Genomic DNA, 51,544 nt, shown 5'->3' with positions numbered 1-51,544 from the left:
ACCAGGAGGTTCTTGGTCTGCTGGTAGTGGTCCAGCATCATCGAGTGGTTCTCGCGGCCGATGCCGGAGGACTTGTACCCGCCGAACGCGGCACCGGCCGGGTAGGCGTGGTAGTTGTTGACCCACACACGGCCGGCCTGGATCTCACGGCCGGCGCGGTAGGCGACGTTGCCGTTGCGGGACCAGACGCCGGCGCCGAGGCCGTAGAGGGTGTCGTTGGCGATGCCCATGGCATCGTTGTAGTCGCTGAAGCGGGTTACGGACACCACCGGGCCGAAGATTTCCTCCTGGAAGATCCGCATCTTGTTGTGGCCTTCGAAGATGGTCGGCTGGACGTAGTAGCCGCCGGCCAGATCTCCGGGCATTTCGGCCCGGCCGCCGCCTGTGAGCACCTTGGCGCCCTCCTGCTTTCCGATGTCGATGTAGGACAGGATCTTTTCCAGCTGGTCGTTGGAGGCCTGGGCGCCGAGCTGGGTTTCGGTGTCCAGCGGGTTGCCCTGGATGATTTTCTCCACCCGGGCCACGGCGTCGGCCATGAAGGAATCGTAGATGTCTTCCTGGACCAGGGCGCGGGACGGGCAGGTGCAGACTTCACCCTGGTTGAAGGCAAAGAGCGTGAAGCCCTCCTGGGCTTTGTCGTAGAACGCGTCATTGGTGTCCGCGACGTCGTTGAAGAAGATGTTCGGGCTCTTGCCGCCGAGCTCCAGCGTGACCGGGATCAGGTTCTGGCTGGCGTACTGGCTGATCAGCCGTCCGGTGGAGGTTTCCCCGGTGAAGGCGATCTTGCGGATACGGGGGCTGGAGGCCAGCGGCTTGCCGGCCTCGACGCCGAAGCCGTTGACCACATTGAGGACACCGGCCGGCAGCAGGTCGCCGATCAGTTCCATCAGCACCAGGATCGAGGACGGCGTCTGCTCGGCCGGCTTCAGGACGACGGCGTTGCCGGCTGCGAGGGCCGGGGCGAGCTTCCAGACGGCCATCAGGATCGGGAAGTTCCACGGGATGATCTGGCCGACGACGCCGAGCGGCTCATGGTAGTGGTAGGCCGTGGTGTCGTCGTCGAGCTGGGACAGTCGTCCCTCCTGCGCGCGCACGGCGGAGGCGAAGTAGCGGAAGTGGTCCGCAGCGAGCGGAATGTCGGCGTTGAGGGTTTCGCGGATCGGCTTGCCGTTGTCCCAGGATTCGGCGACGGCGAGCATCTCGGTGTTCTCATCGATCCGGTCGGCGATCTTGTTCAGGATCGCGGCACGCTCGGCCACGGAGGTCTTGCCCCAGGACGGTGCGATCTTGTGGGCCGCGTCCAGCGCCAGCTCGATGTCCTCGGCGGTGCCGCGGGCCACCTCGCAGAAGACCTTGCCGGTGACGGGGGTGATGTTCTCGAAGTACTGGCCCTTGACCGGGGCAACCCATTCGCCGCCGATCCAGTTCTCGTAGCGGTCCTTGAAGGTGACCTTCGAGCCCTCGGTACCGGGCTGGGCGTAGACAGTCATTGCTAGCTCCTTTGCTGTGCAAAATTTGTGGCGGCCAGTTTCTGGCGCTCACCGTTGCCTACAGCGTAGAAGCCGGAAGGTTGCAGTCAGGTTGCAAGCAAGTGATCCGGGTCACTTTCCCGGGAAAGGCCGGTCAGGCGCTCAGTTCCCGGTCCAGCCGTTCGAGATCTGCGACGACGGCGGCGCGCTTGGGCGAGCGGGGCGGCAGCAGCTTCAGTGCGGCGGACCGGACCTCGACGTCGTCCCTTGCCTCGGGCAGCTCGGCGTACTTCAGGAGCGATTCCGCGCTGCCGTCCGTCAGCACGGCCTCGCGCAGCAGGGAAGAGACCCGGCTCCGCAGCTCGGCGATGCCGGGCGCCTCGGAGCGGGGCAGCACGGCGCCGCGGTAAATTTCCAGCGCTATCCGGTGGGCACCGCGCTGCAGGCAGTTGAGGACCTGGGCGGAGTCCGGCAACAGGTCCATTGGTAGCCGGTAGGGCCGAGATTCCGGGACCGCGTCCGGGTTGAGCTGATGCAGGACCTTGCGCAGGCGCACCATCTCGGCCCGCAGCGTCATGGTGGAGGCATCCCCGGGGTAGAGCAGGGTGCAGAGCTCCTCCGCGTTCAGCCCTTCAGGGTGGGTGCTGAGCAGGGCCAGGATTTCGCTGTGCCGGGCGGACAGGGCCACGGTGCGGCCGTCGATGCTGAGCAGCGCCTGGTCCCGGCCGAGCAGCTGGAGGCTGTTGCGGTAGAGGCTGTTGGCGCCCGGGTCCCCGGACGTTTTCGGCGCCGGGCTCCGCCGCCGGGACGCCGGGGACTGCCCGGCTGCGGCCAGCTGCAGCCGTTCCACCCGCAGATGCGCCTGGGCGGCGGCCACTGTCGCTTCGACGAGGGACAACGTATGCGCGGCGACGGCCGATTCCGTGCCGGTGATGTCCACGACTCCCAGCAGGGCGCCGGAATCAGGATCGTGGAACGGCACGGCCGTGCAGCTCCACGGGTGGACGGAGCGCTTGTAGTGTTCGGCGCCGGAGATCTGGATGCCGCGGCCGAGGGCCAGCGCCGTACCCGGGGCGCTCGTGCCAACGGTTGCCTCGGACCAGTCGGCTCCCGGGACGAACATCATCCCTTCGGCCCGGCGCCGCATGGCGGCGTCGCCTTCGACCCAGAGCAGCCGGCCCACCTCGTCCCCCACGGCCACCAGCATGCCGCTGTCGTGGCTGGGCAGGACCAGCAGCTTGTGGATCACGGGCATGATGGCGGCCAGGGGGTGCTGCCGCCGGTATGCTTCGAGTTCTTCGCGGTCCATGGCGAGCGGGGCTTCGGGGTTGTCCGGGTTGGCGTGCAGCTGGACGGAACGCTGCCACGATTCCTGAATCAGGGTGCTGATACCGGGCAACTGTAGGCCCTCGGAGAACGCCAGTCCACGGGAGTCCAGCTGCTCGTGGCCCGCACTGGCATATTGCTGGCGCAGCTGTGCGGTGACCCCGCCTGTTGGCGGTAACAGTGCTGCCGGATGGACCAGGTTCTTCATTGAACTCCCACTGGACGGGCTCGATGGCGTGCCGGAGGCAGCCACGTCCGGCCCAGTCTAATGGGCCTGCAGGCCACCCGCCAGAGACGCCGGGAACCGCCCCTGCTACCCGCGGGAAATCTCGATCATGTCCTCGCGCGGCACCACCTTGATGCGCTCCCGTTCGATGCCGTTGGCGGACTCCGCCGCGGACCACTCAGCGCCGAGGGCGAGCTCGTGGGCATCGAGCTTGATCCACCCTTCCCACGTGGTGTACTCGATGCCGCGCTCCTTGAGCAGGTCGATGATGGCCTGCGGGTCCGGGTTCTTCGCCGGCGGCAGCGTCAGCCGGTCCTCCAGCAGGAAGCCGATGGTCTCCAGTGCGTCGCCCTTGGTGTGGCCGATCAGCCCGACGGGGCCGCGCTTGATCCAGCCCGTGGCGTAGATTCCGGGCACGGGGTTGCCCTCGGCGTCGAGCACGCGGCCGCCTTCGTTCGGGACGACGCCGCGGCGGGCATCGTATTCCAGCTCATCCAGCGGCGAACCATGGTAGCCGATCGCGCGGTAGACGGCCTGGACCGGGTAGTCGAGGAACTCACCGGTGCCCTTGACGTTCCCGGTGCCGTCCAGCTGCATGCGTTCGAACTTGATGCCGGCAACGTTGCCGGGGTTCGCGGCGTCGTCTGTTGTTCCATAGATTTCGACGGGGCTGTGCAGGAAGTGCAGGTGCAGCCGGCGCGAGGACGGTTCCTCGGCCTCGGCGTGCTCCTCGACGAGCCAGTTCGTGAGGGTGTTGACCATGGTCCGGATCTGGTTGTTGCTGCGAATGGCTTCGTCCGAGGCCTCGTCGAATTCGAAGTCCTCGGGATACAGGACGATGTCCACGTCCTTGGCGTGGCTGAGTTCGCGCAGCTCCAGCGGCGTGAACTTCACCTGGGCCGGGCCGCGGCGGCCAAACACGTGGACGTCGGTGACCGGCGAATCCTTGAGCGCCCGGTAGACGTTGTCCGGGATTTCGGTGACCAGGAGTTCATCGGCGTGCTTGACCAGCATGCGGGCCACGTCGAGGGCCACGTTGCCGTTGCCGATCACCGCAATCTCTTTGGCCTCCAGCGGCCAGTCCCGCGGCACGTCCGGGTGGCCGTCGTACCAGGAGACGAAGTCGGCCCCGCCGAAGGATCCCTCCAGGCCGATCCCGGGAATATCCAGGTCTGCGTCCTTGATGGCGCCGGTGGAGAAGATGACGGCGTCGTAGAACGCGCGGAAGTCATGCAGCGTCAGGTCCCGGCCATAGGTGACGTTGCCGAGGAACCGGATGTCGCCGCGGTCCAGGACCTTGTGGAGCGCGTTGACAATGCCCTTGATCCGCGGATGGTCGGGAGCCACCCCGTAGCGGATGAGGCCGTAGGGCGCCGGATAGGCCTCGAAGAGGTCGATGCTGACCTGGAAGTCGCCGTCCTTGACCTCATTGGATTTCGTCAGGATGTCCGCGGCGTAGACACCGGCCGGGCCCGCGCCAACAATCGCGACACGGAGGGGACGAGAGGATGTGGATTCGGCCGAGTTGGACACCGGGAGCCCTTCTGAGTCTTAGGGACAGCGCCAGTAGATACAGCGCACAGGCCCCTATTCTAAATGTGACCGGCCCGCTCGCGCTCCGATTGGCAGGAATAGGCGCCGCGCAGGTGGTGTTATTGGTTTTGTGCCTAAGCCCGAAGGATCTTTGTCCCCCGCCCCATTGACAGCGCCGGCCAGCCCGGCCGCTGGAGCAGGGCCGGTGCCGGCCCGGCCGGGCGGACCGGCACCGGTGGACAAGGACACGACGGCGGGAATCCTGTTCGGCATCGGCGCCTACGGGCTCTGGGGGCTGCTGCCCTTGTACTTCTACGTCCTGCATCCGGCCGGCGCGGTTGAAATCGTCGCCAACCGGGTGGTCTGGTCCCTCCTGTTCTGCGTCCTGCTCATCACCGTCACACGGTCCTGGCGGGTGCTGGCTGCTGCTTTCCGGGACCGCACTGTGGTTGGGCCGCTGTCCATCGCCGCTGCCCTGATCGCGGTGAACTGGTTGACGTACACCTACGGCGTGACCACCGGCCAGGCCGTCGAGGCCTCCCTGGGCTACTTCATCAACCCGCTGGTCTCCGTATTGCTGGGGGTCTTCGTCCTGAAGGAGAAGCTGCGGCCGCTGCAGTGGGCCGCGGTCGGCATCGGCTTCGTGGCCGTCGGCGTGCTGACGGTCTCCTACGGCAAGCTCCCCTGGATAGCACTGACACTCGCGCTGAGCTTTGGCCTGTACGGATTCGTCAAGAAGCGCGTGGGCCCGCGGGCGGAGGCGATCACAAGCCTCACCGTGGAGACGATCGTCCTGGCGCCCGTAGCTGCGGCCACCATGATCTTCCTCGCGGTCAGCGGGTCGGCAACTCTGGCCGCAAACGGTGCGGGACATTTCTGGCTGCTGGTGGCGTCAGGCGTCATCACCGCGGTGCCCCTGCTGTTCTTCGGCGCGTCCGCCCGCCGCTTGCCGATGACCACGATCGGCCTGCTGCAGTACTTCGCGCCCGTCCTGCAGTTCATCGTGGCGCTCGTCGTGTTCAAGGAAACCATGACACCGGACCGGTGGGCCGGCTTCGGCGTCGTCTGGCTGGCGCTGCTGGTACTGACCGTGGACATGCTGCACACGGCCCGGAAGAACTCCGTGACCCGGAAACGGGCCCGCGCCGCCACCTAGCTCTACCGCCCCGGCGGGTTGGCGGCCTGCGCACCCCTGCCACTGTGCGTTAGTGTCATCATGAAGGGGACATGTCGGGGCGAAATTGAGGACTGCTGGTGCCACACGAGGATCGTGAAACTCAGGGCGGGCGCGACATCTCGTCCCTGGACTTCGACAGCAACGGCATCTTGCGCCTTCAGTGGGCCCGCGGTGTGGTGATTGATGCCCCCAACGCCCAGCTGGCCATGGATCGTGTCAATGAGTTGTGCGGCGGCCGGCCCACGCCGCTGCTGATCGACATGGCCACCACGGACTCCGTCAGCCGGGCCGCCCGGGCCGTGTTCGCCAAGCACTGCGACGCCTCGGCAATCGCACTCCTCGGCTCCTCCGCCGTGGACCGGGTCCTCGCCAACTTCTTCCTCGGCGTCAATTCCGCGCCGGTTCCGACACGCTTTTTCACCAACGGTGAAGAGGCGGTCCGCTGGCTGACCTCGCAGGGCCATGACGGGGCGTGATGATGACCGCCGCCTCGAGGAACTCGTGGACGGCATCGTGGTTCTGTCCTCGGGCGATCTGTCGAACCGGCTGCCGGTCTCACCGGCCCGGGACGGGATAGACGCAGTCACCACCGGCATCAACCTGCTGGCCGAAGAGCTCCAGAGCATGTACGAGGACCTGGAAGTCCGGGTCGCCGAGCGGACCGCGCTCCTGGAGGCGGCCAAAGCCGAACTCCGGCGCGTCATCAACACCGATGAGCTGACCGGCCTGGCCAGCCGCTCGCTGCTGCAGGAAAAAGTGGCCGAAGCCGTTGCCGGGGCCGGCACGGGACGCCAGCCGGCCCTGATCCTGATGGACCTTGATTCCTTCCGGCTCATCAACGACAGCCTCGGCCACGCCGCCGGGGACGCCGTGCTGCGCGAGACGGCCCTGCGGCTTAGCGCCGCGGCCGGACCGGGCCACTTGATCGCACGCCTCAGCGGGGATGAATTCGCGGTGCTCGTCGCGGACCAGGACACGGAGTCCGTGCTGCGGACCGCGGCCCGGCTCGGCGAATCACTGAAGGACAGAATCGTTGCCGGCGGTGTGGCGGTCGCCCTCACGGCCGGCACCGGTGTCCGGCTCGGCGAACCGGGCCTGCGAAGCGAGGAACTCATCCGCGATGCCGACATCGCCATGCACGAGGCCAAGAAACGCGGCAGGGACACCCTCCTGGTGTTTTCCGCGGCCATGCACGAGGCCGCCAAGCAGCGGGTCCACCAGGTGGCGGAGCTGCGGACGGCACTGGCGACGGACCAGCTCGAGCTGGAGTACCAGCCCATCATGGACCTGCGCACCGGAGCGATCGCCGGCACCGAGGCCCTGATCCGCTGGCGCCATCCCGCCTTGGGCCTGCTGGGGCCGGATACCTTCCTCGACGCCGCCGACGAGGCCGGGCTCACCGTGGAAATCGGCCACTGGGTGCTCCGGAACGCCATCGCACAAACCGGCCGCTGGAAGTCCGATCCGGGGCTTCCCGCGGACTTCAGCACGCACATCAACCTCTCCCCCGCGGACCTGCACCACGTCGATCTGGCACCCTACGTCGAAGGTCTGCTGACCCAGAACGGCGTCGAGCCCCGCCATATCTCGATCGAAATCACCGAAACCGCGATCATGCGCGGCGGCCCCGAGGTGGCCGCCACCATGCAGTCGCTCAATGACCTCGGCGTCCGGATCGAGATCGACGACTTCGGCACCGGCTATTCCTCCATCAGCTACCTGCGCACGCTCCCCGCCGCGCAGGCGAAGATCGATAAGTCCCTGCTCGACGGGCTGACCACGGACCGGCAGCAGGAAGCCTTCGTCGCGGCCATCCTGCAGCTCATCCATTCGGCCGGGCTGGGCGCCGTCGCCGAAGGCATCGAGGACAGGGAGCAAGCCAACAGGCTGCGGCAGCTGAACTGCGAGTTCGGCCAGGGGTATTTCTTCAGCCGCCCGCTCCCGGTGGCGGACATGACGGACCTGCTCGCGCACAGAGACGGCGCGGTCGCGTGAGCGGAACCGTGCCGGCGGGCAGACGCAAAACAGGAAAACGCAAACCAGGAAAACGCGTGCACTGGGTGGCAGATAGTATCCGGCTCGCGGCCAGGGTTGCCGTGCTCTCCCTGCACCGTCCCAGCCGCCCGGACCGGCGCTGGGATGCCTTCTGGCGCGGCGTGTCCCAGGGATCGCTCCGGGAACCGATCATCTGGGACGCCGCCCCGGGCGCCGGGAACGAAGAGATCCGGCACCACCTGCAGGTGATGGCCGGCGCGATGGACACCAGCCTTCCGGTGATCGATCTCGGCTGCGGGAACGGCACCATCACACGGCGGCTCGCCGACATCTTCGCCTCGGTCCTCGGCGTCGACGTCTCACCCCAGGCCGTGGCAGCCGCGCATTCCGCACAGCCGCAGGTCGCGGGCCTCAGTTTCCGGAGCCTGGATGCCACGCAGCCGGCCGCGGCGGCTGCGCTGGCGGGCGAACTCGGCGACGCCAACGTCTTTGTCCGCGGAGTGCTCCATGTCCTCAGCCGGCGGCGGCAGGCACACCTCGCAGGCTCCATCGAAGCGCTCCTGGGCACCCGGGGCAGGATCTACCTCGTCGAAACGAACGTGCCGGGCGGCGCCCTGAGCTACCTGCGGGAACTCGGCGCCACCGGCAAGCGGATCCCGGGACCGCTCCGCCAGGCCATTGCCTCGTTGCCGAAACCGGGCCACTTCGGTGCCGGGCAGCGCTCGCGCGTGTTTCCCCCGGACCGCTGGACCCTCATCGCGGAGGGTCCCACCGTCCTGAAGACGGTGCCGATGGAGGCCGGTGGACCGCCCGGCAGCATTCCCGCGTACTGGGCGGTCCTGGCCCCGGGGACTCAGACCTCCGGGAAGGCATCCACCCGCTGGTAGTCGCGCGGGACCACCACCATCGGAACCGGAAGCGCCCGCAGCACCTTGAAAGCCGTGCTGCCAATGAACAGTTTGTGCTTCTCCGCCAGGCGGGAGGACCCGACGATCATGACCTCGCCGTCGTCCCATTCCAGGTCATCGATCGCTTCCTCGATCGTGCGGCCGTGGGCGACCTCCACGCTGACGTGGTGGCCCTCCGGCAGACGGTGCGCGGCGGCAGCGAGGACGGTGTTGGCGTGGATGTGGGCGGCGTTGACGTTCTCCCCGCCGTCCCCCTCGATGTCCAGTTCCACGAGGGAAACCAGCCGAAGCGGCACGCCACGGCGCTCGGCGGATTCGATCGCGACGTCGATCGCCGCCTCCGCTCCGACGCGCTGGCCCACCGCGAGGGTCAGACGCGTGATGGCTTCGGTCTGGCGGTAGCCGCGCGGCGCCAGTGCCACCGGAACCGGGGCAGCGTGCAGCAGGGCGTTGGCCACGTTGCCCACGGTATGGCGCTTGAACAGGCCGCTGCTGGCGGCACCCACCACGATCAAGCCGGCCCTGAACTCGAGTGCGGCCTCGATGAGGCCGGCCGCGAACGATTCTGCCTGGCGGACATGGAAGTGCGCCTCCAGCCCCTCGGGGACCAGTTCCATTCCCTGGCGTTCCGCTGAGCGGATCTGCTGCTCCGCGGCGCTGACCTGGTTTCCTTCCGGATTCATCGCCACATAGGGCGTGTGCCGATCCACCACATAGACCAGGTCGAGATGCGCTCCCTGCGCGCGGGCCATGGCTGAGGCCAAGGCAACGGCGTCCGCACCACGTTCGGTGGGTGTATAGCCGACTACGTATCGCATGTATGAACCCCTTTGGGTCTGGGGCAGATGCCAGCTGCGCCCCGGGGGTTCCGGGCGACGTCGGCCGGTCTGCGTTCCTGCAGTGGATAGGAACGACTCTAGTCCAGCGGAACCTCAAAAAGGTGGTGACTTATTACCCTGACCAGCACAATCTTCCGGACCTACGCTGGAATGGTCGAGGGGAGCGCACCATGGACGCCATTCGCAACGGACGGACCCCGACGCGGACCGCAGGACTGGGAACCCTGACGCTCCTGCTGGTCCTGACAGCCTGCACGCCGCCGGCCCCGCAGCCCTCCGCCGGCAGCCAGCCGCCGTCGCAGTCCCCGACCGCCCCCGCCGGCCCGACCGCCAGCCCGTCGCCGTCGGCAACCGGGGATGCCGACGAAACGGCGCCGCCGCAACCAGGCGACAAGGTGATCTCCTCCACGGTCACCCATGACTGGTCCGTGCCGGGGCCGACCACCCCGTTCCACACGGACCACAAGAACCCTGTGCCGATCGCGCCCCCGCCGGCGGCACCGCTGCCGACGCTGTCCGCCATCGGCGCCGGCCAGCACCCCTCCGACGCGCCGCCGTACGACCAGTTGAGCTTCCGCTTCACCGGTGGCTTCCCCAGCTACGACGTCGAAACGGTCCCCGAACTCGTCGACGACGGCAGCGGCCTGCCCATCCCGATGCCCGGCACGGGAACCCTCCTCGAGGTGACCTTCCGCGGGGCCCAGTCGCACACCGCGGACGGCACGGCCAGCACCGTGACCAGTGCGCCGCCGCCGGCAATCGGATACCAGGCGCTCACCAGCTACGCGCCGGCCGGGGACTTCGAGGGCGTGCTGAGCTACGGGATCGGCGTCGGCCGTCCGATGGGCACGATTCCGGAGACGAAGGTGCGGGTCACTGAGGTGGAGAAGATCGAGCAGGGCCAGCACCTGTACGTGGTGGCGATCCAGCTGGACGCGACGGCCTGGAAGTAGGACCGGACGCAGGGCCGGATGCAGGGCCGGAAAAACCAGGCCGGAAACAGCGGAGGAGCCACGGACAAGGTGTCCGCGGCTCCTCCGCTGTGTCGCCAGTTTTCGGGTAGCGCCGGCTCGCCGGGAAAGGATCGCCTTCCCGGCAGCTCATTGGGCCTTGGGCTAGGCGTTGGCCTTAATGGCCGCGGCCAGGACTCCGAGGCCGTCCAGCAGCAGCTCGTCGCTGATGACCAGCGGCGGCAGCAGCCGGATGACGTTGCCGTAGGTGCCGCAGGTGAGGATGATGACACCCTCCTTGAGGCAGGCTGCGGCGACGGCCTTGGTCAGCTCCGGGTTCGGCTCCTTGGAACCGGCCTGGACGAGTTCAATGGCCAGCATGGCGCCGCGCCCGCGGACGTCACCGATCACTGAACTGTCAGCAAGCTCGGCGGCGAGTTCGCGCAGCTTGCCGAGGGCGATCTCCTCGATGTGCTTGGCACGGCCGTTGAGGTCGTACTGCTCCATCGAGCCGATCGAGGCCAGCGCTGCTGCGCACGCCACCGGGTTGCCGCCGTAGGTGCCGCCGAGGCCGCCCGGGTGGACGGCGTCGAGGAGATCGGCGCGGCCCGTGATGGCGGAGAGCGGCATGCCGCCGGCGATGCCCTTGGCCATGGTGATGATGTCCGGGACAACACCTTCGTGGTTCACGGCGAACCATTCACCGGTGCGGCAGAAGCCGGACTGGACCTCATCGGCGATGAACACGATGCCCTTGGCCTTGGCCCAGTCCGCCAGCGCGGGCAGGAACCCGTCGGCGGGGACAATGAAGCCGCCTTCGCCCTGGATGGGTTCGATGATGATCGCGGCAACCTGCTCGCCGCCGATCTGCTTCTCGATCATGGTGATGGCGCGCTTGGCGGCCTCGGCACCGGTGATCTCCGGGTTTTCCTCGCGGAACGGGTAGCTCATCGGCATGCGGTAGACCTCGGGCGCGAACGGGCCGAAGTTGGTCTTGTACGGCATGGCCTTGGCGGTCAGCGCCATGGTCAGGTTGGTGCGGCCGTGGTAGGCGTGGTCGAATGCGACGACGGCGTCCCGGCCGGTGGCCAGGCGGGCCACCTTGACAGCGTTTTCGACCGCCTCGGCGCCGGAGTTGAACAGCACCGTGCGCTTTTCGTGGTCGCCCGGGGTGAGGCGGTTCAGCTGCTCGGCAACGGCGACATAGCCCTCGTACGGCGTGACCATGAAGCAGGTGTGGGTGAAGTGCTCCACGGCTTCCTTCACGGCGCCGACGACGGCGGGGTCCGAGGCGCCGACGCTCGTCACGGCGATGCCGGAGCCGAGGTCAATGAAGGAGTTGCCGTCGACGTCGTGGATGATGCCGCCGTCGGCGTCGGCCACGAAGACCGGGACGCTGGACGCGACGCCGGCCGCGACGACCGCCTTGCGGCGTTCGGTCAAGGCAACGGACTTGGGGCCCGGGAAGTCGGCCTGGACGCGGCGCTTCTGCTCGAGCCGGTAGGTGATGTCATGTGCGGTGGTGGTCATGGGAAGGCCTTCCTAAGCGTGCGGTTGAGGCGCGCGAGTTATGCGTCAGGTTGAGTTATGCGGATCCGCGTTTATGCGCCGGCGTTATGCGCCTGCGTTATGCGTCTGCGTTATGCGCCTGCGTTATGCGTCCAACGCAGACATGACGTGCTTGATGCGGGTGTAGTCCTCCACGCCGTACATGGACAGGTCCTTGCCGTAGCCGGACTGCTTGAAGCCACCGTGCGGCATTTCGGCGGTGAGGAGAATGTGGGTGTTGATCCAGACGGCGCCGAAGTCGAGGTCGCGGCTCAGGCGCATGGCGGTTCCGTGGTTCGTCGTCCAGACGCTCGAGGCCAGGGCGTACTCCACGTCGTTGGCCAGTTCCACGGCCTCGTCCTCGGTGCTGAACTTCTGCACCGTGATGACCGGGCCGAACGTTTCCTTCTGGACGATGTCATCGGTCTGCTTGGCGCCGGTGACGATGGTGGGCTCGAAGAAGAAGCCCTTCTCGCCCGCACGGTGGCCGCCGGTCTCGATCTTGCAGTTCGCCGGCAGGTGCTCGACGACGGAGGTGACCGCATTGAAGTGGTTGACGTTGTTCAGCGGGCCGAAGTAGTTGTCTTCGTCGTTCTGCGAGCCGGTGTGCAGGGTCTTGGTGTGCTCCACCATGGCGGCAACGACGTCGTCGTGCACCGAATCCTGGACGAGGACGCGCGTAATGGCCGTGCAGTCCTGGCCGGCGTTGAAGAAGGCGAACTCGGCGATCGCCGCGGCGCTCTTCTTGATGTCGGCGTCGGCGAACACAATGGCCGGGGCCTTCCCGCCGAGTTCCAGGTGTGCGCGCTTGAGTCCCTTGGCGGCACCCGAGGCGACAGCGATGCCGGCGCGGACGGACCCGGTGATGGAGACCAGGCCGGGGACCTTGTGCTCGACCATCATGGCGCCGGTTTCGCCGGTGCCCAGGACAACGTTCAGGACGCCGGCCGGGAAGATCTCACCGGCGAGCCGGGCCAGCACCAGGGTGGATTCGGGGGTGGTGTCCGAGGGCTTGAGGACCACGGTGTTGCCGGCGGCCAGGGCGGGCCCGATCTTCCAGATGGCCATGAGGAACGGGTAGTTCCAGGGGGCCACCTGCGCAACGACGCCGATCGGCTCGCGCCGCACGTAGGAGGTGTGGCCTTCGAAGTACTCGCCGGCGGACTTGCCTTCCATGATGCGGGCGGCGCCTGCGAAGAAGCGCAGCTGGTCGGCGCCAGCGGCCACTTCCTCGGAGGCGATCAGGGAGCGGACCTGGCCGGTGTTGCGGTGCTGGGCCTCCACGAGCTCGTCGCTGTTGGCCTCGACGGCATCCGCGAGCTTGAGCAGCATGAGCTGCCGCTGCCCGGGCGTGGTGTGCTTCCAGGTCTTGAACGCGTTCTTGGCTGCCGTCATGGCGGCGTCGACGTCGGCCTGCACCGAGATCGGCGCCTGCGCCACCACGTCGCCGTTGGCGGGGTTCACGATGGGCAGCAATCCTGTGCCGGCGGGGGTGACGAACTCGCCGTTGATGAAGTTCTGCAAGGTTTGAACCACGGTGTACAACCTCTTTCTACTGCCAATGACGGATGTGTGACTGGTCACGAGCCTATGCCAGCAGGCTAAGGCAGGGAATAGGCACCTGCACACCATCCCCGCAGAACTTTAGTGCGCTTGACCAGCATCCGGCTATCCTGAATCCATGGCCATTTCACTCGCAGCCCTACTGGGAGTTCCGTCCCTGCATCTCACCAAGGCCGGACTCGCCGAAACCACCTGGCACCAGGACATACTTTGGGTGGCCGTCACCGAACAGGAGGATCCGCAGCGGTTCCTCAATGGCGGCGAACTGATCCTGACGACCGGGATGCGGCTCAAGAGTGCCGCGGAGCAGCGCCGGTTCGTGCGTCAGGTCCAGCGGGCAGGCGCGGTGGGCATCGGGTTCGGGGTCGGCCTGACGCACGACGCCGTTCCGCCGGCCCTGATCGCCGAAGCAAACCGGTGGGGGCTGCCGGTGGTGGAAGTGCCCTACGAGACACCGTTCATCGCGATCGGAAAGCTCGTGGCCGACGCCCAGTCCGCGGACCACCTGGTCAAGCTTGAGCGGCTCATCGCCGGGCACCAGATCCTGGCCCGCGCCCTCCTGACGGGCGGCGGCCTGGCCGAGCTCCTGAAACACCTGGGGTCGATGCTGCGCACCGAGATCGTCCTGACCCAGTTCACCGCCCAGCTGTACAACAGCGTTGCGGGCCACCCGGCGCCCAAGGCCGAGGGCTGGGCGTCCTATCCCATCCCCACAGGACGCCGCGACGCCTGCACCCTGTGGGTGAAGCAGCCGTTCGAGGACACGGGCATCGTAGGCTACGCCCAAAACCTGATCAGCGTGGAGCTCAACAACATGGTCAAGCAACGGCAGGCGCAGCGGGCGCTGGCGGGCCAGGTCCTCGACGACGTTATCCACGGGACGCTGGAGGCGTCCGAAGCCACCCGGCGCCTGGCCGGCGTCGGCATTAACAGCACCCGCAAGAACGTGGTCCTGCTCGCCGAATCGGCCGCCCACCAGAAACAGCTGGGAAGCTCGTCGCTGCCCCAGCCGCTGGCTGCGGCGGTCGGCTCCGTCGTCGGGAAGGACCTCGTGGTGGTGGTGGCCGACGACGGCAGCGGCGCGAGCGCCCTTGCCCGCAGCCTCAGCGACCACCTCGCCGAGGCCGGGATCCATGCCACGATCGGCATAGGCGGGGCGTACACCAAGCCCAACGGCCTGCGCTGGAGCTATTTCGAGGCCCGCGACGCGGCCAGCCACGGGCTGCCGGTCAACGAGCCCGAGCGGCTGAGCCTGACCTCGCTGCTGCTGGCCAGCGAGGACGTTCCGCTGGCGGACATGGCCAGCGAATCACTGAACCCGCTGCGGGCCTTCGACGCGGCGCACGGCGCCGAACTCATGGCCACGCTGGAAAGCTACCTCGGCAACAACGGTTCGGTGGCGGCCGTCGCCGAGGAACTGACGCTGCACCGCAATACTGTCCGCTACCGGCTGGCGCAGATCACCGAACTCACCGGATACGACCCCGCGCAGACAGCGGACCGGGTGCAGCTCTGGCTCGCGCTGGCAGTGCAGCGGCTCAGCGCCCGGCACCCGCGCTGACCCGCAGCCGACCACCGCCGCACACCAGCCGCAACTCAAGCAACGCGGGGTCACTTGCAGAGATATTCGCCACTAAAGGCTGAGTCACAAACATCAAACGTCTAACCTTTAGCTATGGCTAGCAGCACGGCGGTTTCCGCACTTTCCCAGACAGCTCCACCCGGCGCGGTCCGCCCGCGGGGCGTGATCGTGGCCGGCGTCGTGGCGCTCGTGCTCATCGGGCTCAACCTGCGCGCCGGCATCACCGGCGCCGCCGCGCTTTTCCACGACCTGCAGGCTGTCCTGGGCTACGGCCCGCTGATCGCAGCGCTGCTCCCCTCGATCCCCACGCTGTGCTTCGCGGTGGCCGGCGCTGCCACGTCCTGGCTCACCCGGCAGCTGGGGCTGGAAAAAGCCATCCTGCTCTCCCTCGTGATGCTGGCCGCCGGGCTGCTGCTCCGCGGCGTCCCGTCCACCGGGATGCTGCTGGCCGGCACCGTGGCGGGGATGTCCGGGCTGGCCATCTGCAACGTGGCCATGCCCTCTTTCATCCGCGTGCACTTCGCGGACCGCACGTCCCTCATGACCGCCGTCTACACGCTGACCATGACCACAGGCGCCACCGCCACCGCCGTGCTGATCGTTCCGGTGGCCCAGGCCCTGGGCTCGCCGTCGGCGGGCGTCGGCGCGATCGGATTCCTGGCCTTGGGGGCGTGCCTCGGCTTCATCCCGATCGCGGTATACGCCCACCGCAACGCGCCCGCGACCAAGGCTGCCCGGGTCTCGCCATGGCCCCTGCTACGGACCCGCACGGGCGCCCTGATCACCCTCGGCTTCACGGTGCAGGCGCTCCTGGCCTATGCCGTGCTCAGCTGGTTCCCCTACATGCTGGCCACCATGGGCCTCACCGCCTCCGACAGCGGGCTCATGTTCGGACTCATGCAGCTCGTCTCCGTCCCCGCCGGCATGGTGCTGGTGGCCATCGGTTCACGCCCCCGGATGCTGCGGACGGCGTTCTACCTTGCCACCGTGACCATGGCCCTGGGCATCCTGGCCATGCTGGTCCTCCCCCCTGCCTGGTCTCCCCTGACCGCTGTGCTGGTGGGCTTCGGCCTCGGCATCTTCCCGCTGGTCATGGTGATGATCAGCCGCAGCGGCCGCAGCACGGCCGAGACCACCGCGCTGTCCACCGTGGCCCAGTCCGCCGGGTATCTGCTGGCGACGCTCGGCCCGTTCGGCATGGGCCTGTTGCACAGCGCCACCAATTCCTGGTCGCTGCCGTTGGCCCTGCTGCTGGCCGTGGCCCTCGGCCAGATCGCGGTTGGCCACCTGCTCTCGGCCGGACCGAAGGAACTGCGGGCCAAGGAACTGGCAGCCAAAAAGCTGCGGGCCACCGCCCCGCACTCCTCAGAAGGAACCCGGCGATGACACTCACTGCCTCGCACCGGCCACCGTTGGCGGAGGAAATCACTGCCAAGCTGCGGGCCCTGATCCACTCGGGCGAGTGGCCGCTGCAGCAGCGCATTCCGGCCGAACCTGAGCTGATGGCCGCCTTTGGGGTCTCCCGTGGCACCCTGCGCGAGGCCATCAAAGCGCTGGCCCACAGCGGAATGCTCGAGGTCCGCCGCGGGGACGGCACGTATGTCCGCGCCACGAGCGAGATCGCAGGCGCCACGCAGCGGATGTATGAGGACCACTCCCAGGAGCACATCCTCGAGGTCCGGGTCGGGCTGGACACCCAGGCGGCCCGGCTCGCTGCACGGCATGCGACGGCCGAGGACCTCACCGCCCTGCGCGGTTTGCTCACCGCCCGCCGTGCCGCCTGGCTCGCCGAGGACTACGCCGCGTGGGCCCGGGCAGACTGGGACTTCCATGCGCGCGTGGCGGAGGCGTCCGCCAACCCGCTGCTGCATGAGCTGTATGTCAGTTTCGGCAGCGTATTCCACAACGACCTGCTCCGCCAGCAGCGTCGGGGAGGCTTCAACGGCCTGCCGCACGAGGGCCACGACGAACTCGTGGCCGCGATTGCCGCCCGCGACGAGGCGGCCGCCGTCGAAAGCGTCACCCGGAACCTGAATTCCTGCGCGGAATGGCTCCAGGAGTAACCCAAGGCTTTCCCAAGGTGCGCGGAAGATGCTCTGTCTCAGTGGCGGCCGCCACCCGCGCACCGGCCTCGCGGCCAGGCGGGTTTCCGTCATCATCGGCGTCAGCGCCGAGTCCGGACGGCCGGCCCCTGCGCCCAGCAGCAGGGGCCGGCTCGGCCGAGAGACACCCGGTTCCGCCGGCGCCCATTAGGGTCTTAGTGCCGTAGACCGGACTCCAGCCGCGGTCAACACTAAGAATGGCAGGACGCCGCACGAGGGTGCCCGCGACAAGTGCAGCTGCGCCCCAGTCCCGGGCCGAGGTGCCGGTCTCGTTGGATGACAGTCTCGCCGGTGTCGCAGTGTTGTGGTTTACCTCAGCAAGTACGTCGCGAGGAGGTCGATGGTGGGCAAGAAGAAGAAAAAGTCCAAGGGCTCCGACGCAGAGGACGAGCGCGCCGGGAAGAAGATGCCGCGCAAGAAGTACGAAGCGGAGATGGAGGTCCTGCAGGGTGAACTGGTCGCCATGCAGGAGTGGGTGAAGTCCACCGGAGCCAAAATCTGCATCGTCTTCGAAGGCCGCGACACGGCCGGCAAGGGCGGCACGATCAAGCGCATCGTCGAGCGGGTGAGCCCCCGGGTGTTCCGCGTGGTCGCGCTCCCCACACCGACCGAGCGGGAGAAGTCGCAGATGTACCTCCAGCGCTACATGTCGCACTTCCCGGCGGCGGGCGAGGTGGTCATCTTCGATCGCAGCTGGTACAACCGTGCGGGCGTCGAACGGGTGATGAATTTCTGCACCCCGGAACAGACCCAGAGGTTCCTCGACATGACTCCGATGGTGGAGAAGGCGATGGTCGACTCCGGGATCATCCTGCTCAAGTACTGGCTCGAGGTCAGCGCGGACGAGCAGACCAGGCGGCTCGAGAGCCGCATGGATGATCCCCGCAAGACCTGGAAACTCTCTCCGATGGACCTGAAGTCCTACAAACGGTGGTACGACTACTCCCGGGCCCGGGACGCCATGTTCGAGGCGACCGACACCGCCTGGGCACCGTGGTACATCGCGCACAATGACATCAAGAAGCGCGGCCGGCTCAACGTCATCAGCCATATTCTCAGCCAGGTGCCCTACGAGCCGTACCCGGGGCTCGACGTCGAGCTCCCCAAGCGCCAGAAGGCCGGCGATTACACCGAGCCGGCACTGTCCGTGCGGCACATCCCCACCCCGTTCTAAGCAGCGCCCCGGCGATGAGGAGGAAGTCATGAGCGACGATCCCGGAGCAGTAGCTGGGGTGGCCTCGGCGGAGGCAGACGCGAGCTGGTATGCGCTGGCACCGGCTGAAGTGGCGGCCGAGCTGAAGGTGGATCCGGCTGGCGGGTTGAGCACGGGAGAGGCGCAGCAGCGGCTGCAGGAGTACGGCCCGAACGCCCTGGCCGCCGCAAAGCAGGAGCCGGTATGGAAACGGTTCTTCAAGCACTATCAGGACTACATGCAGATCGTCCTTGTGGTCGCCGCCCTGGTCAGCTTGCTGATCGCGGAATACGGAACCGCTATTGGGCTTGCCCTGCTGACGCTGTTCAACGCGTGGCTGGGGTACCACCAGGAGGGCAAGGCCGAAGAAGCCGCTGCCTCCCTGGGGGAGATGATGAAGGCTATGGCCAAGGTGCGCCGCGACGGTGACGTTGTGGAGCTCCCCGCCGAACAGATCGTCCCCGGCGACATCGTGGTGGTCGATGCCGGTGACCGCGTCCCCGCCGACGGCCGGATCATCCTGGCGGCAACCCTCCAGATCGAGGAGGGCGCCCTGACCGGGGAGAGCGTCGCCGTCGAGAAGGACACCGAGACCATCGGCCGGCACGACGTCGGCATCGGCGACCGCCTGAACATGGCGTTCATGAACACGAACGTGACGCGGGGCCACGGCGAAATCCTCGTCACCACCACCGGCATGGGCTCGGAAGTCGGCCACATCGCCCACATGCTGTCCGGGCAGAAAGTGGAGAAGACCCCGCTCACCAAGCAGGTGGACCGGCTCACCATCTTCATCATTGTCGCGGCCCTCTTCGCGTTTATCGCTATCGTCGTGATGGGACTGGCCTCCGGCGAGTCCTTCGCGGTGCTCTTCGGAATCGGTGTGGCCCTGGCAGTCGGCTCCATCCCGGACGCGCTGCCCGCCGTCGTCACCACCATCCTGTCCGTCGGGTCGGTCAATATGGCCAAGAAGAACGCCATCATGAAGGTCCTCCCTGCGGTCGAGACCCTGGGCTCCACCTCGGCCATCAACTCGGACAAGACCGGCACCCTGACCCTGAACCAGATGACGGTCCGCGAGATCACCACCGTGCAGCACCACTACACCGTCAGCGGTGAGGGCTACAGTTTCGACGGCCAGATCCAACGGACTACGGGGGACGCCGAACGGGACCTGGACTACGTGATGTTCTCCTGCGCCTTGTGCAACGACTCCGATATCAACGACGGCGAGGTGGTCGGGGACCCCACCGAGGCGGCGCTCTACGTGCTCGCGCAGAAAGGCGGCGTGGACGTCAGGGAATTCCGCCGGAACAACCCGCGCGTGGCGTCGGTACCGTTCGATTCCGACTACAAGTTCATGGCCACGTTCCACCGGATGCCGGGGGACGATGGCAGGCCCGTGATCCGGGCCTACGTGAAGGGGGCACCCGACGTCCTCCTGAGCAGGTCCTCGTTCGGCCGGATGCCGGGCGGCCACGCCGAGCGCCTCACCGACGAAATGCGGGGCAAGGTGCTTGCCGAGAACGATCGCATCGCCAGCCAGGGCAGGCGGGTGCTCGCCCTGGCGCAGCGCGAGTTCGACCCGGCGACGTTCCAGCCTTCGGGCGACCTGATGGCGCTGATGCAGGATCTGGAGATTTCGGCGCTGATCGGCGAGGTTGACCCGCCGCGCGCCGAGGCGGTGGCCGCCATCGCCAAGGCAAAGCACGCCGGCATCCGGGTCCGGATGATCACCGGCGACCACGCCGTCACCGCTGCGGCGATCGCCGATGAACTGGGCATCAGGGGCCGCGCGGTGACCGGGGCCGAGTTCGCGGCGATGAGCGACGCGGAGGCCGACAGCCAGGTGGACGGGATCGGCGTGATCGCCCGTGTCGCCCCCGAACACAAGGTACGGCTGGTCGAGGTGCTCAAGCGCAAGGGCAACATCGTGGCCATGACCGGCGACGGCGTGAACGACGCGCCGGCCATCGCGGCCGCCGACATCGGGATCGCGATGGGCATCACCGGCACCGACGTCGCCAAGGGTGCGGCCAAGATGATCCTGGCCGACGACAACTTTGCCACCATCGTGGCGGCGGTCGAAGAGGGCCGGCTCGTGTACGACAACCTGCAGAAGTTCATCCGGATCCAGGTTGCCAACCTGTTCATGTTCATTCTGGCGTTCATCGGATCCTCGGCCTTCGCCATAGCCGGCACGGCCCTGCTCAGCCCGGCCCAGGTGCTGTGGATCCACATGGCGATCGTCGCCCCGATTGGGGCGGTGATGGGCCTGGATCTCGCGACGCCGGGCATCATGGACCGCAAACCACGGCCCTTCAACCAGCCGATTCTCGTACGGTCGATGATGGTGCGCCTGTTCGTCGTCGGGCTTTTCATGGCGGCCGCGACGCTGATCCTCGTGCAGATCGGCAAAACCACCTACGGTTCGCTGGAGGTCGGCCAGAGCATGGCCGTGGTGGGGCTGGGGCTGATGAACATCTTCGTGGCGCTCAATCTGCGTTACCCGACCGAGAGCGCCTTCGGGCCCGCCACGGTGTCCAACCCGAAGCTGCTCTGGGCGTTCGCGTGGGCCGTCCTCGGCTCGATGCTGATCACCCAGATGAGGGTGATGCAGGACCTGTTCGGCACGCTGCCGCTTACCGGCCAGCAGTGGCTGCTCTGCCTGGTGCCGGGCGTGGTGCTGCTGTTCCTCGGTGAAATCTTCAAGATCATCCTGCGAGCCCGGCAATCGAAGGGCCGGGCCGCAGTCCCGGCTCCCCCCGTTCCGGCGTGAGAGTGCTGTTCCGGCGAGAGTGCGACTGCCACTGTTGAGGGCCGGAACGCGATGTTCCGGCCCTCAACAGTGGCGCATACCGGCTGTGCCGGGGCTAGCGGACGAGGCCCTTCAGGACGTTCTTGGGCCGCTGCATCTCGCCGTGCTTGGCGCCGAGCACGATCACCCAGCCGGCGAACACGGGGATGGTCCACTGCAGGATCTTCAGCTGCTGCTGCGCGGAACGGAGTTCCTCGGAGGCACCCGGCTTCGGCTCGGTGGCACCCTTGGCGCCCTCGGCGGCCAGCTTGTCCACCTTGGCTCCCTGCAGGCCCGCGTACAGGGTCACGGCGGCTCCGGCGAGCGTGACGACGGACTTGTAGACGCTCAGGCGCGTGACGCCGTCCTGCTTGGCCATCCGGCCCTTGTTCTCCCACATGACGGCGAGGCCCGAGAGAAAATGCGCCCCAAACGCCGCCGTCTGGTACGGCGCCCACTTCTTCCAGCCCAGGCTTGAGAGGCGGGCACGTTCCGCCGGGTCCTTGGCTTCGGCAGTAGCACCGTTGAGCCCAATGGCGCCCATCAGGGAGCCGCCGAACCAGGCGGCTGCCGTCAGGTCGTGAATGGATCGGGCAACAAGATTTCCTGCCATGTTGAGCTTCCTATCATCTGTCTTCGAATCCGAATCGCAGGGGCAGCAAGGCTGCCGGTCCGCGGCATGTCCACGAGGGGGGGCCATGACTCGGCTATGGTAAGCACACTTACCAAAAACGCGGTAGTCCAAGCGGCTGCCACTTCGCCGGGCGTAGAATCGGCGCCATAGGCACACCGCCCGAGGCACAACACCGGCCCACCGCCGTAGGCACGACACCGTCCACCGGACCAGATGAGGAATAGCCGCATCACCATGGCAGAAGAAGAGTCCGGGATCGAAGCCGCCATCGGCGACGCCGTCGACACCGCGGAGGCGGCGTCGAACAGCACCGCACTCGACGTCGTCGCCCGTTCCGGATTCGCCGTGATGGCACTGCTTCATATCGTGATCGGGGCCATCGCCGTCGCCCTGGTCCTGGGCGCGCCGGGCCAGGCCGAACCCACCGGCGCCATCGAACAACTCGCTGCCAACCCCTGGGGTCCGGCGGTGATGTGGGCGGCCTGCATCGCCTGCGCGGGCCTCGCGCTCTGGCAGCTGAGCGAGGCGACACTCCGGGGCCGCCACCTGCCGCGCCGGGAGCAGCTGGGCAAACTCATTTCCTCCGGCTTCCTTGCCATCGCGTACGGGAGCGTCGGGCTGAGCTTCGCGGGCTTCGGCCTCGGCCAGCGCGGCGACTCGGGCGACTCGACCCGCGATTTCAGCACGGCCCTGATCCAGTCACCGTTCGGGGTTCCGGCCCTGGCCGGCCTCGGGCTCACCATCATGGGAATCGGCGTGTATTTCATCGTCAAGGGCTTCGGGAAGAAGTTCAAGGAGGAACTGCAACACTTCGAGGGGACCCGCCGCGGCAGGCTGATCAGCGCGCTTGGCGTCACCGGCCACGTCTCGAAAGGGCTGGCGCTGATCCTGACCGGGCTGCTCTTCGTCGTGGCCGCGGCGACCAACAACCCCGGTTCCTCCACCGGCCTGGACGGCAGCCTCAAGGCGCTCCGGGACCACCCCTTCGGCCCGTACCTGCTCCTGGCGATCGGGGCAGGGTTCATTGCCTACGGCATGTTCGCGCTGGTCCGGGCGCGCTTCGGCCGGATGTAGCCGCCGCCCCGGATGGGGATTTCCTTGTTTGGCATCCACCCGCGGGACTATCGTGGACCTACCCCGGGCCGGGCTGGGACGGCCACCGGCGGCAGGTCTCGCAGAGGTATGGCATGAGCTACGTTCCGGTGAGCAGACGCACCCTCCGACGGCACCGTGAATCTGAGCGGTCCACGCGGCGCCTCGTGGCCGCCCTGTCCGCCGCGGCCGCCGCTGCCTGGCTGCTCTCGGTCACGTTGTCCACCGCGGTCCACGTCGACACCTATGTCCACCATGTCGCCGTCGTGTTGCACGTGCTGTCGATGGTGGTGGCCTTTGGCGCCGTCGTCCTGATGGACTGGCACGGCTTCCTGTGGCTGATCGGCAGACGCGACCTGGCCGAAACCATCAGGCTCGACGGTGCAGCGACACCGCTGATCTGGGGCGGCCTGGCCGGCATGCTGGCCACGGGCGTGTTCCTGAACCCGCACCTGAGCAACCCGATGACGGACCTCAAGCTCGCCGCCGTCCTTGTGCTCAGCCTGAACGGGATCATGCTCATTCCGCTCATGCGGCGGCTGGCCAGGCTGACGCCCGATGCCTCGTTCAAGGACCTGGCCGTCGGGCAACGGGTCCATCTGCTGCTGTGCCTGGTGATCTCGCAGTTGTGCTGGTGGACGGCGATTGTCATCGGGTTCATCAACGCCGAGTTCTGAGGTGCCGCCGGGCCGCGCCCGGGAACTAGCCGGCGGCCTTCCGCAGCGGCACCACGTCGCCTTCCTGGTACAGCAGGGCGCGGAGCTCGGACTCGGCGGAATCCAGCCGCCTCGGGTCAATCGTTTCCCCGGCCGCGAAGTGGTCCAACAGCCGGGGATCCACGTAGCTTTTCCGGGCGATCGACGGTGTGTTGCCCAGGACCGCGGCCGCATCCTGCATGGCCTGGCTCACCGCGCTCTTCCGGGCAGAGACCTTCGCCTGGGGGCCGCTCTGCGCCAGGCTGACCGCTGCCGCCGCCGTCCCCCGCAGGGTGCGGAAATCCTTTGCGGTGAAGTCCTCCCCCGTGCGCTCCTTGACGTACTCGTTGATGTCCGCGCTCGACACCGGATGCCAGCTGCGGCCGTCCTTGTAGGCCAGCAGGCGGGCGTTGCCGCCGCGGCGCTTGAGCTGGCGCACGACGGCGGCGAGGTCGGCGTCGTCAATCCGCGACTCCCAGGTCTTGCCGCTCTTGGCCGGGAAGCTGAGCCGGAGTTCATCCTTGCGCACCGTGACGTGGGCGCAGAGCAGGGTGGCGAGGCCATGGCTGCCGTTTTCGTTGGTGTAGCGCTCCGAGCCGACGCGCAATGATCCGCTGTCGAGCATCCGAAAGGCGGCCGCCAGCACGCGTTCCCGCGTCAGCCCTTCGGAGCGCAGGTCCATGGTCACCAGGCGGCGTGCGGTCGGCAGGGTCTCAGCCAGCTGGAGCGAACGGTCGAACTTCAGCCGGTCCTTCCGTTCCCGCCAGCTCGGATGGTAGATGTACTGCCGCCGTCCCACCGCGTCGACGCCCGTGGCCTGGATGTGCCCGTTGTCGTACGGGGCGATCCAGACGTCGGTCCAGGCCGGCGGGATCCCGATGCCCTCGAGCCGTTCCCGCACGGGGCCCGGCGGCAGGGTGGAGCCGTCCAGGTCCTTGTAACTGAACCCGGTCCCGGCGGGGACCCTGCGGTATCCGCGGCCGGACGCGTTGCTGTGGCGGAGCCTCATTGGCCGGCCCTGGGCGAGTGTTCATCCATGACGGTAAGCCTACTGACTACCGCCCAGGTTTCCACGCCCTTTCACGCCCTGAAAAACGACGCGGGGCCACTTCGCGCCCCTCTTCCTGTCTGGAATGGGCGCGAAGTCACCCCGCGTTGCTCCGTGTTGCTCTGCGTCGAGGCTAGACCTCGACGGCGGCGCCACGGGAGATCTCCACCATGTCCTCGCGGGGCACCACCTTGATGCGCTCGCGCTGGACGGCGACGCCGTGCGACCCGCCGGCAGCGGTGGCCTTTTCACCGAGGGCGCGCTCGTGCTCGTCCAGGGCCAGCCAGCCTTCCCAGCTCGTGTACTCGACGCCGCGGCCCGCCAGGAGCTCGACGATCGCCTCGGGGGCGGGCGCCGCGGCCAGCGGCAGGTTTTCGCGGTCCTCAAGCAGGTAGGTCACGGTTTCGAGGGCGTCACCCTTGGTGTGGCCGATCAGTCCCACCGGGCCGCGCTTGATCCAGCCTGTCGCGTACATCCCCGGCACGTGGGTGCCGGCGGCGTCCAGGACCCGGCCGCCGTCGTTCGGGACGACTCCCTTGCTGTGGTCGAACTCGACCTCGGGGAGGGCGGAACCGAAGTAGCCGATGGCGCGGTACACGGCCTGGACCGGGTACTCGACAAACTCGCCCGTGCCGCGGGCGTTGCCGGTGCCGTCCAGCTCGGTGCGCTCGAACTTGATCCCGGCGACGCGGCCGGGCGCGTCGGCGCCGTCTGTGGTTTCTGCGTAGATCTCGACGGGGCTGTGCAGGAAGTGCAGGTGCAGCCGGCGGGACGCGGTGAGCTCGGAGAGGTCCTCGGGCTGTTCGGCGATCCAGTTGGTGAGCGTGCCCACCATGGTCTTGGTCTGGTTGTTGCTCTGGATCTGCCGGTCCGATTCGGCGTCGAACTCGAAGTCCTCGGCGTAGAGGATGATGTCCACGTCCTTGGAGTGGGAGAGTTCGCGCAGTTCCAGGGGCGTGAACTTGACCTGGGCGGGTCCTCGCCGGCCGAACACGTGCACGTCCGTGACGGGCGAGGACTTCAGCCCGGCGTAGACGTTGTCCGGGATTTCGGAGACCAGGAGGTCGTCGGCGTGCTTGGAGAGCATGCGGGCCACGTCGAGGGCCACGTTGCCGTTGCCGATCACGGCGATTTCCTTGGCCTCCAGCGGCCATTCGCGGGACACGTCGGGGTGCCCGTCGTACCAGGACACGAAGTCGGCGCCGCCGTAGGAGCCCTCGAGCTCGATGCCGGGGATGTTGAGGTCCGCATCCTTGATGGCGCCGGTGGCGAAGATGACGGCATCGTAGTGGGTGCGGAGGTCATCGATGGACAAGTCCGTGCCGTAGTCCACGTTGCCGAAGAACCGGATGTCGCCGCGGTCCAGGACCTTGTGCAGGGCGTTGACGATGCCCTTGATGCGGGGGTGGTCGGGGGCCACGCCGTAGCGGATCAGACCGTAGGGTGCCGGGTAGCGGTCGAAGAGGTCAATGCTGACGGTGAGCTCGCCGCTCTTGACGGCCTCGCTCTTGGTCAGGATGTCCGCGGCGTAGACGCCGGCGGGACCGGAGCCGACGACGGCGACGCGCAGCGGGCGGGCGGCGGTTCCTACGGGGGTGCTAGTTGACACGGCTGTGTTCCTTTTTTCTTCTGCATCCGTTGCTCCACAAACGCCCTTTTGGGGCTTGATAACGGCAGTTATGGAGCAATCGACGGGTGTTAGGGGGTCAGTACGCGGGTCTTGGTGGTGCGGGGAGCGTTCGGGGAGGTGGTGCTGTAGTCCGCGGTCTTGAAGTGCGACGGCGCGAACGGGCTGACGCGGACCACGTCGCCGATCACGATCACGGCGGGATTCGCTACGCCTGCGGCCTCCGCCTGGTCCGCGATGGTCCCGAGGGTTCCGATGGTCACCCGCTGGTTTGGCAGGTATCCATTCTCTACGATGCCAACAGGCGTCTGAAGAGGCAAACCGGCGCGGGCCAGGGAGGCTGCGGAATCGCGCAGCTGGCCCACACCCATGAGCAGGATCACAGTGTGGTCGGCACGGGCCGGGACTTCCGAGAGTTCCTCATGGCCGGTGACCACACTGAAGCCTTTGGCCAGCCCGCGGTGCGTAACGGGGATGCCGGCGGCGGCGGGGACGGAAATGGCCGACGTGACGCCGGAAACCACTTCGACCTCGACGCCGTGCTGCCGGCAGAATTCGGCTTCCTCGCCGCCGCGGCCCAGCACGTAGGGGTCGCCGCCCTTGAGCCGGACCACGCGGTGGCCCTGCAGGGCTTCCTCGACCAGGATCCGGTTGATTTCGGACTGCGGCACCGGGTGGTGGCCGGGGGTCTTGCCGACCTCCACCACGCGGACGTCGGGGGCCAGTTCGGCCAGGAGTTCACGCGGACCGAGCCGGTCCGCCACCACGACGTCGGCCTGGCCAAGGAGCCTGCGGCCGCGGACGGTGATGAGTCCGGTGTCGCCGGGACCGCCGCCGACGAGGGCCACGGATCCGGGAGTTGCCCCCGTGCCGGGAACCCGGTGCCGGCGCAGCGGCAGGTCTCCAGTGGCCAGGGCGGTGGCGACGGCGTCGCGCAGGGCCATGGCGCGGCGCGGGTCTCCGCCGGCGTTGACGGCGATCTTGACGTCATCCACCACGGCGACGGCGGGCGTCCAGGCGGCGGAGGCTTCGTGGTCGGAGGCGTTGACGCACCAGATGCGCTGCGCCTCGGCGTCGGCGGAGACCTGAGCGTCCACGGCGGCGTCGCCGGTGGCGGTCTGGACGAACCAGACGCCGTCGACGTCGGACGCACGGTACGGGCGGGGCTCCCAGTTCAGGAGGCCGGCGCCGGCAAGTTCGGCGAGCGCCGGGCAGGCGGCCGGGGCCACGACGGTGACGCGGGCTCCGGCGTCGAGCAGCCCTTTGGTGCGCCGGGCGGCCACCGGGCCGGCGCCGACCACCAGCACGGGACGGCCGAGGAGGCGCAGCGCCGTGGGGTAAATGTCCTGAATTGCCATGCATCGACGATAGGGCGGCGTCACATAGCGGAACAACGGTGCGGCAACACCAGTTCACGCAAGGTAACGCCGCGTCACATAATGGCAATCGCCGCTCCTGATCTGCGGCGGCCGGGGGCACCCCTATTTCACGGCGATGAGTTCGATCAGCTTGATGTCGGGATCCTTGGCGAGCAGGGCCGGACCGTGTTCGCCGAGGGCGGCGGGGATGGCGCCGCTGAGGTGGGCCTGACGGTCCTCCTCGGTATCGAAGGTGTCGAAGATGCCGAAGGTGTTCTCGTTGACCCGGAAGGCATACCAGGTGCGCGTTCCGGGCTCGTTGAGCACGATTTCGCGCCCTCCGTTCAGGAAGTCCCAGACGTCCTGTTCCTTCCCCGCTTTGGCTTCGACCAGGGCCAGCACGCCAAATTTTGCTGCCACAGCGACCTCCTAGGAATCGGGCTTTGCATCAGCCGTGGAAGGGGCCGCAACCCGGCCTCTAGGCGTGAGTGTAGGCCCGTGCCTGTACCCGGGCAAGGAGCCATCGAAAAAGCAACGCGGAGTCACTTACGGCCCATAAACCAATGGAAATATGGGCCGTAACTGACTCCGCGTTGCTTTGGAGGGGCTTGGGGGCTGGCCTAGCGGGTGCTGCCGGCGAGGAGGCCGCGGCGGCGGAGCAGCCGCTTTTCAATCGGCGCGAACACGAGCAGCTCGATCAGGATTCCGACGGCGAGGATCAGCAGGATGGCGGACATGACGATGGTCATGTCGGACAGGACGCGGCCCTGGTCCAGCATGGAGCCCAGACCGAAGCCGATGGTGCCGCCGACGGCGATGATTTCCGCCGCCATGAGCGAGCGCCAGGAGAACGCCCAGCCCTGCTTGAGGCCGCCGAGGTACCCGGGCAGGGCCGCCGGCAGGATGATCTGCAGGGCCAGTTGGAGACGGGACGCACCCAGGACCTTCCCGACGCTGCGGTACTGCGGCGGAATCTGGTCCACACCGGAGATCAGGCCGTTGACGATCGAGGGAATCGCACCCATGAACACCACGAAGTACACGGTGGCATCCGTGATCCCAAACCAGAGAATAGCGGCCGGCACCCAGGCCACCGACGGCAGGACCTGCAGCCCGGAGATCAGCGGCCCGAACGCGCGCCGCAAAGGTGCCACCTGGGCCAGCACCAGACCCACCGGCGTCGCGATCACCACGCTGATCAGGAAGCCCACGACGCCGCGCTGCAGCGAGGTCCAGACGGCCTCTTGAAGCTTGCCCTCCCCCCACAGGGTTCCGACCTGGCCGATGACATCCAGGGGGCCGGGCACGACGTCGCGCCGCTTGAAGCCGAGGGAGACGTACAACTGCCAGAGGATGATCAGCACCGCGAGCGCGGCCACCGGCAGCAGGATCCGGCTCCAGTCGATGCGGACCTTGCGGATGGAGTCTGACTGCAGGGAGTCGAGGCCCGCTTCGAGCTCGCGGAGGTCTTCCTTGCCGGTGGAGGAACGGGTCAGGGCGGCGTGGACCTTGCGGGTCTCGGCCGGCGCTTCCGCCACGGGAAGCTGGTTACTTGGCATGGCGGCGGATCTCCTCGCGTAGCCGGGCGGTGATTTCGCCGGTGAGCTGGCCGGCCAGTCCGGCGTCGGTGCGGTGCTCTTCGCTGACGTGCCATTCCCGCACCACGCGGCCGGGCCGGGAGGAGAGCAGCAGGACGCGCTGGCCAAGCCGGACGGCCTCGCGGACGTTGTGGGTGACAAAGACGATGGTCCGGCCGGTTTCCTTCCAGATCCGTTCCAGCTCGTCATGGAGCAGGTCCCGCGTAATCGCGTCCAGGGCCGCGAACGGCTCGTCCATGAGCAGCAGCTGGCGGTCCTGGGCCAGCGACCGGGCCAGGGAGACGCGCTGGCGCATCCCGCCGGAGAGTTCGTGGGGCCGTTTGTCCCCCGCACCGCCCAGGTGCACCAGGTCCAGCAGTTCCCCGGCCCGGACCCGGCGGTCGGCTTTCCCGACGCCGCGCAGCTTCAGGGCCAGCTCGATGTTCTCCCGCGCGGTCAGCCAGGGAAACAGTGCCGCGTCCTGGAACATGAAGGCGGCGCCGTCGCTGGGCACTTCCAGGGCGCCCGACGTCGGGGCCTCCAGTCCCGCCATGATGTTGAGCAGGGTGGACTTGCCGCAGCCAGAGGCACCGAGCAGGGCGACGAACTCGCCCTGCCCGATGGTGGCGTTGACGTCGTCCAGCACCGGGGCGCCGGCGCCGAAGCGCTTGCCCAGGTGTTCCAGTACGACTGGCATGGTCTGGTCCTTACTGTTGTGGCGGATGGTTGGGGGCCCGGGCGCTAGTCCTTGCCGAGCCCCTCGGCGGAGATCTTCTTGCCGGCCGCACTCTCGCTCAGGACGCTGTTGAGCGCTGTGAGGTCGAAGATGCCGTTGATGTCGGCCTGCTTGGTGGTGCCGGCGTCGACGCCGTCCTGGAGCAGTTTCCTGTACGTCCCTGCGAGCGGGTCGGTGGTGAAGACGATGTTCTTCAGGGACCGGTCGATGACGTCGGCCGGCAAGGCCTTGCCTGCGGCAGCCTTGAGTCCGTCGTTGAGGACGGTGGCTTTCTCGGCGGCGGGCGCCGCGTTGAGCCAGTCCACGGATTCGACGTGGCCCTTCAGCAGCGCCTGCACCGTGGCAGGGTGCTCGGCCGCGAACGTCTTGTTGACGATCAGGACGGTGGTGACGAACTCGCCCTTCTCCCACAGGTCCTTCTCGTCGACCAGGACCTTAGCGCCGGCCTGGAGCACCAGGCGGGAGGCCCAGGGCTCGGGCAGCCACGCGCCGTCGAGCTTGCCGTCCTGGAACAGCTTGAGGGTCTGGGCGTTCTCGGTCGGGTTGATCGAGACGTCGCCGCTGCCGTCCGTGGAGGTCTTGAAGCCCTGCTTGCCGAGCCAGGCCCGGAGGGCCACGTCCTGGGTGCCGCCGAGCTGCGGCGACGCGAGCGTCTTGCCCTTCAAGTCGGCCGCCGAGTTGATGCCGGGCTTGACCACCAGCTGCGCTCCGCCAGCCGTGGCGCCGGCGATGATGCTGATCGACTCGCCGTGGCTCTTGACATAGGAGTTGATGGCCGGGTTGGGGCCGATGTAGGTGGCGTCGATGGCGCCGGCGTTCAGGGCCTCGATCGCGGCCGGGCCGGCGTTGAACACCTGCGTGCTGAGCTTGGTCGCCCCGAGGTCCTTGGCGATGAACCCCTTGTTGACACCCACCAGGGCCGGGGCGTGGGTGATGTTGCCAAAGTAGCCGAGCCTGAGTTCCGTGGCCGGGCCGGCGTCCGCCGCTGCCGCTGCGGGGGCGGTTTCGGGGCTGCGGGACAGCGAGGATGCAACGGCTGCGCCGGCGCCGATCAGGAGCACGAGGCCCGCGACCAGGGCGATCTCCAGGGTGCGCTTGCGTTTGGGTTTGCCGGTCTCGCCGGCGACGATCCGGGTGGTGCCGGGCTGTGTGCCGGGCCCGGGGTTTTCGGGGGTGTGTGACATGGGTGAAGTCCTGTTCTGGGGTGTGTGCGGAAGGGCCGGGCGGATGGTCAGCGCCGGCGACATCGCCCCTGGAAGTCCCTGCGGGGGAGGCCGGGGAACCGTTCCTGTGTCTTCATTCATTCACCATAGGGAGTGTCATATTCGGGGTTCAACGGCCCGGAAACCGGGGGTCACGCGGGTTCACGCAGCGTCACATTCGGCCCCAAAAGACGGCAGCTTGTTTCCCGGACCGCCGCCATGGCGACCGGCCGGGAAACAAGCTGCGCCCGTGTGACACGTGGCCTAGATCGAGTAGCGCTCGTCCTCGTGGTCGCCGGGGTGGTCGTTGACCAGGCCTGCGGCGAGGGTGTTGCCGTCGAGCGGGTCGATCACGAGGAACGCCCCGGTGCGGCGGTGGTGCAGGTAGTTCTCCAGCGGCAGCGGAGCGGCGAGCCGGAGCTGCGCGTGCCCGATGTCGTTGAGCTCCAGGGTGGTGGTCGGCTCCAGGCCGAAGCTGGCGAGGTCGAGCCTGCCTGTCACGTTCCGGACCAGGGCTTGGACCGTGCGGGTGCCGTGCTTGACCAGGACCTTGGAGCCCTCCCGGAGCGGCTTGGGCGAGAGCCAGCACAGGGCGGCGTAGAGGTCTGCCGATGCCTCCGGTATTTTGCCACCGGCGGTCCCGGCCGCCGCGATCGTGTCACCGCGGGCGACGTCGAACTCATCGGCCAGGCGCAGGGACACGGACTGCGGGGCGGCCGCCTCGGCGAGCTCGCGGCCCGCGAAGTCGATCCCGGTGATGGTGGTGGTGCGCGGGGCCTGGCCCGGGGTCAGGATGCTGACCTGGTCCCCCAGTTTCACGGAGCCTTCGGTGATCTGGCCGGCGTAGGCACGGTAGTCGCGGTAGGCCTCAGGATCGAGGCCGCCGGCGATGGCGTCCGGAGCCAGCGCGCCCTGCGGCCGGATCACCAGCTGGACCGGGAAACGGAAGCTTTCGAGGTGGCTTTCGAGTTCGTCGGCGGCCGGCAGCGTCTCCAGGACCTCCAGGAGCGCCGGGCCGTCGTACCACGGGGTCCGCTCCGAGCGGTCCACCACGTTGTCGCCGTCGAGGGCCGAGACGGGGATGACGCGGAGATCGGCGACGCCGTCGGAACCGAGCCCGAGCTCGCGCCCGACCTGCTGGACGTCCGCCTCGATCCCGCGGAACACGTCCTCGCTGAAATCCACGAGGTCGATCTTGTTCACGGCGACGATCACGTGTGCCACGCGCAGCAGCTGCAGCACGGACAGGTGCCGGCGGGTCTGCTCCAGGACACCCTTGCGGGCGTCGATGAGCACGACGACGGCGTCCGCGGTGGACGCGCCGGTCACCGTGTTCTTGGTGTACTGCACGTGCCCGGGGCAGTCCGCGAGGATGAAGCTGCGCCGGTCCGTGGCGAAGTAGCGGTAGGCGACATCGATTGTGATGCCCTGCTCGCGCTCCGCGCGCAGGCCGTCGGTCAGCAGGGCGAGATCGATCGCTTGTGTGCCGGTGGCCCCTTCACCGCCGAACCCGCGGTCCGCCGAGGTGCGGGCGACGGCGTCGAGCTGGTCGGCGAGGATCGCCTTCGAGTCGTGCAGGAGCCGGCCCACCAGGGTGGACTTGCCGTCGTCGACGGAGCCTGCGGTGGCGAAGCGGAACAGCGTGGTGGGCAGCGCCGCGGCAACGAGGTCCGGGCCCGGGAGAAACGTTTCCGTGCTCATTAGAAATAGCCGTCCTTCTTGCGGTCTTCCATGGCGGCCTCGGAGATGCGGTCGTCGGCCCGGGTGGCGCCACGTTCGGTGATGGTCGAGGCGGCAACCTCAATGACGACGTCGCGCACCGTGGCGGCGGCCGATTCCACGGCGCCGGTGCAGGACATGTCGCCGACAGTCCGGTAGCGGACGGTCTTGGTGATGACTTCCTCGTGCTCGCGCGGCTGGGAGACCTCGCCGACGGCGCGCCACATGCCGTCGCGGGCGAAGACCTCGCGGTCGTGGGCGTAGTACAGGCCCGGCAGCTCGATGTTCTCGCGCTCGATGTAGCGCCACACGTCCAGTTCGGTCCAGTTGCTGATGGGGAACGCGCGGACGTGCTGGCCTACCGTGTGCCGGCCGTTGTAGAGGTTCCACAGCTCGGGCCGCTGGTTGCGGGGGTCCCACTGGCCGAACTCGTCGCGCAGGCTCAGGATCCGTTCCTTGGCCCGGGCCTTGTCCTCGTCGCGGCGTCCGCCGCCAAAGACGGCGTCGAACTTGTTGCGCTGGATCGCATCCAGCAGCGGCACGGTCTGCAGCGGGTTCCGGGTCCCGTCGGCACGCTCGGCCAGCTCACCGGAGTCGATGAACTCCTGGACGGAGCCGACGACGAGCTTCAGGCCCAGCCGTTCCACAGTGCGGTCGCGGAAGTCGATGACCTCGGGAAAGTTGTGGCCGGTGTCCACGTGCAGCACCGGGAAGGGCACCTTGCCGGGCCAGAAGGCCTTCGTGGCCAGGTGCAGCATCACCACGGAATCCTTGCCGCCGGAGAACAGCAGCGCAGGCTTCTCAAACTCGGCGACGACCTCGCGGATGATGTGAATGGCCTCGGACTCAAGGGTGTCGAGGCTCGAGAGGCGTGAACCTGCGACGCCGATTGCCGCCCCCGCCCCTGCGCCGCGCGGCTGATCTTCGATCAGCCCAGCGCGCGGCTCCGACAGCGGCAGTGGCCTTCCCAACGCTCGCAAGCTCGCATCGGGTCCCTCGGCCAGTGCCTTCGATGCCACTCCCTGGGCGGCAATCGGCGTCTCAGCTGCATCGTTGTCCAGCACCGACAGCTCCAGGTCCTCGTTGGTGATTTGAGTTCTCATACGTGTAGTCCGCATTCTGTCTTGTCGGTTCCTGCCCAGCGTCCGGCGCGGGGGTCGTCGCCGGGCGCTACCTTGCGGGTGCAGGGCTGGCAGCCAATGGACGGGTAGCCCTGTGAAAGCAGCGGGTTGACGGGCAGGAGGTTGTCGTCGGAGTACTGCACCAGCTGGTCGAAAGTCCAGGCCGCCACCGGGTTGACCTTGACCAGGCCGTTGGCCTCGTCCCAGGTGATCAGCGGCGTGTTGGTGCGGGTGGGCGCCTCGTCGCGGCGGACTCCGGTGAACCAGAGCTCGTAGCCGGCCAGGGTGCGGCGCAGCGGAGCCACTTTGCGCAGGGCGCAGCACTGCGCGGGGTCGCGGGCGAAGAGGTCCTTGCCCAGGAGCCGGTCCTGCTGCTCCACGGTGTTCTCCGGCAGCACGTCCACGACGTTGACGCGCAGGTTGGCCGCGACCTCGTCGCGCGTCGCATGCGTCTCCGGGAAGTGGTAGCCGGTCTCAAGGAACAGGACGTCGACGCCGGGGAGCTCGTCCGCGACCAGCGCCGGCAGGACCGCATCCGCCATGGAGCAGGCGACGGCGACAGTCGGCAGCTCGAAATTGCGGGCCACCCAGGCAATGACGTCGCGGGCCGGGGCGTCCCAGCCGAGCTCGGCGGCGCCGGCCTCGGCGAGGGCCTTGAGCTCGTCGTGGGAGCGGAGCGCTGCGGTCACTGCAGATCACCCTCTTCCGCGGCGAAGGCCCACTCGGCGAAGCTTTGGCCCTCGGAGCGGTCGGCGACGAACTTGCGGACCACGCGTTCGACGTAGTCGGGCAGCTCCCCGGCCGTGACCTTCAGGCCGCGGACGGTGCGGCCCAGGCCTGCCTCCTCGCGGCTGTCGGACGCCAGCCCGCCGCCAAGGTGGACTTGGAATCCCGGGGTGGGGTCGCCGTCGGGCGTTGGCAGCATCATGCCCTTGAGGCCGATGTCCGCCGTCTGGATCCGGGCGCAGGAGTTGGGGCAGCCGTTGATGTGCAGGGACAGCGCCTGGGGCAGCTGCTTGCTCTCGGCGAGGTCGGCCAGCCGGCGCTCCAGCTCGGCAACCGCCGTCGCCGCGGTCACCTTCGTTTCCACGATGGCGAGCTTGCAGAACTCGATGCCGGTGCAGGCGATGGTGCCGCGCCGGAACACGGACGGGCGGGCGGACAGGCCCAGCGCGTCGAGCTCGGCCACGAGCGGGTCCACCTCATCCTTGGGCACGTCGAGGACCACGAGCTTCTGGTGCGGCGTGGTGCGCAGGCGCTGCGAGCCGCGGGCCTCCAGGGTGTCCGCGAGCTTGACCAGCTGGCTGCCGGAGAGGCGGCCGGCCAGCGGGGTGGCGCCGATGAAGAACTTGCCGTCCTTTTGTTCGTGCACGCCGATGTGGTCACCGGGCGTGGAGGGCTTCGGGGCGGCCGGGCCGTCGGCGAGTTTGTAGCCGAGGTATTCGTCTTCGAGGACCTGGCGGAACTTCACCGGCCCCCAGTCGGCCAGCAGGAACTTCAGCCGGGCCTTGGTGCGCATGCGCCGGTAGCCGTAGTCGCGGAAGATGCTGGTGACGCCGAGCCACACGTCGGCGGCCTGGTCCGGCCGGACGAAAGCGCCGAGGCGCTTGCCCAGCATGGGGTTGGTGGAGAGCGCGCCGCCCACCCAGAGGTCGTAGCCGATGCCGAGTTCGGGGTGGACCAGGCCCACCAGGGCGACGTCGTTGATCTCGTGCACCACGTCCTGGCTGGGGTGGCCGGTGATGGCGGTCTTGAATTTGCGCGGCAGGTTGGCCAGTTCCGGGTCGCCGATGAACCGCTCGGCGAGTTCCTGGATCAGCGGCGTGGGATCGATGATCTCGTCCTTGGCGATGCCCGCCACCGGGGAGCCGAGGATGACGCGGGGAACGTCGCCGCAGGCTTCCGTGGTGGACAGCCCCACGCCTTCGAGCCGGCGCCAGATTTCGGGCATGTCTTCGACCCGGATCCAGTGCAGCTGGATGTTCTGGCGGTCCGTGAGGTCGGCCGAGTCGCGGGCGAAGTCCACGGAGATCTGGCCGATGACGCGCAACTGCCCGGTGGTGAGCGCACCGCCGTCGATCCTGACGCGGAGCATGAAGTATTTGTCTTCGAGCTCGTGCGGCTCAAGCGTGGCGGTCTTGCCGCCGTCGATCCCGGGTTTGCGCTGGGTGTAAAGCCCCCACCAGCGGAAGCGGCCGTGCAGGTCAGTGCCGTCGATCGAGTCGAAGCCGTGCTTGGAGTAGACGGACTCAATACGCTCGCGGACGTTGAGGCCGTTGTCTTCCTGTTTCCAGGTCTCGTTGGCGTTCAGCGGCGTGGTGCCGTCCACTTTCCACTGGCCGTGCGGCTTTGCGGCCGGGCGGGGAGGGCGCTTGGTGCGGCCGGCGGCAGCCTCGTCCGTGGACGCTCCGGCTAGAGCTGTATCAGTCATGCATCGACTGTAGGGGCGGCCGTAATCCCGTCACAAAGGGTCAGAAACGGGGAGTCACCTAGGGCAACATTTCGTCACGAACCGCCGAAAACCCTTGAAGTCGCCCTGCGGCTGTGCATCTGCGCGGACCCTCAGGGTCGGGGCTGGGGGGCCCCGGCCAGCGCCGCGTCGTAACGTTCCAGAGCAATTTCGGCGAGGACCGGGGAGGGCAGCAGCGGCGCCGTCACCAGGTCCGCGCCGGCCTTGGCCAGCTGGTCATGGAAGAAGCCGGGCGCCAGGAGATACGAGGCGATGACGACGCGTCCGCCAAGGTCCACCGCTCCGGCCGACTCCCCCGCGCCGGCACCGCCGGCGGCCTCCTCGCGGAGCATGGCGACGGCGTCGGGAACCGAGGGTTTGGCGGAGGCGCCGTAGGCGGCCACGATCCGGTTGGAACGCAGGGCACGGAGCTGCTCCGTGAGTTCCTCGACATTCTGTGCGGCGCTGGGATCGGAGGACCCGGCGGCGGCAAGGACCACGGCGTCGTTGTCTGTCACCCCGGCCTCGCGCAGGCGCTGGTCCAGCAGCGCTGCGAGCCGCGGATCCGGCCCCAGCGGCGCCGCGGCCAGGGTGTCCGGCCGGCTCTTCACGGCGCGGGCGATGTCCACCTTGACGTGGTATCCGACGCTGAGCAGCAACGGAACCACGACGGCGGTTACCCCCGCCGGGAGGCCCGCCACGACGGCCGGCAGGTCCGGGTCCTGCACGTCCACGTAGGCCTCACGGACATCCAGCCCGGGACGGAGCCCCGCGATGCCGTCCCGGAGCGCGTTGACCTCCGCGGCCCCGTTTGGGCTCGACGTGCCGTGGGCGCAGGCAATCAGGATGGGGGTATTCATAGCCGTTAGCGTAACCTTGGAGCCGCCCTATCCGCCCCCCCTGCAACCGACCGGGACGCTTCATGACCTTCTCCTTCAGCCTTGTCCTGGTCTGGCTTGACCTCGCCGGCGTGTTCTTCTTTGCGGTCTCCGGCTCGCTGCTCGCTGCGCGGAAGCAGTTCGACATCATCGGCTCGCTGCTCCTGGCCTCGGTGGTGAGCCTGGGCGGCGGCGTCATCCGCGACATCATCATCAACGCGGGCCCGCCCGCCGCGTTCACCAACCCGGCATATCTGGCACCGCCCCTGTTTGCCACGGTGCTGGTGTATTTCCTGTTCTCCAGCGTCCAGCGCTTCACGTCGCTGCTGATGCTGTTCGACGCCGGCGGGCTGGCCCTGTTCTGCATCACCGGCACACTGAAGGCGCTGGCCGCCGGGATGAATCCTGTGGCCGCCGTCCTGCTGGGTGTCACGACGGCGGTGGGTGGCGGCCTGCTGCGGGATATCACCGCCAACGAGGTCCCACAGCTCTTCGACCCCAAGGATCTGTACGCTCTGCCGGCGTTCGCCGGGTCGGCGTTGACCGTGATCCTGTCCCTCACGGGGACCTTCACCGCGGTGAGCGCCTGCGCCGTCGCCGGGCTTGTCTTCGCCTTCCGGGTCACGGCCTGGCGGCGCCACTGGTACGTTCCGCTGGCGGTGCGCGGCTGGCACCGGCTGGGCCTGGACACCGCGGAAAACGACCGCTGAGGATTAGCTAGGATAAGACCATGACTGACATGTTCCTCGAGAAATTCCGCGCGCTTGTCCCGAAGTATCTCGAAGACGAATGGCAGGAAGAAGATGGCCTCCCGGCCGAGGAGCTCGACGCCGCCCTCGCCGAACACCAGTTCCAGGTCCCGATGGTCCTGCGCGAGTTCTACCTGGCAGTCGGCGGCTGCGAGGACATCATGGAGGCCTACCACTACTTCTGGGACCCCGAAGAGCTCGAAGTGGATGATGAGGGCTTCCTCATGTTCCTTGAGGACGAGGAAGAGCAGTTCACCTGGGGCTTCCGTGTCGGGGACCTCAGCATCCCGGATCCCATCGTGTACCGCCGCAACAACGCCCGCGGCCAGTGGAAGAGCGAGGAAGGGACCTTCTCCGAATTCGTCTTCGACATGTTCGAGTGGGCCTTCAACGACGAGGACGAAGACTAGGCTCCACGGCCTCTCCTTGGGGCCGGCCCGGCGGTCCGGGGGCACTTTGAAGCGGCCACGCCGTCGTCCGGCCCGGTGATCCCCTGCTGAGGCGCCAATGTAGCCCCGGACGGCAGCCGCGACCTGTCCGTCACGGCCGGAAGGCCCCACTGCGCCGCAACTCCAGCACCGCCAGAACCTCCGCAACCATCCGCTCCGGGTGATGGACGACGTCGTCGTACCCGAACCTGAGCACAAGGTAACCGCCGATGAGGCTTGCGTTGTTCCGCCGCCGGTCCTTCTTGACTTGCAGAGGCTCCAGGTGCGAGGCACCGTCGGTCTCCACGACGATGCAGTCCTCAACAAGGAAGTCCACCTCCCCCACCCCGGGAATCTCCACATGCCGGCGCACGTGCAGCCCGGCCCGGCGGAAGGCGGTGTTGGCGAGAACTTCCAGCAGCGAATCGGCCCGCGGAATGACAAGGTCCAGCACCGACCTGGCGCGGCCGTTGCGGTTACCCTCGAGTTTGCCGCGGAGGAAGGCCAAGGTGATGTCCCCCCGGCCCACCGCACACTGGACCATGACAAGTGCCTGCAATTCAGGCAGACAGTGGAGTGCATGGATCAGGACGTCGGCGAGTCCGGCCAGGGGCAGCCACGGGTGCCGGAGGTGCCTGCAGCGGCCATGGGCCACGGTGCCGGGCGGTGCCGCCCGGTGCCCAAGACACAAATGCATGGACTGGGCCGGAGCCAAGGCCCACAAGCCGTAGCCCGGAGCGGCCGACACGCACGTCAGCAACCCCCTCAGTTCGCGCGCCGCCCGGTAGACGCCGGGATCCTGCGGAAGCCCATAGTGCCCGCGGCGGATCCGCACAATGGTGCCCAGGGACACGGCCGTGGCAAGCCGGTGGCGGCTGAATCCGGCCCGGCCAAGGTCCGCCGTGGCGGCTGTTCCGCCCCTTGAAGCAAGATAAGTGGCAACGTCCATTCCGCCAATGTGCCCTGCCGGGGATCCTTGGGGGCCGGTCCGGTTGGGCCATGTGGAAAACCTCAGGCCGGACATCCAAAGCCGCCGTGGGGCATTTTGACACCAACACGCCGATAAAACAGCCTGGAAGCAGCCCACAGCGCGGCAAAGTGACCCCGCTCGGCCGCAGTCACGCCAGCAGAGGTCTCATGTGCCCCGGGCGTCCGCCAAGCCGCCGACGAATCTTTTGACAATCGAATTACAAAACCGCTGGACAGCATTACAAACTTGTCATATGCTCTTTCTTGGGTTCACCAAATGCCTCCGGTGGATCTGATGCGAACGGAGAAATGGCCCCGGTTCGGCACAACGGAAGACTCGAACGTTGTGAGGAACCGGGGCCATTCCGTTTAAGCCAGAAGCCAGGTTAATCGTCAGGCTGCACCCAGCCCGGAACCGGCCGGGGAGCGGCGCCGGCCCGGCTGTACCGCCGGGCCCGGCCTAGCTGGTGTGGCCGGAGGCCGGGGACGGCGCCAAGGGCTCAGCGGCCCGAGGCCGGGGACCTAGCTGCTGCGGTCCACTACGGCGTGGGCGAAGCTGGTCAGCGAGGCCTTTACGACGCCCTCGGGCAGCGGGGCAAGGGCGGCAATGGCCTCATCGGCCCAAGTGCGTGCCACCACCCAGGACTGTGCAGTGACGGGGTGCTCCCGGAGTCCGGCCACGGCGGCGGCCAGGGCCTCATCCGAGCTGAGGTCACCGTCGATCAAGGTCAGCAGTTCGACGGCGGCCTGGTCGCCGTCGCGGGCCGCGTTGCGCAGCAGCAGCACGGGCAGGGTGGGCACGCCTTCGCGCAGGTCGGTTCCCGGCGACTTGCCGGACTTGACCTTGATCCCGGTGACGTCGATGACGTCGTCGGCGAGCTGGAAGGCCACGCCCACCTTCTCGCCGTACTCGACCAGGATCGGCTCGTAGGCTTCGTCGGCGCCGGAGAAGATCGCACCCAGCTGCCCGGAGGCGGCCACGAGCGAGCCGGTCTTGTCCGCGATGACCGAGAGGTAGTGCGCCAAGGGGTCCTCGTCCGGGCGCGGTCCCACGGTCTCGTGCAGCTGGCCCAGGCAGAGCCGTTCAAAGGTGCGGGCCTGGATGCCAAGCGCCCGGGACCCGAGCTCCGAGACCAGGATGGAGGCGCGCGCAAAGATGAGGTCGCCGGTCAGGACCGCGACGGAGTTGCCCCAGACCTCGTGGGCCGTCGGCGCCCCCCGGCGGAACGGCGCGGAATCCATGACGTCGTCGTGGTAGAGGGTGGCGAGGTGCGTCAGTTCGACGACGACGGCGGCCTGCACCACTGCGGGCAGGGAGGCGTCGCCAAGGTGGGCGCACAACAGGGTCAGCAGCGGGCGGATCCGCTTGCCGCCGGCTTCCACGAGGTGGCGCGACGTTGCGTCAGCCAGGGGATCGGAGTTGGCAATGGCTTCGCGCAGCTTCTTCTCGACGCGCGCCAGGTTGGTGGTGAGCGCCGGGCCCAGCTCGGGGTCGCCCGCGATGGCCGAGAAGCCGGCCGGCAGTTGGAGGCCGGTGGCGATCGCGGTGGTGTTGAGGCTGGGTTCAGCGCTCGGCAGGCCGTGTCCGGCGTGCGTCCAGCTTTGGTCTGCAGAGTTGGTCACGGGTTAACCCTAACTTTTTGTTGCGGAAACCGCGGAGTTGGCGCCGGAGTGCGGAATGCTGTCCGTGGTGGACGCGGCCTTGTTGGACGTGGCCTGATTGGACGTGGCGGGTACCAGGGCTTCCAGGACCCGGATGACCCGGTCCTCGAAGCCCTTGGCGGCGGGATCGGTGAGGTTGGCCAGCATCCGCACCACGAAACGCATGAGCATGGGGACAGGCATACCGGTCCGGAGGGCCAGTTTCATGACGGCCGGCTTGCCGATCAGGGCGGCGAACGCCCGTCCCAGTGTGAAGTGTGAGCCCCACTGCTGGCGCACGTAGTCGGCGTACCGGGCAAGGTGCGCGTCGGCGGCCCTGGAAGCCTCCGTCCCGGTCCCCCAGCCGGCGGACGCCGAACGGGCAGCCGCGTCGGCGATGAATTCGGCCGCGAAGCGGGCGGACTCCATGGCGTAGGAGATGCCCTCGCCGTTGAACGGGGAGACCATGCCGCCGGCGTCGCCGAGGAGCAGCAGGCCCGGAGAATAGTGCGGGGTGCGGTTGAAGCCCATGGGCAGCGCGGCGCCACGGATTTCGCCCACCTGGTTGTCCGGGGTGAAGCCCCAGTCGGCGGGCATGCCTGCGGTCCATTCGCGCAGCACCTGCTTGTAGTCCAGCTTGCCGAAGTCCTTCGAGGAGTTCAGGATGCCCAGGCCCACGTTGGAGGTGCCGTCGCCGACGCCGAACACCCAGCCGTAGCCGGGCAGGAGTTTGCCGTCGCGGCCGGGAAGCTCGAGCCAGCCTTCCATCCAGTCGTCGTCGTGCCGCGGCGAGGTGAAGTAGGTCCGCACAGCCACGCCGAGCGGCCGGTCGTCGCGCTTGCCGATGCCCAGTGAGACGGCGGTGCGCGTCGAGTTCCCGTCGGCGGCGAGGACGACGTCGGCGCTGAAGTCGCGCGTCTCGCCGGTCTTGCGCCCGGAGTTGTCCAGCAGCGCTGCGCGCACGCCGGTGACCCGGCCAGCTTCGGAGCGCAGCGCCTCGGTGACGCTGTGGCGTTCCAGCACGACGGCGCCCGCGGACTGGGCATGGCGGGCGAGCTGTTCGTCGAAGCCGAGCCGGGTCCGGATCAGCCCGTACTGCGGGAAGTCGGCAACCTCCGGCCAGGGCAGTTCGATCGTGCGGCCGCCTGCGATCAGGCGCAGGCCTTTGTTCCGCCGCCAGCCGTCGGTTTCGGGGTGGGCAAGTCCCAGCTTCTGGATCTCGCGGACCGCGCGCGGGGTGAGTCCGTCGCCGCAGACTTTCTCGCGGGGAAAGCTGGTTTTCTCCAGCACCGTGACGTCAATGCCGGCTTTGGCAAGGTAGTAGGCGGCGGTGGATCCGGCCGGGCCCGCCCCGACGATCAGTACATTCACAGCAGGGATCGGCTATCGGCCGGGCCGGGTGATGTTGCGGCGCAGCTTGGCCACGGGTCCGGTGTGGGCGGCCAGCGCCGCAGCGCCGGCGGCAGGGCCGGTTGAGGGATCTGCCGGTTTCTGGGCCCGGTGCACGGCGACGATGCCGCCGCTGAGGTTGCGGTAGGTGACGGATTCCCAGCCGGCCTCCTGCAGCCAGGCCGCAAGGTGGTCCTGGTCCGGCCAGGCGCGGATGGACTCGGCGAGGTAGACGTAGGCGTCGGGGTTGGAGGAGGCCTTGACGGCGATGGCCGGCAGGGCCCGCATGAGGTATTCGGTGTACATGGTGCGCCACAGCGGCACCACGGGCTGGGAGAATTCCGCGATGACCAGCCGGCCGCCGGGCTTGGTGACCCGCAGCATCTCGGCCAGGGCCTTCTTCGGCTCGTTGACGTTGCGCAGGCCAAAGGAGATCGTGCTGGCGTCGAAGGTGTTGTCCGCGAACGGCAGGCGGGTGGCATCCCCGGCGATGAAGTCGATGTCCGGGCGGCGGCGCTTGCCGACCTTGAGCATGCCGAGGGAGAAATCGCAGGCGATGACGTTGATGCCTGCGTCGGCGTACGGCTCGCTGGAGGTGCCGGTGCCGGCGGCGAGGTCCAGGACGTGCTGGCCGGCCGATACACCCATGGCCTCCACCACCACCTTGCGCCAACGCCGCGTCTGCCCCAGGGACAGGACATCGTTGACGACGTCGTATTTGGGGGCGACGTCGTCAAACATCGTGGCTACTTCGTCCGGACGCTTATCCAAGGATGCTCGGTTCACCCTGACATTGTCTCAAATGATCGGCGCTCCCACGAACGGGCCGCCAATTGACGCGGCTTTCACCTGCGGCAACGGCCGCGGCGGCCCCGTGCAGGCCCGGCCGGCTCGTGTATATCCACCCAATGGGCGATCACGGGCTAGTGTTATGCCATCATGACGAGCACGTTCCGCACCTTGACAGTCCCCCTCGATGCCGAAACTTTCCCCGGGGGCCTGCCGTCGTTTCTGGTCCGGGACGATGTCCTCTGCTGGACCCGCCGCGAGGCCGGTCTCGTGGGCTTCGGCGAGATAGCCCGTTTCACCACCACCGGGCCCGAGCGCTTCCTGGAAGCGGACATATGGTGGCGCCACCAGGTCCTGGAGGCAGACATCCAGGACAGTGTGGGCTGCCCCGGCACCGGCCCGGTCGCCTTCGGCTCGTTCGCCTTCTCCAAGGCCTCCGCCCATGAGTCCCGGCTGTTGGTCCCGGAAATCGTCGTCGGGCTCCGTGACGGCCAGGCCTGGCTGACCCAGCTCACGTTCGACGACGGCGACCTCACCGAAGCCGGTGCCCGCGCCGCCCTGGAACGCTGGCTTCACAGCACCGGCACCAATCCCGGCACCGGCGCCAATCACGGCACCGGCGCCAATCCCGGGACCGGCGTGACCGTGGTGGACGACCCGGTGCCGGCGGCCGCGCAGGCCGGTGGCGCCGTCGTACGTCCTTTGCCATTGGCCGCAGGGGCAACGTTGCACACCGGCTCGCTCAGCGAGGAAGACTGGATGGCCGCCGTTGCCGCCGGCGTCGCGGAGATCCGGACCGGCGCCCTGGAAAAGCTGGTGCTGGCGCGGGACGTCGTGGCCACCGTCCCCACCGGCGTCAAGGCCGCCGAGGTGCTGCGCGAACTGTCGGCCCGGTATCGCGAATGCTGGACCTACGGGGTGGACGGGCTGGTGGGGGCTACTCCGGAAATGCTGATCCAGGTGGAGGGCCGCACCGCGCAGGCGCGCGTCCTGGCCGGCACCCTGGACCGCCGCGACGCCGATGGCATGGCGGGCTCGCCGCTGGAATTCGCCGAACGGGTGCTGGCCGGCTCCGAGAAGCAGCGGCACGAACACGACATCGCAATCCAGTCCCTGACCACGCAGCTGGCCCCGTTTTCCGAGGCCATGAACGCGCACAGCGAGCCCTTCATCCTCGAACTGCCCAACGTGTGGCATCTGGCCTCGGACGTCAAGGCTGAACTGGCCGAGGTGGAAGGCCACGTCCCCACGTGCCTGGCCCTGATCAACGCGCTGCATCCGACCGCCGCCGTCTGCGGTACCCCCACCACCGTGGCCGGGGCGCTCATCCGCAAGCTCGAGCACCTGGACCGCGGCCCGTATGCCGGGCCGGTCGGCTGGCTCGACGCGGCCGGCAACGGCGAGTGGGGCATCGCCCTGCGTGGCGCCGTCATCGAATCCCCGCACACGGTCCGGCTCTATGCGGGCTGCGGCGTGGTGGACGGCTCGGTTCCCGAGACTGAGCTCGCCGAGACGTGGGCGAAGTTCCGGCCGATGCTGGAGTCGCTCGGCATCAGCAGCTAGGCCGCGGGGCCGGTGACGCCGGCCGGCCGGCGTCACCGGCCGTCGGACTTGCACCGCAGGAACTGGCGAAACGGACAGGAATCCGGGATCACAGACAGATCGGGCATTAAAGATATTGCGTTCGGGTCTGGTTTAGTTATCCAATAGTGAAACTTAGTTTTCTGTGACGTACATCTCTTGTTCGGCGATACACTATAAATCGGCCTCGTTACGCATCCCTCCGGCAACAAAAGGTAAGAAAATGCAGATCTCCCCTTCGCTCCTGAGCAACCCCGCAATGAAGGTCGCCACGGTGCTCGCCGTCGGCGCATTGACCTTGACGGCCTGCACGAACGCCTCCGAGACCGGCCCCTCCGGCGCGGCTTCCGCTTCGGGCAGCGCCGCGGCCAGCTTTGACCCCAGCACGGTCCAGAAGGACGATGCCCTGGCGGCCATGTTGCCCGAGGCGATCAAGGCTAAAGGCACCCTGACCGTGGGCTCGGATACCTCCTACGCCCCCGCGGAATTCCTCGGCACCGACGGCCAGACCCCCGTGGGCTACGACGTCGACATCGCCAAGGCGATCGGCGCGGCGCTCGGCCTGAAGGTCCAGGTCCAGACGGCCGAATTCACCGGCATCCTTCCGGCCCTGGGCCCGAAGTACGACCTCGGGGTCTCTTCCTTCACGATCAACCCGGAGCGGCTTGCCGCGGTAAACATGGTCAGCTACTACCAGGCAGGTACCGGCTGGGCCGTTCAGAAGGGCAACCCCAAGAAGATCTCCCTCGATGACCTCTGCGGCAAGTCCATCGGCGTGCAGACCGGCACCATCCAGGAAGATCCGGACCTCTCGAACCGCAACAAGAAGTGCACCGCCGAGGGCAAGCAGCCCATTAACATCGTGACCCTCAAGACCCAGACGGACATCACCACCCGACTGGTCAACGGCAGCATCGATGCCATGGCCGCCGACTCCCCCATCATCGGCTACGCACTGACCCAGACCAACGGCCAGCTCGAGAAGCTCGGCGAGGTCTACGATTCTGCTCCCCAGGGCATCGCCGTCGCCAAGTCGGACACGGCCCTGGCGGACGTCGTCCAGAAGACCATGACCAAACTGATGGAAGACGGTTCCTACAAGAAGATCCTTGAGGGCTGGGGCGTCACCGACGGTGCCATCACCAAGTCCGAGGTCAACCCGGCGGTCGCGTCTTGAGCCTCCCCACAACCGGATCCGCAGCAGGGGCAGAGATGGACAGCCATCAGGACCCTCACGCCGCACCGGTACTGAACAATGCAGTACCGGTACGGCACCCCGGCCGCTGGATCAGCGCCATCATCATCGTCGGCTTCCTGCTTGCCTTCCTGCAGAGCCTGTTCACGAACCCCAACTTCCGCTGGGACGTCGTCGGCACCTACATCCTGGACACCAAGGTGGTCCAGGGCGTCGTCTGGACCCTGTTCCTGACATTTGCGTCCATGGTCCTGGCCATCGTCCTGGCCATCCTCCTGGCGTTCATGCGGCAGTCCGACAACCCGGTGTTCCGCTGGTCCAGCTGGACCTGGGTCTGGTTCTTCCGCGGCACACCGATCTACACCCAGCTGCTGTTCTGGGGGCTCGCCACGGTTCTCTATCCGACGATCGTCCTCGGAATCCCGTTTGGTCCTGCAACCTACACCTGGGTGACCTCGGACCCCACGCACGGCCTGATCCCGGCCATCCTGGGCCTGGGCCTGAATGAGTCCGCGTATCTCGCCGAGATCTTCCGGGCCGGCCTGAAGTCCGTGGACCAGGGCCAAAGTGAGGCCGCCGAGGCCCTCGGCATGACAAAGGGCAAGATCATGCGGCGGATCATCCTGCCGCAGGCCATGCGCGTCATCGTACCGCCCACGGGCAACGAGACCATCGGCATGCTGAAGACCACATCGCTGGTCCTGGCTGTGCCATTCACACTGGACCTGACCTTCGCGACGAACGCCCTGGCCAACCGGATTTACCTTCCCATTCCGCTCCTGATTGTCGCCGCCTTCTGGTACCTCGTCATCACCAGCATCCTGATGGTGGGCCAGCACTTCATTGAGGCGCACTACGGCAAGGGCGTGGACAACCGGGTTCCGGCAGCGATCAACCCCGCCGCCGCCAAGGCGTCCGCAGCCGTGGCCCCCAGCGCCGACGCCGAGCCGGACCTCAAGATGGACTTCCCCGAGGAGGAGGCGAAATGACGATCACCACAGAGCAGCCCCTGGTCAAGATCGAGGGCCTTCACAAGTACTACGGCACACACCACGTGCTGCGCGGCATCGACCTGACCGTCAACCAGGGCGAGGTGTCGGTTGTGATCGGCCCGTCCGGTTCGGGCAAGTCCACCATGCTGCGCTGCGTGAACCTGCTGGAGACCATCAGTGCCGGGCGCATTTCCGTGGGCGGCGACCTGATCGGCTACCGCGAGGTCAAGGGCAGGCTCCATGACCTGAAGACCAAGGAAATCGCCGCCCAGCGCCGCGAGATCGGCATGGTCTTCCAGCGCTTCAACCTGTTCCCGCACAAGACCGCGCTGCAGAACATCATGGAGGCCCCGGTCCAGGTCAAGGGCCAGTCAAAGGCCGTCGCCCGCAAACGCGCCCTGGAGCTCCTGGACCGGGTGGGGCTCGGCGACCGCGCCGGACACTACCCCTCCCAGCTCTCCGGCGGCCAGCAGCAGCGCGTGGCGATTGCCCGGGCCCTGGCCATGGACCCCGAGCTCATGCTGTTCGATGAGCCCACGTCCGCGCTCGACCCTGAGCTCGTGGGCGATGTCCTGAACGTGATGAAGGACCTCGCCAAGTCCGGCATGACCATGATCGTGGTGACCCACGAGATCGGCTTTGCCCGCGAGGTCGGCGACCGCCTGACCTTCATGGACGGCGGCATCGTCGTGGAGTCGGGCGACCCGCGGGAGGTCCTGGCCAATCCCCAGCACCCCCGCACCAAGGAGTTCCTCAGCCGGGTGCTGTAATTCCGGTATTCCGCACCGATTTCGGACAGCCGCTACGTGGATCCACGTAGCGGCTGTCCTTTTTTGTAGCGGAAACGGGCGCTACGTCTGCGGGAGGCCCTCCACGGCCGTGGCCACCGCGGCCCGGATGGCGCGGTGCAGTTCCCCGAGCCGGTGCCGGTCCGTGCGCACCTCGATGATGCTGCGGCCCACCAGCGGACCCGACAGCGCCTCGGCGAGTTCCGCCGTCGTGCCGACCTGGCGGTGCGGGACGCCGTATGCCGCGGCCAGCGCGGCGAGGTCCACCCGCTGCGGGGTGGCGAAGAGGCGTTCGACGGCGTCGCCGTAGCGCCCCGCCGCGGCGACTGTGCCGTGCTCCAGGAGCCCGAAGATGGCACCGCCGGCGTCATTGAGCACCACGATCCGCAGCTGCGGTTCGGCCTCGCCGGCGCCGAGCAAGAGTCCCCCGGCGTCGTGCAGGAACGTCACATCCCCCATGAGCACGGTGGTTTCCTGGCCGCCGCCCAGCGCGATCCCGGTGGCGGTGGACGTGGTCCCGTCGATCCCGGCCAGGCCCCGGTTGGCGAACATGGTGGCCTGGGGTTCCGCGGGTGGCGCCCCGGCGAGGTCGACGTCGCGGATCCCGTTCGAGGAGCCCAGGACCAGCTGCCCGCGGACATGTTTCCAGACTTCGGCGCCCACCGACGGGCCGGTCGCGGCCGGGGATGCGGCCAGGATCAGGTCCACGGCATGCTGCGCGGCGGCTCCTGCCAGCAGCCAGGCATCGAGCCAGGCGGCAGATCCGCGGCCGGCGAAGTCCGCCAGGTCCGCCAGGGTTTCCAGCGGCAGTTCGGTGCGGCGGCCGGGTTCGTACCAGGCCACCGGAACCGGCTGGTACAGGGCCGACGGGGCATCCGCCCGCTCCAGCAGCGCGCTCACCGGCCGGGAGAGCGTCGGCCGGCCGAAGAGGACCACGCGTTCGATCGGCTGTGCCGCGTCCGCGCCGAAGTGCTCGATCAGCAGCCGGTAGGGCCCCACCGCGTTGGGGCCGAAGCGGGCGTTGGAAGACGGCTCGGCCAGCAGCGGCAGGCCGTGCGCGCGCGCAAAAGCCTCGGCGACCGGGCCGGCGTCGTGCCCGGCCAGCACCACGGTGCGCCGCTCCGGCAGCGCCGTCGACGCGGCCGGAAAGTCCAGGGCCAGGGGGTTCCGGGCGGCCCGGTAGATGGCGCGTCCGGCGGCCGCGGGCAGCCCGTCGCCCACGGCCGGGACCAGCGGGTCGCGGAAGGCAAGGTTCAGCTGCACGGGCCCGGGCGGGGCGTCCTCGAAAGCTCCGGTGGCGGCACTGAGGGCCGTGTCCACGGCGCGCTGCGGATCGCTGCCCGCGGGCACGTCGACGGCGAAGCGGACGTGGTCGCCAAAGAGGTCCAGCTGCACGGTGGTCTGGTTGGCGCCGGTCCCCCGCAGCTCCTCGGGCCGGTCGGCGGAGATGACCACGAGCGGCACCGCGGCGTGGTTGGCCTCCATGACGGCCGGGAGGAGATTGCCGACGGCGGTCCCGGACGTGGTCAGGACGGCGGCGGGCGCACCGGCGGACAGGGCCAGGCCCAGCGCCGTGAAGCCCGCGGACCTTTCGTCGATCCGGACCAGCAGCTCCACCCGTCCTGCGGCTTCGGCCTCGGCCAGGGCGTAGGCCATGGGCGCCGAGCGCGATCCCGGGGACACCACCACCTGGCGCACACCGGCGGCGAGCATCGTGTCGACGGCGATGCGCGCAGCCTCCACCGCGGTCAGGCCGCCAGGAGCGGATGGGCCGGCAGCGGAATCCGCCGGCCTCACATGTTCTCCGGCGTTTCGATGCCCAGCAGTTCCAGGCCGCCGGAGAGGCGGCGCAGCGCCAGCGCGCACAGGGCCAGCCGCGAGTCCCGGACCGATTCCTCGGCCTTGAGCACCGGGCATTGGTCGTAGAACGTGGTGAAGAGCTGTGCGAGCTCAAAGAGGTAGCCGCAGAGCCGGTGCGGCTCCAGCGCGTCCCGCACCTTGTTCAGGGTCGCGTCGAACTCCAGCAGGTGCAGGGCCAGGGCGCGTTCTGCGGGTTCGACGACGGCGATCGCCGTGGCGGGGCCGCCGGATGCTTCGGCTTCCGGCGTGCCGGCCGCCGGAGTTCCCGCGGCGCCGGCTGCTGTCCTGCCGCCGTCGCCGGTGATCCCCTCCAGTACCCCGGCTTTGCGCAGGATGGAGCGGATCCGCGCCGCAGCGTACTGCACGTAGGGCCCGGTGTTGCCGCTGAGGGCGAGCATGCGGTCGAAGTCGAAGACATACTCGGTGTCATGGCCGGTGGAGAGGTCGGCGTACTTGACGGCGCCGATGCCCACCTGGCGGGCGGTCACGGCGCGCTCCGCCTCGCTGAGCTCGGGCCGGCTCGCGTCAATGACGGCACGGGCGCGGTCCACGGCCTCCTCGAGCAAGGCCATGAGCTTCACCGGGGCACCGGAGCGGGACTTGAGGATCTTCCCGTCCTCGCCGAGCACGTTGCCGATCTGCACATGCACGGCCTGGACCGTGTCCGGCAGCCAGCCGGCGTCCCGGGCGGTGGCCATGACCATGCGCAGGTGCACGTTCTGCGGGGCGCCCACGACGTACAGGATCCGGTTGGCCGCCAGGTCGCGGACCCGGTAGCGGATGGTGGCGAGGTCCGTGGTGCCGTAGCCGTAGCCGCCGTCGGACTTGCGGATAATCAGCGGCAGCGGCTGCCCGTCGCGGCCGGTAAATCCTGCGGGGAAGGTGCACAGGGCGCCGTCGCTGATCCGGGCCAGGCCGCGTTCCTCGAGTTCGTGGCACAGCTGTGCCAGATGCGCGTCGTAGGAGCTTTCGCCGGCGATGTGGTCATCGGTAAGGCTGATGCCGAGGGTGGAGTAGATGGCGTTGAAGTAGCGCTTGGACTGGGCGACCAGCCGCTGCCAGACGGCGAAGGTCTCCTGGTCGCCGCCCTGCAGGGCAACGACGCGGAGCCGGGCCCGGGTGGCGAAGCCGTCCTCGTCGCTGGCGGAGGCATCGAACTTGGCCCGGGCGGCCTGGTAGAACGCGCTGGGGTCCTCCACCAGCAGCGCCGCCTCCGGGGAGTCTTCGCCGATCTCCAGCCAGTGTTCGATCAGCATCCCGAACGGGGTGCCCCAGTCACCGATGTGGTTCTGCCGGATCACGGTGTCGCCGAGGGCTTCGAGCACCTTGACGAGGCTGTCCCCCACCACGGTGGTGCGCAGGTGGCCGACGTGCATTTCCTTGGCGACGTTCGGGGAGGAATAGTCGACGACGACGCGCTGCGGTGTCGCGGCGGGCGTGACGGCCGTGGCCGGGGAGGCGGCCTGGACCGACTCTGCGTTGAGCAGCTCCTCGATCCAGGTGCCGTCAAAGCTCAGGTTGATGAAGCCCGGCCCGGAGATTTCCACCCTGGTGCAGATGCCGTCCAGGTTCAGGGCGTCCACAATCCTGGCGGCGGCGTCCCGCGGCGGCAGGCCGGCCTTTTTGGCAAGGGCCATGGCGGCGTTGATCTGGATGTCGGCGAACTGGGAGGGCCTGACCACCGGATCCGTCTGCCGGAACTCTTCGCCAAACGCGGTGGCAATTGCAGCCTGGACTCTGGGGACAACCAATTCGGCCGGATTATTCACAGTCCCAAATTATCAGTTCGGCAAAAACCCGACGCTCCCTCACGTCCCGCC

At 68.1% G+C, this 51,544-nt stretch carries 43 protein-coding genes; 18 read left to right on the top strand and 25 right to left on the bottom strand.

From position 1 onward, the window contains the following. From exaC to AC1DRO_RS16100, 3 genes are all read right to left on the bottom strand, one after another. Nucleotides 1-1,490, bottom strand: a 1,490-nt coding sequence (gene exaC / locus AC1DRO_RS16110) for an acetaldehyde dehydrogenase ExaC (protein ID WP_476951592.1), incomplete at its 3' end; no start/stop codon positions are given. Between the two features lie 133 nt (nucleotides 1,491-1,623). After that, complete coding sequence (locus AC1DRO_RS16105; RefSeq protein ID WP_476951591.1) at nucleotides 1,624-3,003, bottom strand: GAF domain-containing protein; 1,380 nt, start codon at nucleotides 3,001-3,003, stop codon at nucleotides 1,624-1,626. Between the two features lie 105 nt (nucleotides 3,004-3,108). Beyond that, nucleotides 3,109-4,554 (bottom strand): FAD-dependent oxidoreductase, encoded by a 1,446-nt coding sequence (locus AC1DRO_RS16100; RefSeq protein ID WP_476951590.1) that lies wholly within the window; start codon nucleotides 4,552-4,554, stop codon nucleotides 3,109-3,111. Between the two features lie 121 nt (nucleotides 4,555-4,675). On the opposite strand from AC1DRO_RS16100, the gene rarD reads away from it, so the two are divergent. From rarD to AC1DRO_RS16080, 4 genes are all read left to right on the top strand, one after another. Beyond that, nucleotides 4,676-5,710, top strand: coding sequence for an EamA family transporter RarD (rarD, locus tag AC1DRO_RS16095; RefSeq protein ID WP_476951601.1), 1,035 nt, complete (start codon nucleotides 4,676-4,678; stop codon nucleotides 5,708-5,710). 92 nt (nucleotides 5,711-5,802) lie between these two features. Then, nucleotides 5,803-6,207, top strand: coding sequence for a DUF7793 family protein (locus tag AC1DRO_RS16090; protein ID WP_243181987.1), 405 nt, complete (start codon nucleotides 5,803-5,805; stop codon nucleotides 6,205-6,207). Then, nucleotides 6,194-7,726 carry a putative bifunctional diguanylate cyclase/phosphodiesterase gene (locus AC1DRO_RS16085; RefSeq protein ID WP_476951589.1) on the top strand — a complete coding sequence of 511 codons (1,533 nt, stop codon included), beginning with the start codon at nucleotides 6,194-6,196 and terminating at the stop codon, nucleotides 7,724-7,726. The genes AC1DRO_RS16090 and AC1DRO_RS16085 overlap by 14 nt, the downstream gene beginning before the upstream one ends. 65 nt (nucleotides 7,727-7,791) lie before the next feature. After that, complete coding sequence (locus AC1DRO_RS16080) at nucleotides 7,792-8,613, top strand: class I SAM-dependent methyltransferase (protein WP_476951588.1); 822 nt, start codon at nucleotides 7,792-7,794, stop codon at nucleotides 8,611-8,613. Here the strand turns inward: AC1DRO_RS16080 and AC1DRO_RS16075 are convergent. Continuing rightward, the gene (locus AC1DRO_RS16075; protein WP_476951587.1) at nucleotides 8,580-9,452 is read right to left on the bottom strand and encodes a universal stress protein; all 873 of its coding nucleotides are present in this window, start codon (nucleotides 9,450-9,452) and stop codon (nucleotides 8,580-8,582) included. The two genes, AC1DRO_RS16080 and AC1DRO_RS16075, sit on opposite strands and share 34 nt — an antisense overlap. A gap of 191 nt (nucleotides 9,453-9,643) precedes the next feature. Here AC1DRO_RS16075 and AC1DRO_RS16070 point away from each other — a divergent pair, with 191 nt between their 5' ends. Further along, nucleotides 9,644-10,426 (top strand): AMIN-like domain-containing (lipo)protein, encoded by a 783-nt coding sequence (locus AC1DRO_RS16070; RefSeq protein ID WP_476951586.1) that lies wholly within the window; start codon nucleotides 9,644-9,646, stop codon nucleotides 10,424-10,426. A gap of 162 nt (nucleotides 10,427-10,588) precedes the next feature. Here AC1DRO_RS16070 and gabT read toward each other — a convergent pair whose 3' ends face one another. Together gabT and AC1DRO_RS16060 are read right to left on the bottom strand one after the other, a co-directional pair. Next, nucleotides 10,589-11,953 carry a 4-aminobutyrate--2-oxoglutarate transaminase gene (gene gabT, locus AC1DRO_RS16065; RefSeq protein WP_476943919.1) on the bottom strand — a complete coding sequence of 455 codons (1,365 nt, stop codon included), beginning with the start codon at nucleotides 11,951-11,953 and terminating at the stop codon, nucleotides 10,589-10,591. Between the two features lie 123 nt (nucleotides 11,954-12,076). Continuing rightward, the gene (locus AC1DRO_RS16060) at nucleotides 12,077-13,507 is read right to left on the bottom strand and encodes a gamma-aminobutyraldehyde dehydrogenase (RefSeq protein ID WP_028276687.1); all 1,431 of its coding nucleotides are present in this window, start codon (nucleotides 13,505-13,507) and stop codon (nucleotides 12,077-12,079) included. Between the two features lie 145 nt (nucleotides 13,508-13,652). Between AC1DRO_RS16060 and AC1DRO_RS16055 the strand changes: the two genes are divergently transcribed. The 5 genes from AC1DRO_RS16055 (at nucleotide 13,653) to AC1DRO_RS16035 (ending at nucleotide 21,189) form a co-directional block, all read left to right on the top strand. Continuing rightward, nucleotides 13,653-15,095 carry a PucR family transcriptional regulator gene (locus AC1DRO_RS16055; RefSeq protein WP_028276686.1) on the top strand — a complete coding sequence of 481 codons (1,443 nt, stop codon included), beginning with the start codon at nucleotides 13,653-13,655 and terminating at the stop codon, nucleotides 15,093-15,095. A gap of 114 nt (nucleotides 15,096-15,209) precedes the next feature. After that, the gene (locus AC1DRO_RS16050) at nucleotides 15,210-16,502 is read left to right on the top strand and encodes an MFS transporter (protein WP_476951585.1); all 1,293 of its coding nucleotides are present in this window, start codon (nucleotides 15,210-15,212) and stop codon (nucleotides 16,500-16,502) included. Continuing rightward, nucleotides 16,499-17,179 carry a FadR/GntR family transcriptional regulator gene (locus tag AC1DRO_RS16045; protein WP_476951584.1) on the top strand — a complete coding sequence of 227 codons (681 nt, stop codon included), beginning with the start codon at nucleotides 16,499-16,501 and terminating at the stop codon, nucleotides 17,177-17,179. The genes AC1DRO_RS16050 and AC1DRO_RS16045 overlap by 4 nt, the downstream gene beginning before the upstream one ends. 343 nt (nucleotides 17,180-17,522) lie before the next feature. Continuing rightward, nucleotides 17,523-18,392: a polyphosphate kinase 2 gene (ppk2, locus tag AC1DRO_RS16040; protein WP_476951583.1), complete on the top strand. Its 870-nt coding sequence runs from the start codon at nucleotides 17,523-17,525 to the stop codon at nucleotides 18,390-18,392. 28 nt (nucleotides 18,393-18,420) lie between these two features. Continuing rightward, nucleotides 18,421-21,189: a cation-translocating P-type ATPase gene (locus AC1DRO_RS16035; RefSeq protein WP_476951582.1), complete on the top strand. Its 2,769-nt coding sequence runs from the start codon at nucleotides 18,421-18,423 to the stop codon at nucleotides 21,187-21,189. A gap of 94 nt (nucleotides 21,190-21,283) precedes the next feature. On the opposite strand, the gene AC1DRO_RS16030 is transcribed toward AC1DRO_RS16035, so the two are convergent. Further along, the gene (locus AC1DRO_RS16030; RefSeq protein ID WP_476951581.1) at nucleotides 21,284-21,820 is read right to left on the bottom strand and encodes a hypothetical protein; all 537 of its coding nucleotides are present in this window, start codon (nucleotides 21,818-21,820) and stop codon (nucleotides 21,284-21,286) included. 255 nt (nucleotides 21,821-22,075) lie between these two features. On the opposite strand from AC1DRO_RS16030, the gene AC1DRO_RS16025 reads away from it, so the two are divergent. Both AC1DRO_RS16025 and AC1DRO_RS16020 read left to right on the top strand, forming a co-directional pair. Further along, the gene (locus AC1DRO_RS16025; protein WP_476951580.1) at nucleotides 22,076-22,915 is read left to right on the top strand and encodes a DUF1206 domain-containing protein; all 840 of its coding nucleotides are present in this window, start codon (nucleotides 22,076-22,078) and stop codon (nucleotides 22,913-22,915) included. A gap of 113 nt (nucleotides 22,916-23,028) precedes the next feature. Beyond that, nucleotides 23,029-23,610 carry a hypothetical protein gene (locus tag AC1DRO_RS16020; protein WP_476951579.1) on the top strand — a complete coding sequence of 194 codons (582 nt, stop codon included), beginning with the start codon at nucleotides 23,029-23,031 and terminating at the stop codon, nucleotides 23,608-23,610. 25 nt (nucleotides 23,611-23,635) lie between these two features. On the opposite strand, the gene AC1DRO_RS16015 is transcribed toward AC1DRO_RS16020, so the two are convergent. The 12 genes from AC1DRO_RS16015 to AC1DRO_RS15960 form a co-directional block, all read right to left on the bottom strand. Then, complete coding sequence (locus AC1DRO_RS16015) at nucleotides 23,636-24,637, bottom strand: DNA topoisomerase IB (protein WP_476951578.1); 1,002 nt, start codon at nucleotides 24,635-24,637, stop codon at nucleotides 23,636-23,638. A gap of 172 nt (nucleotides 24,638-24,809) precedes the next feature. Continuing rightward, nucleotides 24,810-26,285 (bottom strand): FAD-dependent oxidoreductase, encoded by a 1,476-nt coding sequence (locus AC1DRO_RS16010; RefSeq protein WP_476951577.1) that lies wholly within the window; start codon nucleotides 26,283-26,285, stop codon nucleotides 24,810-24,812. 89 nt (nucleotides 26,286-26,374) lie between these two features. Then, on the bottom strand, nucleotides 26,375-27,661 hold the full coding sequence (cobA, locus tag AC1DRO_RS16005) for a uroporphyrinogen-III C-methyltransferase (protein WP_476951576.1): 1,287 nt from the start codon (nucleotides 27,659-27,661) through the stop codon (nucleotides 26,375-26,377). A gap of 123 nt (nucleotides 27,662-27,784) precedes the next feature. Continuing rightward, nucleotides 27,785-28,081, bottom strand: coding sequence for a putative quinol monooxygenase (locus tag AC1DRO_RS16000; RefSeq protein WP_223913715.1), 297 nt, complete (start codon nucleotides 28,079-28,081; stop codon nucleotides 27,785-27,787). Between the two features lie 200 nt (nucleotides 28,082-28,281). Further along, nucleotides 28,282-29,220, bottom strand: coding sequence for an ABC transporter permease (locus tag AC1DRO_RS15995; protein WP_476951575.1), 939 nt, complete (start codon nucleotides 29,218-29,220; stop codon nucleotides 28,282-28,284). After that, the gene (locus AC1DRO_RS15990; RefSeq protein ID WP_018775157.1) at nucleotides 29,210-29,935 is read right to left on the bottom strand and encodes an ABC transporter ATP-binding protein; all 726 of its coding nucleotides are present in this window, start codon (nucleotides 29,933-29,935) and stop codon (nucleotides 29,210-29,212) included. Before AC1DRO_RS15990 ends, AC1DRO_RS15995 begins: the two co-directional genes overlap by 11 nt. 44 nt (nucleotides 29,936-29,979) lie before the next feature. Next, the gene (locus AC1DRO_RS15985) at nucleotides 29,980-31,158 is read right to left on the bottom strand and encodes an ABC transporter substrate-binding protein (RefSeq protein ID WP_476951574.1); all 1,179 of its coding nucleotides are present in this window, start codon (nucleotides 31,156-31,158) and stop codon (nucleotides 29,980-29,982) included. Nucleotides 31,159-31,440: 282 nt separating this feature from the next. Continuing rightward, nucleotides 31,441-32,877 carry a sulfate adenylyltransferase subunit 1 gene (locus tag AC1DRO_RS15980; protein WP_476951573.1) on the bottom strand — a complete coding sequence of 479 codons (1,437 nt, stop codon included), beginning with the start codon at nucleotides 32,875-32,877 and terminating at the stop codon, nucleotides 31,441-31,443. Then, nucleotides 32,877-33,998, bottom strand: a complete 1,122-nt coding sequence (gene cysD / locus AC1DRO_RS15975; RefSeq protein WP_476951572.1) for a sulfate adenylyltransferase subunit CysD — start codon at nucleotides 33,996-33,998, stop codon at nucleotides 32,877-32,879. The genes AC1DRO_RS15980 and cysD overlap by 1 nt, the downstream gene beginning before the upstream one ends. Beyond that, a complete protein-coding gene (locus AC1DRO_RS15970; protein WP_028276669.1) occupies nucleotides 33,995-34,705 on the bottom strand; it encodes a phosphoadenylyl-sulfate reductase in 711 nt (236 codons plus the stop codon). Before AC1DRO_RS15970 ends, cysD begins: the two co-directional genes overlap by 4 nt. Then, the gene (locus tag AC1DRO_RS15965) at nucleotides 34,702-36,447 is read right to left on the bottom strand and encodes a nitrite/sulfite reductase (protein WP_028276668.1); all 1,746 of its coding nucleotides are present in this window, start codon (nucleotides 36,445-36,447) and stop codon (nucleotides 34,702-34,704) included. Before AC1DRO_RS15965 ends, AC1DRO_RS15970 begins: the two co-directional genes overlap by 4 nt. Nucleotides 36,448-36,578: 131 nt before the next feature. After that, nucleotides 36,579-37,325, bottom strand: a complete 747-nt coding sequence (locus AC1DRO_RS15960; protein WP_476951571.1) for a sirohydrochlorin chelatase — start codon at nucleotides 37,323-37,325, stop codon at nucleotides 36,579-36,581. Nucleotides 37,326-37,387: 62 nt separating this feature from the next. Here AC1DRO_RS15960 and AC1DRO_RS15955 point away from each other — a divergent pair, with 62 nt between their 5' ends. Then, nucleotides 37,388-38,053 (top strand): trimeric intracellular cation channel family protein, encoded by a 666-nt coding sequence (locus tag AC1DRO_RS15955; protein WP_459385482.1) that lies wholly within the window; start codon nucleotides 37,388-37,390, stop codon nucleotides 38,051-38,053. Between the two features lie 20 nt (nucleotides 38,054-38,073). Further along, nucleotides 38,074-38,502: a hypothetical protein gene (locus AC1DRO_RS15950; protein WP_243181967.1), complete on the top strand. Its 429-nt coding sequence runs from the start codon at nucleotides 38,074-38,076 to the stop codon at nucleotides 38,500-38,502. 130 nt (nucleotides 38,503-38,632) lie between these two features. On the opposite strand, the gene AC1DRO_RS15945 is transcribed toward AC1DRO_RS15950, so the two are convergent. From AC1DRO_RS15945 to AC1DRO_RS15930, 4 genes are all read right to left on the bottom strand, one after another. Continuing rightward, the gene (locus tag AC1DRO_RS15945) at nucleotides 38,633-39,469 is read right to left on the bottom strand and encodes a DUF559 domain-containing protein (protein ID WP_476951570.1); all 837 of its coding nucleotides are present in this window, start codon (nucleotides 39,467-39,469) and stop codon (nucleotides 38,633-38,635) included. A gap of 542 nt (nucleotides 39,470-40,011) precedes the next feature. Continuing rightward, nucleotides 40,012-41,112: a polyprenyl synthetase family protein gene (locus tag AC1DRO_RS15940; RefSeq protein ID WP_079550018.1), complete on the bottom strand. Its 1,101-nt coding sequence runs from the start codon at nucleotides 41,110-41,112 to the stop codon at nucleotides 40,012-40,014. Nucleotides 41,113-41,121: 9 nt separating this feature from the next. After that, nucleotides 41,122-42,501 (bottom strand): geranylgeranyl reductase family protein, encoded by a 1,380-nt coding sequence (locus tag AC1DRO_RS15935; protein WP_476951569.1) that lies wholly within the window; start codon nucleotides 42,499-42,501, stop codon nucleotides 41,122-41,124. Between the two features lie 12 nt (nucleotides 42,502-42,513). Next, nucleotides 42,514-43,305, bottom strand: coding sequence for a demethylmenaquinone methyltransferase (locus AC1DRO_RS15930; RefSeq protein WP_084476083.1), 792 nt, complete (start codon nucleotides 43,303-43,305; stop codon nucleotides 42,514-42,516). 153 nt (nucleotides 43,306-43,458) lie between these two features. On the opposite strand from AC1DRO_RS15930, the gene AC1DRO_RS15925 reads away from it, so the two are divergent. The 4 genes from AC1DRO_RS15925 (at nucleotide 43,459) to AC1DRO_RS15910 (ending at nucleotide 47,846) form a co-directional block, all read left to right on the top strand. Then, nucleotides 43,459-44,871, top strand: a complete 1,413-nt coding sequence (locus AC1DRO_RS15925; protein WP_476951568.1) for an isochorismate synthase — start codon at nucleotides 43,459-43,461, stop codon at nucleotides 44,869-44,871. A gap of 241 nt (nucleotides 44,872-45,112) precedes the next feature. After that, nucleotides 45,113-46,066, top strand: a complete 954-nt coding sequence (locus tag AC1DRO_RS15920) for an ABC transporter substrate-binding protein (RefSeq protein ID WP_476951567.1) — start codon at nucleotides 45,113-45,115, stop codon at nucleotides 46,064-46,066. A gap of 35 nt (nucleotides 46,067-46,101) precedes the next feature. Next, complete coding sequence (locus tag AC1DRO_RS15915) at nucleotides 46,102-47,073, top strand: amino acid ABC transporter permease (RefSeq protein ID WP_476951566.1); 972 nt, start codon at nucleotides 46,102-46,104, stop codon at nucleotides 47,071-47,073. Further along, a complete protein-coding gene (locus tag AC1DRO_RS15910; RefSeq protein WP_028276658.1) occupies nucleotides 47,070-47,846 on the top strand; it encodes an amino acid ABC transporter ATP-binding protein in 777 nt (258 codons plus the stop codon). The genes AC1DRO_RS15915 and AC1DRO_RS15910 overlap by 4 nt, the downstream gene beginning before the upstream one ends. Before the next feature lie 81 nt (nucleotides 47,847-47,927). On the opposite strand, the gene menD is transcribed toward AC1DRO_RS15910, so the two are convergent. Next, nucleotides 47,928-49,577 carry a 2-succinyl-5-enolpyruvyl-6-hydroxy-3-cyclohexene-1-carboxylic-acid synthase gene (gene menD, locus AC1DRO_RS15905; protein ID WP_476951600.1) on the bottom strand — a complete coding sequence of 550 codons (1,650 nt, stop codon included), beginning with the start codon at nucleotides 49,575-49,577 and terminating at the stop codon, nucleotides 47,928-47,930. Nucleotides 49,578-49,657: 80 nt separating this feature from the next. Then, entirely contained in the window at nucleotides 49,658-51,475 is a 1,818-nt protein-coding gene (argS, locus tag AC1DRO_RS15900; RefSeq protein WP_476951565.1) for an arginine--tRNA ligase, read from the bottom strand. Between the last annotated feature and the right edge of the window lie 69 nt (nucleotides 51,476-51,544).

It is taken from the genome of Arthrobacter sp. P4_F11, assembly GCF_056401395.1.
Note: the sequence above shows the minus strand (reverse complement) of the source record. Positions and strands in the feature narration are given on the sequence as shown.

What these genes read in the sequence shown, in the direction of transcription:
- AC1DRO_RS15950 (WP_243181967.1), top strand. Translation starts at nt 38,074, where the DNA reads ATGACTGACATGTTCCTCGAGAAATTCCGCGCGCTTGTCCCGAAGTAT.
- AC1DRO_RS15990 (WP_018775157.1), bottom strand. Translation starts at nt 29,935, where the DNA reads ATGCCAGTCGTACTGGAACACCTGGGCAAGCGCTTCGGCGCCGGCGCC.
- AC1DRO_RS16015 (WP_476951578.1), bottom strand. Translation starts at nt 24,637, where the DNA reads ATGAGGCTCCGCCACAGCAACGCGTCCGGCCGCGGATACCGCAGGGTC.
- AC1DRO_RS15945 (WP_476951570.1), bottom strand. Translation starts at nt 39,469, where the DNA reads ATGGACGTTGCCACTTATCTTGCTTCAAGGGGCGGAACAGCCGCCACG.
- AC1DRO_RS15915 (WP_476951566.1), top strand. Translation starts at nt 46,102, where the DNA reads ATGGACAGCCATCAGGACCCTCACGCCGCACCGGTACTGAACAATGCA.
- menD (WP_476951600.1), bottom strand. Translation starts at nt 49,577, where the DNA reads ATGCTCGCCGCCGGTGTGCGCCAGGTGGTGGTGTCCCCGGGATCGCGC.
- AC1DRO_RS16105 (WP_476951591.1), bottom strand. Translation starts at nt 3,003, where the DNA reads ATGAAGAACCTGGTCCATCCGGCAGCACTGTTACCGCCAACAGGCGGG.
- AC1DRO_RS15960 (WP_476951571.1), bottom strand. Translation starts at nt 37,325, where the DNA reads ATGAATACCCCCATCCTGATTGCCTGCGCCCACGGCACGTCGAGCCCA.
- AC1DRO_RS16055 (WP_028276686.1), top strand. Translation starts at nt 13,653, where the DNA reads ATGGCCATTTCACTCGCAGCCCTACTGGGAGTTCCGTCCCTGCATCTC.
- AC1DRO_RS15980 (WP_476951573.1), bottom strand. Translation starts at nt 32,877, where the DNA reads ATGAGCACGGAAACGTTTCTCCCGGGCCCGGACCTCGTTGCCGCGGCG.
- AC1DRO_RS16020 (WP_476951579.1), top strand. Translation starts at nt 23,029, where the DNA reads ATGAGCTACGTTCCGGTGAGCAGACGCACCCTCCGACGGCACCGTGAA.
- AC1DRO_RS16045 (WP_476951584.1), top strand. Translation starts at nt 16,499, where the DNA reads ATGACACTCACTGCCTCGCACCGGCCACCGTTGGCGGAGGAAATCACT.
- AC1DRO_RS16085 (WP_476951589.1), top strand. Translation starts at nt 6,194, where the DNA reads ATGACGGGGCGTGATGATGACCGCCGCCTCGAGGAACTCGTGGACGGC.
- AC1DRO_RS15920 (WP_476951567.1), top strand. Translation starts at nt 45,113, where the DNA reads ATGCAGATCTCCCCTTCGCTCCTGAGCAACCCCGCAATGAAGGTCGCC.
- cysD (WP_476951572.1), bottom strand. Translation starts at nt 33,998, where the DNA reads ATGAGAACTCAAATCACCAACGAGGACCTGGAGCTGTCGGTGCTGGAC.
- AC1DRO_RS15910 (WP_028276658.1), top strand. Translation starts at nt 47,070, where the DNA reads ATGACGATCACCACAGAGCAGCCCCTGGTCAAGATCGAGGGCCTTCAC.
- AC1DRO_RS16035 (WP_476951582.1), top strand. Translation starts at nt 18,421, where the DNA reads ATGAGCGACGATCCCGGAGCAGTAGCTGGGGTGGCCTCGGCGGAGGCA.
- AC1DRO_RS15995 (WP_476951575.1), bottom strand. Translation starts at nt 29,220, where the DNA reads ATGCCAAGTAACCAGCTTCCCGTGGCGGAAGCGCCGGCCGAGACCCGC.
- AC1DRO_RS15955 (WP_459385482.1), top strand. Translation starts at nt 37,388, where the DNA reads ATGACCTTCTCCTTCAGCCTTGTCCTGGTCTGGCTTGACCTCGCCGGC.
- AC1DRO_RS15965 (WP_028276668.1), bottom strand. Translation starts at nt 36,447, where the DNA reads ATGACTGATACAGCTCTAGCCGGAGCGTCCACGGACGAGGCTGCCGCC.
- AC1DRO_RS16030 (WP_476951581.1), bottom strand. Translation starts at nt 21,820, where the DNA reads ATGGCAGGAAATCTTGTTGCCCGATCCATTCACGACCTGACGGCAGCC.
- AC1DRO_RS15925 (WP_476951568.1), top strand. Translation starts at nt 43,459, where the DNA reads ATGACGAGCACGTTCCGCACCTTGACAGTCCCCCTCGATGCCGAAACT.
- AC1DRO_RS16050 (WP_476951585.1), top strand. Translation starts at nt 15,210, where the DNA reads ATGGCTAGCAGCACGGCGGTTTCCGCACTTTCCCAGACAGCTCCACCC.
- AC1DRO_RS16075 (WP_476951587.1), bottom strand. Translation starts at nt 9,452, where the DNA reads ATGCGATACGTAGTCGGCTATACACCCACCGAACGTGGTGCGGACGCC.
- AC1DRO_RS16070 (WP_476951586.1), top strand. Translation starts at nt 9,644, where the DNA reads ATGGACGCCATTCGCAACGGACGGACCCCGACGCGGACCGCAGGACTG.
- AC1DRO_RS15985 (WP_476951574.1), bottom strand. Translation starts at nt 31,158, where the DNA reads ATGTCACACACCCCCGAAAACCCCGGGCCCGGCACACAGCCCGGCACC.
- cobA (WP_476951576.1), bottom strand. Translation starts at nt 27,661, where the DNA reads ATGGCAATTCAGGACATTTACCCCACGGCGCTGCGCCTCCTCGGCCGT.
- AC1DRO_RS16025 (WP_476951580.1), top strand. Translation starts at nt 22,076, where the DNA reads ATGGCAGAAGAAGAGTCCGGGATCGAAGCCGCCATCGGCGACGCCGTC.
- gabT (WP_476943919.1), bottom strand. Translation starts at nt 11,953, where the DNA reads ATGACCACCACCGCACATGACATCACCTACCGGCTCGAGCAGAAGCGC.